The sequence below is a fragment of the Sphingobium sp. RC1 genome (genome assembly GCF_059738765.1).
The window spans coordinates 2,221,860-2,276,148 of sequence record NZ_AP027306.1; the positions used below are offsets into that span (position 1 = coordinate 2,221,860).

Here is a 54,289-nt window from a genome sequence, read left to right on the forward strand (position 1 = left end):
CGCTCTTTCGAGCGCCGCCTGTTCAACTCAGCGACCGTAAAGCCGCAAGGAGGATCAATCCTCGGTGCGGACGTCGCGGCGCTCGGCGATGCGAGCACGCTTGCCGGTACGGCCGCGCAGATAATAGAGCTTCGCACGACGCACGACGCCACGGCGGACGACGGTGATCGAATCGAGGTTCGGCGAGTAAAGAGGGAACACGCGCTCCACGCCTTCACCGAACGAAATCTTGCGCACGGTGAAGTTGCTGCCCATGCCCTTGTTCGAGCGGGCGATGCACACGCCTTCATAATTCTGGACGCGGCTACGTTCGCCTTCGATCACCTTCACGCCGACGCGCAGCGTGTCGCCGGGGCGGAAATCCGGAATATCCTTGGCGAGAGCCGCAATGTTTTCGGCCTCGATCTGCTGGATCAAGTTCATAACTCAAGTCCTACTTTTCGCGTTGCGCACCAGAGGGCGGCTGGTCCCGAACGCCGATATGACGTTCCCAAAGGTCCGGCCGCCTTAGCCGTGTATCATCTTCCGCCCTTTGTTTCCGCCAGGCGGCGATTTTCGCATGATCCCCCGATCGCAACACTTCAGGGATCGTGCGCCCTTCCCACAAAGCGGGCCGGGTATAGTGCGGATATTCGAGAAGGCCGCTTTCGAAGCTCTCTTCATCCCCACTGGAAGCCGCGCCCATTACTCCGGGAAGCAGCCGAATGCAAGCATCGAGCAGCATCAGCGCGCCCATCTCGCCGCCGGACAAGATGATGTCGCCCATGCTGATCTGCTCGACTGGCCGAGCTTCGAAAATCCGCTCGTCAAAGCCCTCGAACCGCCCGCACAATATCGTCGCGCCCGGACCCACCGCCAGTTCGCGCACGCGGGTCTGGGTGATCGGCTTGCCACGCGGCGTCATGGCGATCACCGGCAGGTCCGGCCCCTGCTTCAGCGCATGATCGACAGCCAGCCCCAATATGTCGGCGCGCAGCACCATCCCTGCGCCACCGCCCGCAGGCGTGTCGTCAACGGTGCGGTGCTTGTCGGTCGCAAAATCCCGGATATGGATCGGATCGCACGACCATTTTCCTTCCGCCAGAGCGCGCCCGGCCAGCGACACACCCAACGGTCCCGGAAACATCTCCGGATAAAGCGTCAATATTTGCGTCCGAAAACTCACGCCTTCCGCTTGCGCAGCCACGCCGCGGACATGCCCCCCAGCAACGACACCGCGCCGCCTGCCATCAGGGCGATACCGATCGCACGCAACAGATCGGCAAAGGGCCGCTCCGGGTTCATCAAAGCAGGCAAAAGAAACAGCAAGGGAATAGGGATGACCAGCGCCACCGCCGCGCCAATCTTCAACGCGCGCTTCCATGGCATGGTGAACAGGCGCCACCCTGCTGCGATCATCATCAGCAGATAGAGGGCGGTAAGGATTTGGGGCATCAGCGACCGCCGATCAAACCGCAAAGGCCGCTTCGATCACGGCCCGTCCGTCCGAGATCGTGACCGCATGCATCGGCGCCATGAAGCGTTTACCATTGGGCCGTTCGACCTCGATGATATCGCCAGCGCCGAAATTCTCGATCGCGACGATATTGCCCAGCCCCTCACTCTCGCTAGAGAAACAGGGCAGGCCGAAGAGGTCGGCATGATAATATTCGCCCTCCTCCAGCGGAGGCAGGGCAGATCGGGGAACGGTGAGTTCCGTCCCGCGCAGGGCTTCGGCCGCACTTCGGTCATTGACCTCGGCGAAACGCGCAACCGCGCCATTGGAACCGGCGCGCACCGACTTCAACGTCAGCTTGGCACCCGCAGCGTCGAAGCTCTTGTAGGATTTGAGCGTTTCCACTCCCTCCCCAAAGAGCTTCAGACGAACCTCGCCCGCCACCCCATGCGCGCCGATGATGACGGCGAGAGTGACGGGTTTGTCGCCGCTCATGCCTCCCCTCCCTTCCAGGGAGGGGATTGAGGGGTGGGTGCGAGCGAAGCGAGCCTGAGGCCCGCTCTACCCACCCCAACCCCTCCCTTGAAAGGGAGGGGCTTCATCATGTCAGCCTTCAGCCTGTTCTTCAGAAGCGGCTTCGGGAGCAGCTTCTTCAGCGGCAGGCGCTTCTTCGACAGCCGGAGCTTCTTCAACCGCAGGAGCGGCGGCGGCCTCAGCGGCAGCAGCCTTGGCGGCTTCGGCAGCTTCAGCGGCTTCCGCAGCCTTCGTGGCGCGATCTTCGGCGCGATCCTTGGCCTTCTGGCCCGGCTCAGCCTTCTTCGGGTTGCTGCGAGCAGCGCGTTCCTTCACGCCAGCGGCGTCCAGGAAGCGGGCAACGCGGTCGGTCGGCTGCGCGCCAGCGGCAACCCAGTGCTTCGCACGCTCAACGTCGATCACGACGCGCTTCTCGTCGCCCTTGGGCAGGACGGGGTTGTAGCTGCCGATGCGCTCGATGAACTTGCCGTCACGCGGGGCGCGGCTGTCAGCCACGACGATGCGGTAATAAGGACGCTTCTTGGAACCACCGCGCGAAAGACGAATGGACGTTGCCATGCTGTTTTTGACCTTTCCGTACTAAACTACTTGTTTCTCAATTCGTCATCCCAGCGGAAGCTGGGATCTCTCTGCCCTTGGAGAGAAGTGAGATCCCAGCTTGCGCTGGGATGACGCACACCTTCACTTCTTCATGAAATTCTGAAAACCCGGCGGCAGGTTGGGCATATTGCCTCCGCCCCCAAGGCCGCCCAATCCACCAAGACCGCCAAGGTCCGGCGCGCCACCCGCGCCGCCCATCAGCTTGTCCATGCCACCGCCGGTGAACATCTTGGCAAGGCCCTTCAATCCGCCCATCTTGCGGATCTTCTTCATCGCCGTTTCCATCTCCTGATGCATTTTCAGGAGCTTGTTGACTTCCTGCACGGTGCGGCCGGAACCCTTGGCGATGCGAATCTTGCGCTTGGCGTTGATCAGGGCGGGCTTTTCCCGCTCCTTGAGCGTCATGGACCCGATCATCGCATCCAGATGGATCAGCGTCTTATCATTCGCGCCGCTTGCCGCCATCGCCGCCTGCGCCTTCTTGAGGCCCGGCAGCATGCCCGCGAGCGCGCCAAGGCCGCCCATGCGCCGCATCTGATTAAGCTGGCTGCGCAGGTCGTTCATGTCGAACTGACCCTTCGCCATCTTCTTGGCGAGCTTATCCGCTTCCTCGGCATCGATGCTCTCAGCCGCGCGCTCGACCAGCGACACGACATCGCCCATGCCAAGGATGCGCTGCGCCACACGCGCGGGATGGAAAGGCTCGATCGCGTCGAGCTTTTCGCCCGTGCCCGCAAATTTGATCGGACGGCCCGTCACTGCGCGCATCGACAGCGCCGCACCGCCGCGCGCATCGCCGTCCATACGGGTCAGCACCACGCCGGTCAGCGGCACCTGTTGGGTAAAGCTCGTCGCGACATTCACCGCGTCCTGCCCGGTCAGCGAATCGACAACGAGCAGGATTTCCGCCGGGTTCGAGACGTCGGCCACCGCCTTCATCTCGTCCATCAGCGCCTGATCGACGTGCAGACGGCCCGCCGTGTCGAGCATTACCACGTCGAAGCCTTGAAGCTTCGCCGCCTGCAACGCGCGCTTCGCGATATCGACCGGCTGCTGGCCCGCCACGATCGGCAGCGTGGCGACATCGGTCTGCGTGCCCAGCACCGCCAGCTGCTCCTGCGCCGCCGGACGCTGGACGTCGAGCGACGCCATCAGCACCTTCTTGCGCTCTTTTTCCTTCAGGCGCTTGGCGATCTTGGCGGTGGAGGTCGTCTTGCCCGACCCCTGCAGGCCGACCATCATGATGACGGCGGGCGGGCTGACGTCGATCAGCAGGTCGGACGTTTCAGAACCGAGCGTCTCGGTCAGCGTATCGGAGACGATCTTGACGACCATCTGCCCCGGCGTGACCGACCGCAGCACATCGCTGCCCACGGCCCGCTCGGTCGCCTGATCGACGAACTGGCGCACCACCGGCAGCGCGACGTCGGCCTCCAGCAGCGCGATTCGCACCTCGCGCATCGCGGCGCGGACATCGTCCTCCGTCAGCGCACCGCGCCCACGCAGCTTGTCGAATACCCCGCTCAGACGATCGCTTAGCGAATCGAACATCATCACCTCATTTGGGCCGAAAAGCCCGGAAAACTGCGCCACCCCGCCAAACGACAAAATCGCCGGCGGGCGAAACCTCGCCGGCCAGCGTCCATCCGGTGCTCCCTTGTGAGCGCCATGGATCTGTCAGGGTATCGAACGGCGAACCGCCCAATTGCGATGTGCCCCTTAGCGGAACGGAGGGAGGGATGCAACCGCCCCCCCCCCTCCGTCATGCCAGCGAAGGCTGGCATCTCAGGACAAGTCGCGCGCGCTCGCCCGAGATCCCAGCTTCCGCTGGGATGACGAGGATCTGGGATGTCGGGATGCAGACTCGCCTTTTCCGCCCACACCCCCTACATGCGCGACCATTATGGGCCGATTTTCCAAAATGCACGGGCTGGGCAATGACTTCGTCGTGATCGACGCGCGCGAGAATCCCGTCGAAATGACGGCCACACGCGCCCAAGCCATAGCCGACCGCCACGCAGGCATAGGCTGCGACCAGCTGATCCTCATCGGCCAATCCGATCGCGCCGACGTGTCCATGCGCATCTTCAACAGCGACGGCGGCGAAGTCGAAGCCTGCGGCAACGCCACCCGCTGCGTCCCCCTGTTCGTCGGCCGCGACGTGCTGATCGAAACCAGGGCGGGCCTGCTGGAAGCCAAGGCGATCGATGGCGGCGCTACCGTCGATATGGGCGCGCCCCGGCTGGACTGGGACGCCATCCCACTCGCCTACGCCATGGACACGCTGACCATGCCGGTCAGCTGGGAAGACCTTCCCGCCCCCGCCGCCGTCAATGTCGGCAACCCCCATGTCGTCTTCTTCTTGGATGATATGAACGGTGTGAACTTCGACCGTTTAGGCCCGCTGATCGAGACCGATCCGCTCTTTCCCGCCCGCGTCAATGTGAACTTCGCGCAGGTCATCGGCGACAATCATATCCGCCTGGTCGTGTGGGAACGTGGCGCTGGCCTCACCCGCGCCTGCGGCACCGGCGCCTGCGCAACAGCCGTCGCAGCCGTGCGGCGCAAGCTCGTCAGCGGCCCCACACGCGTGACCCTGCCCGGAGGCGACCTCGTCATCGATTGGCAGCCCGGCGGTCCCATCATGATGACTGGTCCAGCCACTCACGTCTTCGATGGCGAGGCCGACTGGAACCACTTTTAGAGCATGAGCGGCCCGCAGATCATCACCCTCGGCTGCCGCCTGAACATCGCGGAGAGCGAAGCTATCCGCGAGATGGCGGGTGGGCAGGATGACCTGATCGTCGTCAACAGCTGCGCGGTAACCGCAGAAGCGGTACGTCAGACACGCCAAGCCATCCGCCGCGCCCGCCGCGAACGGCCAGAGGCGAGGATCATGGTCACGGGCTGCGCCGCACAGACCGAGCCGGAAACCTTCGCCCAAATGACGGAGGTGGACGCGGTAATAGGCAATCGAGAAAAACTCGACCCGTCCCACTACCCATTATCCCAGCAAAAGCTGGGATCTCAGGCCCAACACCGTTCCCTGCCGCCCGAGACCCCAGCCTCCGCTGGGGTGACGGATGTGCTGGAGGCAGCAGAGAAAGTCCGGGTCTCCGACATCATGGCCGTCCGCGACACAGCGCCGCACATGGCCAGCGCCTTTGCCGAACATGCTCGCGCCTTCCTCGAAGTGCAAAATGGCTGCGACCATCGCTGCACCTTCTGCATCATCCCCTATGGCCGGGGTAACAGCCGCTCCGTCCCCGCAGGCGCCGTCATCGACAAGGCACGCGAGCTTGTCGATGAAGGCTATCAGGAAATCGTGCTGACCGGGGTCGATGTCACCAGCTACGGCCCCGACCTCCCCGGATCGCCCTCGCTCGGCCTGCTGGTCGAACGCATATTGAAAGCCGTGCCCGCCCTGCCCCGCCTGCGCCTCTCCTCCATCGATAGCGTGGAGATTGACGACCGGCTCTTCGACCTGATCGCCCATGAGCCGCGCATGATGCCGCACCTCCATCTCTCGCTCCAGGCAGGCGACGACATGATCCTCAAGCGCATGAAGCGCCGCCACAGTCGCGCCGACGCTGTCCGCATCGTGGAACGCCTCAAGGCGGCCCGCCCGGATATCAGCATCGGCGCGGACATCATCGCCGGTTTCCCGACGGAGGATGAGGCGATGTTCGAAAACAGCCTGAAGCTGGTCGAGAAATGCGCCATCGTCCACGGCCATATCTTCCCTTACTCACCGCGCGCAGGCACACCCGCCGCCCGCATGCCGCAAGTCGATCGTGCTACGATAAAGGCCCGCGCCGCCCGCCTCCGCTCCGCCTGCGAAACCCAGCGCCAGCAATGGCTGCAAAGCCTCATCGGCAGTACCCAATCCGTGCTGATCGAGCGCAACGGCCTCTCGGGCCACGCCGAAAATTTCGCCCCGGTTCGCTTCGAAGCGCTTCAAGCCCCCTCCTCCATCACGTCCGCAACGATCACGACCCTTGAGAATGGCGTGCTGATCGCGCAAGAGGCTCGGCGATGACTGAACCCGGCACCAGCTGGCGCGACCGCCTATTCGGCGGCTTGAAGCGCACCTCCGACAAGCTCGGCGAGAACCTCACCGGCATCTTCACCAAGGCCGCTCTGGACGACCAGACGCTCGACGAGATCGAGGAAGCGCTGATCGTCAGCGACCTTGGTCCCGCCATGGCCGCCCGCGTGCGTGATCGCCTGTCCGAAGGCCGCTACAACCGCGAACTGACGGAAGACTATCTGCGGGAGATCATCGCGGAGGAGATCGAGAAGGTTCTCGCCCCGGTCGCGCGTCCGCTGGAGATCGAAGCCTTCCCCCGCCCGCAGGTCATCCTCGTCATCGGCGTCAATGGCTCCGGCAAGACCACCACCATCGCCAAGCTCGCCAATAATTTCCTGGAGCAGGATTATGGCGTGATGCTGGCGGCGGGCGACACGTTCCGCGCTGCCGCGATCGGGCAGTTGAAGGTGTGGGCGGATCGCCTCGGCATCCCCATCGTCGCGGGCAAGGAAGGCGGCGACGCGGCGGGCATTGTATTCGACGCGGTCAAACAGGCAACCGCGACCGGCATCGACGTACTGATCGTCGACACGGCGGGCCGCCTTCAGAACAAGACCGAGCTCATGGACGAACTGGCCAAGATTCGCCGCGTCCTTGGCCGGTTGAACCCGGCGGCGCCGCATGACGTTGTGCTGGTGCTGGATGCCACCACGGGACAGAATGCGTTGAACCAGATCGAGGTTTTCAAGGAGGTCGCGCAAGTCACCGGCCTCGTCATGACGAAGCTGGACGGCACCGCGCGCGGCGGCGTGCTGGTCGCGGCGGCGGAGAAATATCGCCTGCCCATCCATGCGATCGGCGTGGGCGAAAAGATAGAGGATCTGCGCCCCTTCGATGCCGGGGACATGGCGCGGGCGATCGCGGGAACCGCCTATGCGCGGTAAATTCCCCGCCCCCGTCATCCCAGCGGAAGCTGGGATCCCATGCCTGCACGGCATAACCCAGCTTCATAAGATCCCGGTTGAAATGAGTCACGCGCCTCATTTCAACGCCGGGATGACGGAAATGCACAATGACTGACACCAAACCCACCCACGGCGGCAACCTGAGCCTAGCGCTCGACTTCGGCCCGCTGCTCGTCTTCTTCCTGAGCTACAAGGGCGCGGGCTGGATTTGGGGTCCCGGCAATCCGATTACCGCGATGACCCTCAGCACGGCAGCCTTTATGGCAGCGATCGTCATCGCCGTGATCATTTCAAAGATAAAGCTTGGCCGCGTATCGCCGATGCTGTGGTTGTCAGCGATGCTCGTCCTCTTTTTCGGCGGCCTCACCATCTATTTCCAGGATCAGAGCTTCATTCAGGTAAAGCCGACGATCATTTACAGCTTCTTCGCCCTGATGCTGTTCGGCGGGCTGCTGCGCGGCAAGGCGCTGCTCAAATATCTTCTGCAAGCCGCCTATGACGGCCTCACCGACGAAGGCTGGCGCAAGCTTTCGCGCAACTGGGGCTTCTTCTTTGTCGCCATGGCGGTCGCCAATGAAGTGATGCGCCACTCGATGAGCTTCGACGCCTGGCTAGCGGTGAAGGTCTGGGGCGTCACCGTCGTCTCGCTGCTCTTCGCCCTCGCCAATATCCCGATGCTTACGCGCCACGGACTGACGCTGGGCAACAACATCGATAGCGAGGAAATCGGCGAAACGACCCCGCCGCAGGGGTGATGTAGAACGCACTCCTTCGCAGGAGCACATCATATAAAGCGCAGAGCGGAGCCAGCCTCAACCAGCCCCGCCCGCATCATAAAATCAACCGCCGTTGAAGTTCACCATGCAGTAAAGCATCGGCAACGACAGCAAGGTGTTGATGCGCGAAAACATCATCGCCGTGGTCGCCGCCTTGGCCTTCACCGCATCTTCGGCAGGCACGATACCCAGCGCCTTTTTCTGGTTCGGCCAGATGATGAACCACACATTGAACGCCATCACCAGCGCCAGCCACATGCCCACGCCGATCAGCACGAAACCCTGCTGAAGTGTCAGCGCTTCCACCAGATAGGCACTGCGCCAGGCGATGGTTGCCCCGGTCAGCACGGTCAGCGCCGCGCCCCAGCGGAAGAAGAACAGGGCCGAAGGCGCGATGAACTTCGACACGCCCGGCTTCAGTTCGGCCGGAACCTTGGGCATTGTCGGGATCTGGACGAAGTTGAAATAATAAAGAAGGCCGATCCACACGATACCGAAGAACAGGTGGAGCCAGCGGAGGATCGCCTGCTCGGGAATCGTGTTTGCCGGAACCGAGAAAATCACCACGAGCGCAAACACCAGCCCCACGGCGAGCACCAGATGCAAATTACCGAAGAATTTTGCCATTGATCCGTCCCCTATTATCCAGCCGCAATTTGTGAACGGCCTGACCCGTGATTCTATGTCATCGTTACGCTGCTGTCACATGGATATTTCCATGCAGCTAAACGAAAATATCCTGTTTTCCGCAGTGCAATAAGGCTGCTACGGGGCCGGGACCCTTTCGGTGGCATGCCCGTTATGCCGCCATCCATCCCAAGAACCCGAGGAGTTCCAACATGGCCTTTGTGCTGCCCAACCTACCTTATCCCAAGGATGCCTTTGGCGACATTCTTTCGGTTGAAACCTTCGAATATCACCATGGCAAGCATCACAATGCCTATGTCGTGAAGGCGAATGAACTGGTCGCAGCCGATCCCACCCTGCAGGGCAAGTCGCTCGTTGAACTGATCAAGAGCAGCAAGGGGGCGCTGTTCAATCAGGTCGGACAAATCTGGAACCACACATTCTATTGGCTGTCGCTGTCGCCGGAAAAGAAGCAGCCGACCGGCACGCTGCTCGCCCTCATCAACGAAGGCTTCGGCTCGGTTGATGCCCTGCTCGAAAAGCTGAAAGCGGAAGCCGTCGGCCATTTCGCCAGCGGTTGGGCCGCGCTGATCCTGAAGGACGGGAAGCTGGAAGTCACCAGCTACCATGACGCCGACACGCCGGTGGCGCATGGTCACACGCCGCTGCTGATCCTAGATGTGTGGGAACATGCCTATTATATCGACTATCGCAACCTGCGCCCGAACTATGCCGAGCGCCTGTTGAAGGACGCGATCGATTGGGATTTCGTGGCGCTGAATCTGGACGGTGAAGGCGCGAGCCGCGCTGACCAGCCGGGCTGATGCTTGTAACGCCGTCCGCCGCCTGGAAGGCGCGGCGGACGGCGCCTCCCTCGGTCAATATCCCCCGGAAAAAACGGATTATTAACGGCGCCGTGCGAAAAGCATCTTATCCTATGTTTGGAAACGGCCGATGGACCTGCAGCAATTACAAAGCCAACATGACGCGCTTGACGTAGCCGCCGATGGATTTTTGCAGCTGATTTCCGATGATGCCACGCCTCGCCAGCTTGGCACCTTCCGCTGGCAGTTTGCCCGGCAATTAATGTCGCATCTCGCCCTGGAAGACCATATCTTCTATCCCGCGATGCAGCGGCAGGCGCATGCCCCCCTGCGGGAAACGGCAGCGCGGCTGCAAGCGGAAATGGCGCCGCTGGCGCTGGACTTCACCCACTATATGTCCCGATGGAGCGATGATCGCATTGCGCGAGAATGGCCCGAATTTTGCCGCGAAAGCCGCCAGATCATCGATGCCTTGCTCAACCGGATGCGCAAGGAAGAGAAGCTGCTGATGCCCCTGCTCGCCCAAGCGGGGCTGGAGCCACCGCTCAAACAGGCTAGCTGACCCTGCCAACGGCCGGGGCTAGACCCAAGCTTCGCGCGACTTCATCCAGATCAACGCCCGGCCGGACCAGCAGCCAGTCCCGCGCCTGCGCGCCATTGACCACGGTCACCGCCCCCTTGGGACAAACACCGAGGCAATTCACCTCGATAATCCCCGCCGCCGCTTTACGCCCTTTCTTCAGCGACAACCGCTTCCGTAGCGCCTTGGCGAGCCGCTCGTCCCCATCGGGACCAAATCCCCCATCCAGCTTCTTCGAACATTTGCGGCAGACCAGCACCGCATTCTGCCAGTTGGACCGGACATGATCCTTCAATCCACCGTCTCCCGCGGCTTCCACGTTCGCCGTTCCTCCGCCGACCGCAGCACTTCATAGGCGGCCTGGATCGTCTGGAAACGGACGGCGGCGTCCGCGTCGCCCGGCTTCACGTCGGGGTGATATTCCTTGGCCAGACGCCGCCAGCTCTTCTTCACCGCCTCGAAATCGGCATCGTCCTCCAGCTCCAGCGCTTTCAGGGCGTGCAACTCATCCCGCGAACGGCTGCCGTCACCCGGCCCGCCCCAACCATGATAGGCACTGCCCTGATAGCCGCCAGCGTCGCGACGCTCGGCGCGCTCGCGCTGCTCCCGCTCTTCCTTGTCCAGCCCCTGAAAATAGTCCCAGTTGCGGTTATATTCACCCGCATGGTCAGAACAGAAATACCAGCGTTCCGGGCTGTTGGGCGACTTGGGCGCGGGGCAGTTGCCCGGCTGGTCACAGCCATATCGATCGCACATGCGCACCTGTTGCGCCTCACGCGATGCGCCATAGCTGCGCCAGCGGGGAAAGCCCCAGTCATTTGATCGGCTGCTTCGTGCCATCGGTCCCAATTAGGTAAGCCGCAGGCAGAACGCCACCCCGGCGGTTCATGAAATTACTGCTATCTCCATCCTCCTCGCGCGAAGCGGGGGGAGGATTCTAATGCCAGAGGGCCTGTAAGCCGGGTCCTGTCCACCATGTCACCATGGATGGGCGGCCATTCCTCTAGGAGACGGATTGCTCCGTCCCTCAAGCAACCAACCCGGGCGGTCTCAGCCGAAACTGGCCTAGCGGTTCATCCTTGCAGACTGGCCGCGCGCCGCCCCTATTCGGTCTTGCTCCCGGTGGGGTTTACCGTGCCGCCTTCCGTTGCCGGAGACGCGGTGCGCTCTTACCGCACCCTTTCAATTTCGCGGGGCCGAAACCTTCGCGACCTGCTTTCTGTTGCACTGTCCCTTGGATCACTCCAGCCGGCCGTTAGCCGGCACCGTCATTTCGTGGAGCCCGGACTTTCCTCGCCGTGGAAGTTACCCGCCACGCCGCGGCCGCCCGGCCCTCTGGCAGAGCGCGCTATACACGCACTCCGCGCTCCCGTCATCCCTGCTTATTCATCGCCCCTCGGCTTTGGCAGTAACAAGGCGAGCAGGATCGCGCGGCATTCGCCATCGATCACCCCGTCGATCAGTTCAGGCCGGAAGCGCCGCTGGAAAGCGACAATCGCCGCATCGGGCTCGGCAATGTCATAACCAAAGCGCTCCAGCGCCAGCAGGAAAGCGCTGTCCGACCAAAGCGGGTCCATCAGGTTGCGGGTGGGACGCGGCAACGCCAGACGCAACCGGGCCAGTCGCCACCAGGGGAAAAGCTCGCCCGGGTCCTGCTTGCGCGCCGGGGCGACGTCGCTATGCCCGACGATATTGCCGCGCGTGATGCCGTGACGTTGCACGATGTCATGCATCAGCGGGACGAGTGCCTCAATCTGCGCGTCGGGAAAGGGGCGATAACCCCATTCATGCCCAGGATTGACGATTTCGATCCCGATACTCGCCGAATTGACGTCATCCGTGCCGCGCCAGTGGGACCGGCCCGCATGCCAGGCCCGTCTGGCTTCATCGACCATGCGGACGATCTTACCCTCTTCGGTGACGACATAATGCGCGGAAACCTTGGATTCCGGACTGGCCATCCAGTTGATCGCGCTCTGGGCGTCCGGCATGCCGGTATAATGCAGCACCAGCATGGATATGGGCAGCTTGCGGTCGTCGAAATTGGGCGACGGCGTTTCGATCATTGGAATGTCGCTCATCGGAAACCCGTAACCATCATCTGTCCTCGCCGCGTCGCATCAGGACGGGCAACTGCCGCAGACAATGGCCGAGAGCGAATGGCCGATCAAGCGCAAGCACTTCCCTGATCCAGTATCGGGGACGGGATATGCGCGAAATCCTGGTCAGATGGCGCGACGAAGCACCTCGTCGCTCTTCCGCGCCGTTTCCAGCCGCCGCGCATATCCGCCGCGAAATTCGGGATGGGGAATGAAATCTTCGCTATGGCCGATCACTGTCTCGCCCGCCCCCAGCAACAACACCGACTTTTCCTGGCTATGCCGCGTCAGAAGGCGGAATACCTCCTGCCGTCGTTCCGCTGTGAAATAAAGCAGCACATTGCGGCAAAGAAGCAGATCATATTCACCCGATGGGGCCTTCGCATCGAACAGATTGTCCGTCCGGAAATCGATCATCCGGCGCAGTTCCGGGCTGGCGCGCCAGTTGTCCCCAACGGGTTCGAACCATTTGATCAGGTCCCCGACGGCAAGACCGCGCTGAACGTCCATCTGCGAAAAGACGCCGCTGCGCGCCTGTTCAATAGCGGCGGTCGAAATGTCCGTCGCCAATATTTCGATGCGCCAGCCACGCCAGCGGGCGATGTCGTTGCGCAATTGAATCGCGAGAGAATAGACTTCCTGACCCGTGGAACAACCCGCGCTCCATATCCGCAGCACCCGGTCCCGCCGATCCGCATAAAAGGAGGGCAGGATATGCCGGTGGATCATGTCGAAGATCTGGAGATCACGGAAAAAGCTGCTTTCGTTGTTGAGCAGCGCGTTGATCACCTCATCTTCCAGACGCGGATCACGATTGCCCAGCAGACGGGCGGCCAGTTCGTCCATGTCGGCAAGACCATGGGTGCGCATGACCGGCTTCAGCGCCGTTTCCATCCGCCATGCGCGGCTTTCCGACAATATCTGCCCGGTGCGCGCCTCCAGCAGAGCCGAAAAGATGCGGGCGGCGCCGCTCGAGGATGAATCGGTCGAAAGGGTCAATGTGTCAAACCTCTGCTCTTTCCGCGCCTCGCGACGAAATCCATGATGGCATAGGGGTCCAGCAACGCACAGCTGAGCCCAGCCGCTGTCACCGATCCCGGCATGCCCCAAACGACGCTGCTCGTTTCATTCTGCGCTACGATCCAACCGCCTGCAGCAACGATGTCATGTCCGCCGACCGTGCCGTCACGGCCCATCCCGGTCAGGACGACGCCTGCCGCGCCCGCCCCATAGGCCTCGGCCATGGTTGTGAACATCGGATCGACGCCGGGCAGATTTCCCGCAGGCGTGCGCTGGGGATTCAACGTGACCATCACCCGCCCATACAGCCCCCGGCGGACCTGCAAATTGGCGTCGCCGGGCGCGACATAGATGGTGTCAGGCACCAGCATTTCGCCCTGTTCGCCAACCTTCACGCGCAGGCTGGTCATCCGGGCGAGTTGCTGAACGAAATAGGATGTGAAGCTGACCGGCAGATGCTGGGTCAGCAGGATCGGCACGCCCAGCGGCTCGGTCATACCGGCGAACAACTGGCCCAGCGCGTGGATACCGCCTGTCGAAGCGCCGATGCCCAGGCAGGCGAGCGGAGCGGTGGGCTTGCTCGCCGCCATGACGACCTGCTGCGCCTCTGCCGCCTGTGCCAGATTGGAGCCAAACAGGCGCGAGAGCCGATCGATCAGCGCCTGGGGAAACTGTTCGCCAAAGCAACCGCTGCCGGGCTTTGCGAAAATGTCGCTCGCTCCCAGCGCCAGTGCCTCGATCGCGGCTCCGCTGCCTTCCTGGCAATTTCCGGAAAGGATGACCACCTTGCCGCCGGGATTGGCGCGGAGAAGGGCGGGAAGCGCCGACAATCCGCTCTGCCCCGGCAACTCGATGTCCAACAAGACCAGGTCGATCTCATGCGCGGCCAGATAACCCAACGCATGTTCGGCGCTATTGGTCTTGTGAACCACCGAAAATGCCGGATCGCTATCCAGGATACGCGCGATCATTGTCCGCACGACGACTGAATCGTCGACAACCATCGTGCGGACCTGCGGTCTGCTCTGGCTGGCCAGGATAGGCGTGACGGCGGACATTGATGGGCTTTCTGGCGACAGGAAGGGACTGGGGCGAATTAGCGAATCAACGGTTCAGATGACGCCCACGATCGACAACTTGCTTTCCAGCGTCTCGCGATCGAACGGCTTCATCACATATTCGTCGGCGCCCGCCTCCACGGCTGCCTTGATATGACTGATGCCGTTTTCAGTGGTGCAGAAGATGATCTTCGGCCGAGCGGTTACCTTCGCGGTGGAAAGCGCCTGAAGAAATTCCATTCCGCTCATGACCGGCATGTTCCAGTCTAGCAGGACCACGTCCGGCGCTGCGGCTTCGCATTGGGTCAGCGCATCCTGCCCATCCACCGCTTCACTTACCGACAGATCAAGTGATTCCAGGATATGCCGTGCAACTTTGCGGATGACTTTCGAATCATCGACTACCAGACAGTTTTTCATGAAGCGTCCCTTGGATTTTTCCCCGTGCAGGAAAGATTAGCCACCAAAGCCGAGTAATTCGTAAACGAGCCGGGAATTTATGCGGCCTGTGCCAGCAGGCCGGTTTCGATGAAACTTGCCAGCGAAACCAGCAGGTACGGATGCCCATCCTGTTCGACGATCGCCCGCGCATAAGGTGCCCAGGCCTTGTCCAACTGCCCACGCAGCGGCAGGTCGCCTTCGGGCACCTGGCAAATATCATGCACCGCATCCACCATCAGGCCATAGCTGTGCCCGCTGATGTCGGCGATGATTGCCAGGCCCCGCCGGTCCGGCGGCGTTGGCGCGCCATGGATCAGGGCGGGCACGTCGATGATCGTAAGCACGCGGCTGCGCAGGGCGGACAATCCCGCAACATGCCCCAGCATGCCGGGCACCGGCGAAATGTCGGCGAGTTTCACGACCGCCTCGACCTCATTCGCCTCCACGGCGACGCGGGTGTCGGCCAATGTCGCCAGAAGGTAAAGCTGCTCCATAAAAACCTCCTTAGCGCCGGGTGCCAGTGATGGCCGCCATCAGGGCGTCCTGATCATAGCGATAAATGCTGCCATCTTCTGGCCCTGCCGGTTTTGGTGACGCGCGCAATTGAACGATGCGGCATCCCAATATCTCGGCCGCCTGCGTCAGGTCACGGTCAGAACAGAGGACCACGTCCGCCGGATCGACGGCCTCTTCATGGGGGAGGCCCAAAAGGACTTCATGGCCCGCCTGACGCAGCAAGGGCGCCAATATCTCGCGCGTCCAGCCATCCTCACTGTCAGCAAGGACGCACCGTCCCCGAACCCGTCTTGCGAAGCTACTATCCGGCAGGGCGGCAAAAAGCGCGAAGGGATTAAGGACCTCAAGATGTTCGCCATCGACCATGGCGACGCCGCTCAGCACGCCTTGAAGGGCGACCATGTCGGGCACGGCAGGCATTTCCACGATATCGAGAACAGCGGCGACCGGATAGCAGGCTTCCTGATTGCCATCGCGTAGCCGCAGCGCCGAAACATGATCGGCAGTAAATTTATGCGCACCGTTGGCCACCGGCACCAGCCGTCCATCCAGCCGCACAAAGGCATGGGCGCCCGAACGGCCGAAGAGCGATGCATCGACGTCTTCCACCCGCTCAACCAGCGACAGCTTGATCAGCCGCCGTTCGCCCGACAGCTCCTCAAAGCGCAGGGCCGACACCATCTCGACCCGGACAGCGCCATCGTCATTGTCATCGGCCTGATCATTTGCCCGTTCATCCGCGACATTCGGCAGGCGCGCGGCATTGGCGAGGCCCGCCGCGTCGAGCAGCAGCATCGGCTTGCCATTGTCGGGCAGCGTCATGCCCGCATAGACGCCGGTCGCCATGACCAGCGGAGACGCGGGACGAATAACCAGTTCCTCATGATTATCGACAGCGGCGACACCCAAGGCGAAGGGAACGCCTGTCGCGGATCGCACCACCATAATTGCACGGGGTCCCGGCTGGACGGACTTTTCCATCCCCAGCACATCTTCCAGATCGATCATCGAATGACGCACCGACCGGATCGTGGCGATCTTCGCGCCACCGACTTCGGCGACGTGCAGCGTCTCGTTATTATCGTGCAGTATCTCGACCACCGCCGCGCGCGGAATGGCGAAGTGCAGCCCGCCAGACCGGATGATGAGGCCCGGAATGATCGTCAGCGTCAACGGAACGCGCAACGCGATCCGCAATCCCCGCCCCAGCTCATTGTGGAGCGCGATGACGCCGCCGATCCGCTCGACATTGGCGCGAACCACGTCCATCCCGACCCCCCGGCCCGATATCGCGGTTACGTGGCTGGCGGTCGACAGCCCGGCATGGAAGATCAGCTCCAGCTTTTCCGCCTCGCTCATCCTGGCGGCGGCATCGCGGGTCAGCTTGCCTGCTGAGACTGCCTTTTCCACCAGGCGCCCGGTATCGATACCCTGCCCATCGTCGCTGACTTCGATCACGATCTGGTTGCCCGACTGGCGCGCCTGCAACTTCAGCGTCCCGGCTTCCGGCTTGCCCAGCGCCTTGCGCCGCTCGGGCGTTTCGATGCCATGATCGATGCTGTTCCGAACGATGTGGGTCAGTGGATCGACCACCATCTCCACCATCTCGCGATCCATTTCGACATCACCGCCCTCAAGGACCAGGTCGATCCTCTTGCCCAGTTCGCGGCCCAGGTCACGCACCATGCGCGGAATGGCGGTGAACAGCCGTTCCACGCGTTGCATCCGCGTCTTGGAAATGGCGTCCCGCATGTCGGCAACGCATGTGGAAAGCCGTTCGAAGCTGCTTTCCAGTTCGGGATCGCTGGACCGTTCGCGCAGCTTGCGGGACAGTTCATTGCGCGCCAGCACCATGTCCGACACGCCGTTCATCAACTGATCGATCAGCGACAGCGGCAATCGGATGGTCCGGGGCACCGCCTGCGCGCCACTCTGGCGCACGGCTTCAATCGCAGGAGCAACGTCCGTCGCCGCCGCCGTTACTTCCTCGCGTGCGGCGAGGGCGCCAATCAGATAGTCGTCATTTTCATCCGGCAGCGCAGCGCCAATCGCCACCGCCTCTGCAAGTTCGGCAATCCGGTCCATAATGCCCAGCACAGCGCTGACCGTCGCTGGATCAGCGGTACGGTTTCCAGCGCGGATTTCCGACAGCACATCCTCTGCCGCATGGCTCAGCCGTTCAAAACGCGGCAGGTTCAGAAAGCCGCAGCTGCCCTTCACCGTATGAAAGAATCGGAAAATGGCGTCCAGCCGGTCGCGGTCGCTGGGGTCCGCCTCCCAGGCGACGACCTCGCCCGCCAGGGCTTCCAGCGTTTCCTGTGTCTCGGCTATGAATTCCTGAAGTAACTCGTCCATTCCCTTGGCCTTCACGGATGCGCGCGACGGCACCATGGGGAAGGCGTGGTTAAAGGCTCGTTAAAGACGTTGAATAGCCAGCAAAAAGGGCGCCGCGATCATCATCGCGACGCCCTTTCCGGTTTGGAAAAGCGAAAGCTTAGTGGTCAGCCTTCTTTTCGGCAGCATCTGCAGCCTTCTCGCCAGCTTCACGGGTCGCTTCAGCCTTGTTCTCCAAAGCGTCGGCGGCATTCTCGGCAGCGTTTTCGGCATTGCCGGACAGGTTATCGGCCATCGCTTCCATATTGTCGGCCTGGTTGTCGATGGCGTCCGCCTGATTCTCGTATGCGTTCTCGACCTTGTTTTCCTGCTTGGAATCGCACGCAGCAAGCGCGATCAAGCTGGCAAGGCCGAGGACTGAGACGATGGTTTTCACGGCGTGTTCTCCTGTTGCGCCCCCTGGGGCTGACGTCATTCGGCAAGAATTCCGGCTGCGCAAAGCACCCAGAACTCTGACCGCGATCAACTGGTCGCACGGCAGATGGTTCCCGCCGCAGGCTCCTTTCGTCGCAGAAACGAATTATTTTTTGAGGTTGTCGCGGATTTCACGGAGCAGCAGAACTTCCTCCGGGGTTGCAGCAGGCGCCTCATCGGGCTTGGGCATCAGCCTGTTCACTGCCCTCACCAGCAGGAAGATGATGAAGGCGAGGATGAGGAAATTGACCAGCACGGTCAGGAATTCGCCCCACCCCAGCATGGCGACGCCTGCGCCCTTAAGGTCGGCATAGCTTTCCGGATTGCCCTTGAACCCGGCAGGTATGTCGCCAAGCCGGATGAAATAGCGGGAAAAGTCCGCCCCGCCGAACAGGTAGCCCACGACCGGCATGATCAGGTCATCGGTCAACGACTTGGTGATGGTAGCGAAAGCGCCGCCAATGATGACGCCAACCGCCAGGTCAATCACGCTGCCCCGGCCGATGAATGTCTTGAATTCAGAAATCAGTCCCATGTGAGAACCCCTTGCACTGATTGCGTGTTTAGCAGGATGAGCCGTTGCACCTGCTTCCACAACCACCTATTTCCGACATCGTAACAATGCCGAGGATGTTCCATGACGATCCTGCGCCGATTTTCCCCTGCTTTCCTCCTGCCTTTGCTGACGGCCTTTGCGCTGTCCGCCTGCGGAATCAACAGCGTCCCCACTGCCGAGGAAGCGGCCAAAGCCAAATGGGCCGATGTCCAAGCGCAATATCAGCGCCGCTCCAATCTGATCGGCAATCTGGTCGCCACCGTAAAAGCGGCCGGCAAGCAGGAACAAGACACTCTGGTCAAGGTGACCGAAGCCCGTGCGAAGGCAACTTCGGTGCAGGTCAATGCCGAAGACCTCTCCGACCCCGCCAAGGTTCAGCAGTTCCAGCAGGCACAGGCGCAACTGAGCCAGGGCCTCGGGCGGCTGCTTGCTTCGGTGGAGGCCTATCCCGACCTCAAGACCAACCAGAATTTCCTCGACCTCCAGTCGCAGCTGGAAGGCACCGAGAACCGCATCGCGGTCGCCATTCGGGACTATAATGAGGCAGTGCGCGCCTATAACACCCGCATCCGCACCTTCCCCGACGCGATCGGTGCCAAGATCATCCATGGCGCCAAGCCGATGACCCCATTCCAGGCAACCACGCCGGGAGCCGAAGAAGCGCCCAAGGTCGACTTCGGCAAGTAAGCGCCAGCCATGCTCCGCCGCCTGCTACTGATCTTCGCCCTGATGGCCGGAATGCTTGGACTGGCTCCGTCCGCCGGAGCCCAGAGCTTTCCGAAGTTCGACGACAAGGGCGTGGTGGATGCCGCCAACATCCTCGACCCCGCGCAGGAACAGGCGCTGAGCCAGAAGCTGATCGCGCAGAAGCAGGCGAGTGGACGGTCACTGGTCGTGGCGACCATCCCAGACCTTCAGGGCTATGATATATCGGACTATGGCTACCGCCTCGGCCGCGCCTGGGGGATCGGGGACAAGAACAACCAGGGCGTCCTGCTGATCATCGCACCCAATGAACGCAAGGTGCGGATCGAGGTAGGATATGGCGTCGAAGGCATACTGACGGACGCGCTGTCTTCGCAGATCATCCGCAACGCCATCACCCCCCGCTTCAAGGCTGGCGACATGGCGGGCGGGATCGATGCGGGCGTCGACCAGATCACGTCGCTGCTCGCCCTGCCCCCCGATCAGGCGAGAGCGCGGGCCGCGCAGGCGGAGGCCGAAGCCCGCCAGCAGGATAGCGGAGGCGGCGGCATCCTCGGCTTCTGGATCATGATGTTCTTTATCTTCTTCGTCCTGCTGCCGCTGCTGTCGCGAGCGCGCGGCGGCAAGCGCTATCGCCGCGGCGGCGGCGCGCCTGTCATCCTCTGGGGGCCGGGCATGGGCTCTGGATGGGGCTCTGGCGGTGGGGGCGGATCAAGCTGGGGTGGCGGCGGAGGCGGCGGTTTTTCCGGCGGCGGCAGCTTCGGGGGCGGTGGCGCCTCGGGGGGCTGGTGATGCAATTGCTGTTAAGCGAAGCCGACCACGACCTTGTTACCGCCGCCGTCAAGGAAGCGGAGACACACACTTCCGGCGAAATCGTGACGATCGTCGCCCGCCGGTCGGACAGCTATCATGATGTCGGCCTCAGTTGGGCGGTCGCGGCCATATTCCTCGCTTTGTCTTTCATGGCCGCATTCCCCGCGCAGCTGCGCGCCTTCCTGTCCACTCTGTTGCTGGATTGGGAACATGAGCTTGCCGACTGGAAGCTCATCCTGGGCCTGACCGGCCTCCTCATCCTCAAATTTCTCGTGGTGCGCTATCTGCTCGCCATCATGCCACTACGCATGCTGATGACGCCGCGCGCTACCAAGGCCCGGCGGGTGCGCCGCCGCGCGATCCTGCTTTTCCGCACCGCCGCCGAAGCCCGCACGCGCGGGCGCACGGGCGTTCTCATCTATCTGTCGCTTGACGAGCATCGAGCCGAGATCGTCGCCGACCGCGCCATCAACGAAAAAGTCGCGCCAGAGGCATGGGGCGACGCCATGGCGGCGCTGATCGATGCGATCCGGGCGGGCCAGCCCGGACAGGGCTTGGCACAGGCCGTGCGTCAGGTCGGCGCTGTCCTCGCGGCGCATTTCCCGCGCGAGCATGATGACATCAACGAATTGCCCGACAGGCTGATCGAATTATGAGCGAACAGGATATGGCCGCCCCGGAAGAAATCATGTGGGCTGGCCGCTTCATCACCGCCAAGCGTCGCGGCAGATGGGAATATGTCGGCCGGGCGCGCGGCATCCATGCCGCCGTCATCCTCGCCATCGACGACGACGCGGAAGGGCGGCGGCATGTGCTGCTGGTCGATCAATTCCGGGTTCCGCTCGGCCGCCGCTGCATCGAACTGCCAGCGGGCCTCGTCGGCGATGATGACGAAGGCGAGGCATCCGAACGCGCGGCCGCCCGCGAACTGGAAGAGGAAACCGGATACCGCGCCGGACGCATGGAGGCAGCTGGCGACTTCTACAGCTCGCCCGGCATGGTATCCGAAAGCTTCTGCCTTTTCCGCGCCTATGACCTGCAAAAGACGGGCGATGGCGGAGGCGTGGACGGGGAAGATATCCGCGTCCACCGCGTTCCGCTGGATCAGTTGGCAGCGCAGATAGCCGTCTGGCGTACCGAGGGCTTTGCCATCGACGTCAAACTGCTGCTGCTCCTCGGTGCCGAGCTGAGCCGCTAAACGTCACGGCACCCGATACCAAGCGGCCACCCTCTCCAGCGCCAGCGTCAGGACCAACTTGCCCGCCCTGCTCGGCCATCCGAGTGCCCGCTCCGCCGCGACCAGCCCCTCGCCAGCGCAGGCGACCCGCCATAATATGTCGCCAAGCCCCGGCCCGGCGGCGGCGATGGCGGCATGGAAACGCTCCCGCGCCGATAGCTGAGCCATGCTGGGATCGGGCGCTCCTGAGCCACCCCTGGGGCCACCGATCGAAGGCGCCGCGTCCCATCGCATGGTAACGCGCGGCCCGAGCCCCGCCTTCTCCCAGTCAGCGCGCAACAATTCCCCCGCCCTGAAATATCGCTCACTCAGGTGACCGCGCGCATGCAGCCATGCCAGCGGCGATTCGCCCATATTCACCGCCACTGTCTGGACATGTCCTGCGGGGTCCTCGATCTTCTGCTCCACATATTGGCTTCGCATCGGCTTCCTCCCTATGCATGAATGATGCGAAGGGGCTTGCCACGACGAACCATTTGTAGGAAAGAATAAAAACCAAATAGGTGAAAAATCGGGAATAGGTATGATCACCCGGATTAGAGAAGTTCGAAAAGCCAAGGGCTTGACGCTGGAACAAGTCGCGGCGCTCTGCCGCCCTGCAACCACGGCGCAGACGATCGGCAGGCTGGAAACCGGCACGCGAACCGTATCGGTCAACTGGTTGAACCGCATCGCCGACGCTCTGGGCGTTGGCTCGTCCGAGCTGGTCGCGCTGCCGGGTCAAAGCGTGGTGCCGGTCGCGGCACTGCTCGGCCCGGAAGGCGCGCGCGCGCCTACGCGGAGCCTGTCCTTCCCCCCACCCGTTCCTGCCGACGCGATGATCGGCGTCCAGGTATCCGCCAGCATCGGCGATTATCGCAGCGGCGACGAAATTTGGTGCCGCCGCATCGGCCCGGACGAATTCGCAAGCGCGCTCAATCGCGACATATTGCTACCACGCCATGCCGGACGCTTCGTCTTTGGCAGACTGATCGGGCGAGAGGGTGACAAATTGCACATCCTGCCTCTGGGTAGCGGCAGCCGCCAACAGATCATCAGCGACCCACCCTGGGGCGCCGTGGCCGTTCAGTTGGTAAGACAATTGTAGCCAAAGCCGCGCTTCAGCCCTAACTCTCGATTAACCGCGATGCTTTAAGGGGAACAGCATGACGCTGAATGTCCTTACGCTCTCGACCCTGTTCCCGGACATGAGCCGTCCGAATTTCGGGGTGTTCGTCGAACGGCAGGCGCGGGAACTCGCCAGCCGCCCCGACGTCAATGTCACGGTGATCGCGCCGCTCGGGGTTCCCATCTGGCCGATCGGCCTTGGCAATCAATATGCGCCGCTCCGCGCCCTGCCGCGCAAGGAAAGGTGGCAGAACCTCACCGTCTACCGCCCAATTTTTTCGACGATTCCGAAGATCGGCGCGCGCTATAATGTCGGCAGCATGACGCGCGCGATCCTGCCGCTGGTACGCCATCTGCATGAACAGCAGCCGTTCGACGTGATCGACGCCAGCTTCTTCTTCCCCGACGGCCCAGTGGCGCAGCGCCTGTCACGCGCCCTCGGCATCCCCTATTCCGTCAAGGCGCGCGGCGCCGACATCCATTATTGGGGCAAACGGCGCGACACGCGCGGCATGGTGAAACGCGCCGGGGCGGAAGCAGCGGGTCTGCTCGCCGTGTCCAGCGCAATGCGCCGGTCGATGGTCAAGCTGGGCATGGACGCGGAAAAGATCCGCGTTCATTATACCGGCGTCGATCTTGATCGATTTGAACTGGCCGACCGCGCCGCCGCCAAGGAAGCATTGGGCTTTGAAGGCCCCGTGGCCCTGTGCGTCGGCGCGCTCATTCCGCGCAAGGGACAGGAATTGCTGGTGCAGGCGCTTCCGCGCCTGCCCGGCATCACTTTGCTGTTCGCTGGCCAGGGTCAATATCGCCGAGCGCTGGAAAAGCAGGCGGAGGAACTGGCTGTTGACCGCCGCATCGGTTTCCTCGGCTCTGTCCCGCATGACCGGCTGCCCCGCATCTATGCCGCCGCTGATGTGATGGCGCTGCCCTCCTCATCCGAAGGGCTCGCCAACGCCTGGGTCGAATCGCTCGCCTGCGGCACGCCGATCGTCATCACCGATGTTGGTGGGGCGCGCGAGCTGCTCGACCGGCCGGAGGCAGGCCAGATCGTTGACCGCGACCCTGAAGCGATCGCGGCGGCCATCGGAGAGATTCTCTACAACCCGCCCGAGCGCGAAGCGGTGCGCGATGCGGCACTGCGCTTCACCTGGGAAGCCAATGCCGACCTTCTACTCCATCATCTAAAAGGCATCGCTCGCAACGGCTAGGTCGGGTTCGCCTGTGAGGCACACCCTCGCCCGTCTCAGATCATGGGCCGCACGCCGCAACCGTCATCGCACGGTATCAGTGCAAATCGGTCATTTCTGGCAGGAAACGATCGCCGCGATCACGGACAGCGTTTCCTCCGGATCCCGGACGCGCACCGTGTCCAGCCCCAATTCCTTGGCAGGATAGTCATTGCCGCCCGGGAAGATCGCGTCGCCGATGAACATCATCGCGTCCAGCGCGATGCCGCTCGCGTCTCGCAACTTTTTGAGGCCATAGGCCTTGTCCACGCCCTCACGCGTGATGTCGATCGATGTCGCGCCGCCCATGTTGATCGACAGGCCAGGCAACCGCTCCCGCAGGTCGGCCTGGATGATGCGGCGCTTGGCAAAGTCGGGGTCCCATCCCTCCTTCGCGTGGATAGGAGCCTGCTGCCCCAGCGCGGAAAAGGTGATCTGGCTGCCCCGATCCTCGATCCGTTCGCCCCATGTTTCTTCGGGCACGAAGCCGGTCGCTTCCAGCGCCTGATCGAAGGCGGCGAAGATGTTCTGCTTCTGCGCCTCATCAAATAGCTCGGCATAGACTGGCGTCCATGCGCCTGCCTGATGCGTGAAAAGCTTGGTGCCGGTTGTCGGCATCAGCCACAGGCGCGACAGGTCCGCGCGGCCGGGCAGGCGGCTTGCCACCTGCTTGTCGAACTGCGGCCAGTCACCCCCGGAAATCACGGCAACATGCGCGACCGTCATCAGATCAGCCAGCGCTTCCCCCATCTCTTCGCCCAAAGGCTGCTTGCTTTCCGCCAGCGTTCCGTCGAGATCAAAGGCGATCAACTCTTTCATTTGGGCAAGCTCCTGGAATCCTGTCGGCGCAGCTACCATCAATTGAGCGATCGGCAAATGCACGGAAATGAGGAAATGATGCAGCACATGTCGTTGAAAATGGGAAGCGATTGGCTGCTGCTCGACCGGGGCCAGAGCTCGGAGGTTTTCCATATTGGCGACGGAAAGGTCATCAAGATCTTCCATCCCGCTGTGTCCGATGAAATGATCGAGCGCGAAAGGGCGGCTGCCACGCTGGCCCATTCCCTGGGCCTCCCCACCGCCGCACCCCGCGCGCACGTCGAGGTGGATGACAAACGCGCCCTTATCTATCCAGAGATAGACGGCCCATCCGTCGCCAGAGCAATTCGCCAGAAACCCTTCTCGGCGGCCTCCCTCCTCCGGGACATGGCTCGCCTCTTCCATAAGATGCACGGTCGCTCGGCATCCGGACTGCGCACCGTGAAGTCCGTGCTTCAAACCGATATCGAATATGGCCCCGCGCCGGATCGGCTCAAGCGCGCTGCCACCGATTATCTCGCTCGCCTCCCGGATGGCAATCAGCTCCTCCACGGCGACTTCCACATCGACAATATTCTGGTCAATGATAAGGGGCTGGTCGTCCTCGACTGGGCGAAGGCCGCGATCGGCGCGCCCGCCGCCGATGCCGTCAGGAGCGAGATGCTGATGCGGTTCGGCGAAGGCCCTGCCGACCCCATCACCAACATCTGGCGCGACTGGGCCGCCCATCAGCTTGGCCGCGCCTATCAAAGGCAAAGCGGTGTCACGCCCGATCAGCTTTCCCGGTGGCGTCCCATCGTCGCGCTAGCATGGCTCCGCGCGCGCCCTCCCGTCCGCAATGCAGCTTTCACCCGCTATCTCAACAACGCCCTACGTGGCGCCGGACTTCCTGTCCTCAACTCACCCGCGCAAGATTGATGTGCCGCACTGGTCCATCCGAACTGCGCTCCCCCTGCTGCCTTTCGTCGCAAAGCCGCTCCACGGCATTGTTCACCAGCATATCGAGGCCCTGATCGCTTAGCAGGCCGCCCCGGATCAGGCATCGGTCGATCAGCACCCGGCGAAATGCCGCATAGAGAGTCTGGTCCGGCGCTCCCGGATCGAGCCAGAACTCGTCCAGCGTTCCCCTATAAACGACGCCGGGCACCTTGTAGACAGCATGTCCCAGCACCAGCACTGGCTTACCCTTGTTCAGCGCCAACGTACCCACCGTGCTGTTGACCGTCACCACGCCAAGCGACCGGCCCACCACCTGCGCGATGTCGAGGTCCGCCAGATAATAGACGCGAGCCGCCACCCCATATCGGGCCGCGAGCCGCCGCGTCAGCCGCTCCCAGGCGACCAATCCCGAATCCAGCGGATGCCGCTTCACCAACAGGTTAGTGCCCTCGGGTGCATATCGCGCAAAGCTCTTGATCACGAACCGCAAGGCCGCGCGCATATTGCCAAACGGCGAATGGACGCGAATTTGATAGTCCGAATCCAGCTGCAACGGCAGGGCGAAATAGGGCTTTTCCTTAATCTCGTCCCACTGGGTACGCGACAAACGCACATCCCGCTTTCGCAGCATCAGCTTCTTGAACCAGCCCGCCGCCTCCAGCAGGAAGCTTTGCGGCCGGTGCGTCCGGTAAAAGGGAAAGATCGGCCACATCATCGCCGACGCCAACCCATTACGCGTCGTGTTGACCGCGCGCCTGCGGAAGGTCGAAGGAATTTGAGGCTCCCGCCCGCCCTCGGGCGGCAAGCCGAGCGCCTGATCCAGATACCATTGCGGGTCGAGCGGCAGGGTCGAATTGCCGTTCACCCCGTCCTCTTGCAACGTCATGAAATCCGGCCGGATATAACCTTCCTCCAGTACATGGACGCGCAAGCCGCGCAGCCGCGCCATCTTGTGCGCCGACGCATGATAGGGGCGGCAATCGCCATAGAGGATCAGATCGGTTATGCCATGCTGGACGATGAAATCGTCGAAGAAGAGCGGCCAGTTGCGGAAGGACCCGCGATAATCGGTCGCCTCCCCCGGCCAATCGACCTTATCCCCGCCATTGATGTTGATCCGCAGCGCGCCATACCCCCGCGCCCGCAGCGCGTCCGCCAGCATCGCGAAAAAGGGGCCATGCGGTCCCTGAAGAAAAAGGAAGGTCTTGGCGTGGCCGTCAGCCATATAGATGCTCGGCAGACAAAGTCATAAATCTTCTAATTTTCCCCTGTAGCGTCCGCATTCGGATCAGCCATGAAGTTGATGACGTCGATCCACTACTCAAACGCTCTACCATGATTTCGGGGCCGCAAGGCAGACATGTTACCGGGTCCAGGTAACGTGGATAGAGAATGAGGGCGGCTGCCACAAGCTGGTCGATCGTCAGCTTGCGCCCCCGCCGCACATTGGGCTCGGCAAGGTCGCGGGTCAGCCCCCATCCCGCATAAAATGGCATGCCATGCACCGTGACGGGCCGGTCGCGCAGCAGCGCCTCGAACCCGGTGAGCGACGACAGCACATGCACGTCATCCACCGCCTGCACCAGCGCCATTAGCGGCGCGCCGCTATCGAGCGCATCGGCATGCTCATGCACCACGGCATCGCTCAAATGCCCGCGCCGCAGCCCGGCCTGCACATCGGGATGGGGCCGGTAGATGATATAGGCATCCGGCTCGGCCCGCCGCGCTCGCTTCAGCAGACCCAGATTGCCCTCGACCCCAGCGCCGCCGAGCTGCACCGACAGGTCATCCTCCACCTGCCCGACGACCAATACCGTGCGCTTGGCGCTGGGGAGGCTCGGCATCTGCCCCCCATCCTGTCCATATTTGGTGACGCCAGACGCCCGGATCATCGCACGGAGCCGACCGGCGCGCTCCACTAGCGCCGGTGAAAAAGCATGTGTTGCAAGCAACGTCTCAAGATCGCTCGGCCCGCCCGCATCATAATAGATGCCCGACCGGTCGATGACGACCGACCCGGGCGGCGTCAGCGCGGCCCCCAGCCCCTTCGACCGCAAGAAGCCATCCTCCACCCGCGCAACCGCAATGTCCGGCGCATCCGCCTGCAAGGACGATGGCACCCGCGATGGCCACACCGCCAACGCCCCACCCTCGCGCCTTACCCGCCGCATCCCGGCGCGCGGGGAAAGGAAGGGCGGCGAACGCACCCCATCCCATAGGAACCGCCGCATCGCTTCGCGCTTCCAAAAGGCCATGCCGCTAGCTGCGGCGATATGCCGGTTGCCTTGCAGATGGCGGCCCCACTCCGCCAGTTGCGCGACGGCTTGCTCGACACCCACCGTCTCGCCGCTGAAACAATCCCGGTAAGTGGCCGCCGCGACCGCGCGCTTTGCCGCCATCCGAAGCCGCTCCGGCGCGATCACTTCCCCATCAGGGCCACGCACAGCAACGCCCAGCATCCCCGCAATGATCGCCAGCTCATCGTCGGCCGCCGCGTGGACGGAGCGCGCCTGCGCCACCAGTACCCAAGGATCATATTGTTTGCCGGAAGGCCGCGCAGGCAGAATGACGATCTCATCGCGCTGCAAGCCCTCGCGTGGGAAACGGCACCCTGCTCGCGCCACCAGCTTCACGTCCTCGCGCTGGCGACCCCAAAAGGCCCCTCCAACCCGCGCCGCCGTGATCTGGTCGATAAAGCTGTCTGGAACCTCGTCCGGTTCACCGCCCCGACCATGCAGAACACTCACCGCCGCCACGCGCGGAGCAATTCCGGGAAAGGGCGGCGATCGCAGGAAGGGCAGCGGCGTCACTTCGTCAAATCCCGTCCGCACCCGGCAGAAAAGCAATTGTCCACAAAACTTTCATGCGCACCCCCGGCAGGGACGTCAAGCGGGCGTGGAAGCCGTCACATCGTCCAGCAATTGCATGATGATGTCGAAATAGTCTCGCCACTGCGGCGCGCGCCACGCCTTGATACGCGCCATCTGCGCCTCGCGCTCGGGCGCATCCGGCAGCGCATAGGCCTCGATCAACCGCATCCAGCCTAGCCCGTCCAGCGGGTCGAGATAATCCGGCGCCTCTCCCCCGACCTCCCGATGTGCGACGATGTCGCTGCATATCACCGGCACACCCACCGAAAGCGCCTCGATCACCGGAATGCCGAACCCTTCCTCGAACGAAGGCATCAGCATCGCCCGCGCGCCCGCTACCAGCGCATGCATTTCCGTGTCCGGCACGCTGCCCGCTTCGATGACATGGCCGCGCAGGATTGCCGCCCGCTCCAGCATGTCGATGACATTCTCATTTTCCCAGCCACGGCGGCCGATCAGCACCAGCACCGGAGCCCGATCACCCAACCGCTCCACCAGACGCCGCCACAAATTGAGCAGCAACAGGTGGTTCTTTCGTGGCTCGATGGTCGAGATGTAAACGAAATAGGGCCGCGACGGCACCTTATGGCTGTCGCCCCCAAAAATATCGGGCGGGTCAGAGCCGAAATGGGCGACGCACAGGCTGCGTCCTTCCAGGCTCCGCGTCATGAAGGGGCCAAGCGCATCGATCGTCGCCTGGCTGTTGCCGATGATGCCATCGGCATAGCGATCGATCGTGCGAATCCGCCGCCGATGTTCCTCCGCCCCCTGCGGCCGTGCGAACTCCGGATGAGTGAGCGGGATCACATCATGCACCAACGTCACGAAACGCGCGCCTTCCGCCCGCAGGATCGCGCCAACCTGATCCGGGTCGTCCAGATGGTGGGGCGATACTTGCAGATAGACGCGCGGGCTGCGGGCGCGGGGCACAGGACGCGGACGCAGCGCGATCAGGTGCCGGATCACCGCCGCCCGGCTCGCCGCCTCATCCTTGGCGCTGCTATTGCGCCAGCGCGCCGCCGTGAACGCCAGAAACTGCCGCACCGCCGCACTGTTCAGCCGACCATAATAGCCGCCCGCCGGATGCACGGCGGCAAAGGCCAGCCGATCCGGAATTCGCTCCAGCAATTCACGCGCATAGACATATTCGACCCGGTCGATGCCCGTCGGCGCTGCATGGAAGCTGCGCGACAATAGCCGCGAAATGTCGAGGATGATCTCCGCCTTGCCATCAGCCGCCGCGACATAGCTTCTTGCTGGTTTCGATCGCAGCGCCAGCCGGGCGCCGGGCGCCTTGAACGGTTTCAGCGCCATGTCAGCGCGTCTCCACAGGCTTGGTCATGAAATTGGCGCGCGGCTCAGAATGCGCCACGTATCTCTTCCGCCAGCGCTTCAAGGGCAGCGGGATCAGCGAAATTGCCTTGGGCATGGGCGGAAAAGCCCATCGGCCCGCCCTGCCAGCGCGGCACGATATGGAAATGCAGGTGAAACACGGTCTGCCCGGCAGGCGCGCCGTTGAACTGGGCGACATGGATGCCGTCGGGATCGAGCGCCCTGGCCGTCGCCTTGGCAACTTTCCTCACCGTCGCCATCACCTGCGCCAGTGCATCCTCCTCGATCTCAAGGATGTTGCGCGCCTTCGACCATTTGGAAATGACCAGGCTGTGCCCCTTCGACTGCGGCTGGATGTCCAGGAAGGCATAAGTATGCGCATCCTCATACAGCTTGGTCGAAGGGATCTTGCCCTGAAGGATCAGTGCAAAGACATTGCCTTCGTCATAGGTGCCCTCAAGGCTCATGCCACCAATCCTCAGCTCAGATAATGAGCCGTGGTCTTAGCGGCGACTTCCTCCGCCGTCACGCCCGGCGCGAGTTCGACGAGCTTGAACGGGCTGTCATGGTCGGGCCGCTGGAATACGCACAGGTCCGTCACGATCATATCGACCACATTCTTGCCGGTCAGCGGCAGAGTGCAGGCCGGAATGAATTTGGGGCTGCCGTCCTTGGACGTATGTTCCATGACGACGATGATCTTCTTGACGCCCGCGACCAAATCCATCGCGCCGCCCATGCCCTTGATCATCTTGCCGGGGATCATCCAGTTGGCAATGTCGCCATTTTCCGCGACCTCCATGGCGCCCAGCACGGTAAGGTCGATATGCCCGCCCCGGATCATCGCAAAGCTGTCGGCGCTGGAGAAATAGACCGTATTCGGCAGTTCGCTGATCGTCTGCTTGCCTGCGTTGATCAGGTCCGCATCCTCTTCGCCCTCATAGGGAAAGGGGCCGATGCCCAACATGCCGTTTTCCGATTGGAGTGTCACTTCCACGCCCGGCGGAATATGATTCGCCACCAGCGTCGGAATGCCGATGCCAAGATTGACGTAGAAACCGTCCTTGAGCTCCTTCGCCGCCCGCGCGGCCATCTCGTCACGAGTCCAAGGCATCAGGCGGTCTCCCTCTGGCGAACGGTGCGGAATTCGATCTTCTTGTCGTAGGGCGCGCCGACGATCATGCGCTTCACATAAATGCCGGGCAGATGGATGCTGTCGGGGTCGAGGCTGCCAACCGGCACCACTTCCTCCACTTCGGCGACGCAAATCCTGGCGGCGGTCGCCATCGGCGCATTGAAGTTGCGCGATGTCTTGCGGAAAATCAGGTTGCCGCTCTCGTCCGCCTTCCAGCCCTTGATGATGGCGACATCGGCAAAGATCCCGCGTTCCAGGATATAATCCTGCCCGTCGAAATTCTTCACTTCCTTGCCCTCGGCAACCGCCGTGCCGACGCCCGTCTTGGTGTAGAAGCCCGGAATGCCAGCGCCGCCAGCGCGGCAGCGCTCCGCCAGCGTGCCCTGGGGGCAGAACTCCACCTCCAGTTCCCCTGCCAGATATTGCCGCTCGAACTCCTTGTTCTCGCCGACATAGGAGGAAATCATCTTCTTGACCTGCCGGGTGCGCAGCAGCTTGCCGAGCCCCTCACCGTCGATCCCGGCGTTGTTGGAGGCGATGGTGAGGTCCTTGACCTCCGAATCACGGATCGCGTCGATCAGACGCTCGGGAATTCCGCAAAGTCCAAAGCCGCCTGCACAAAGATGCATGCCATCGAAGAGAAGGCCCTCCAACGCAGACGCAGCATCGGGGTATAGCTTCTTGACCATCGCTTTTCCTCCTCCTGAATGCGTTTGGCCCATAGGAGGAAGCGGGCAGCCGGTCAATTTGCTGCAATGGCGAAAGTAGCGATCCAGTGTTCCTGCGAAGAGTGTTCCTGCGAAGGCAGGAACCCAGTCCTGCCCTTCGCCTCATCATCGCGACGCCTAAACTGGGCTCCTGCCTGCGCAGGAGCAGGTTGCCCGTTAAATCAACCCAGCCAACGGACTCGAAGGATCGGCATACATCCGCTTCCCCATCCGCCCAGCGCGATAAGCCATGCGCCCGGCATCAACCCCCGCCTTCATCGCCGCCGCCATCAGCACCGGGTCCTTCGCTTCGGCAATAGCGGTGTTCATCAGCACGCCGGTACAGCCAAGCTCCATCGCCTCTGCCGCTTCCGACGCCGTGCCGACACCCGCATCGACCAGCACCGGCAGCTTCGTGCCCTCCACGATCAGGCGGATCGTCACCCGGTTCTGGATGCCCAGCCCCGACCCGATCGGCGCGCCCAGCGGCATGATCGCCACCGCGCCCGCATCCTCCAGCCGCTTGGCCGCGATCGGATCATCCACGCAATAGACCATCGGCTTGAAGCCTTCCTTGGCCAGCACCTCGGTCGCGCGCAGCGTCTCCACCATATCGGGATAGAGCGTCCGCGCCTCGCCTAGCACCTCCAGCTTTACGAGGTCCCATCCGCCCGCCTCGCGCGCCAGCCGCAGCGTGCGGATCGCCTCCTCGCCCGTATAGCAACCCGCCGTATTGGGCAGATAGGTGATCTTCTTCGGGTCGATGAAGTCGGTCAGCATCGGCGCATGGGGGTCCGACACATTGACGCGCCGCACCGCCACCGTGACGATCTCCGCCCCGGAAGCCACGACTGCCGCCGCATTCTGCTCGAAATTCTTGTATTTGCCGGTGCCCACGATCAGCCGCGAGCGGAAAGTCTTGCCCGCCACAGTCCAGCTGTCGTCATCGACAGCGGACACATCACCACCGCCGACAAAGTGCACGATCTCCAGCTCATCGCCATCCTCGACGCACACCTGCGCCAGCGTGGAACGTGGCACAACCTCCAGATTACGCTCGACCGCGACCTTCTCCGGCACGAAGCCCAGCTCGCTCGCCAGCTCCGCCAGCGTCATGCCCGCACGGATGCGGCGATGCTCTCCATTGATGTTGACCGATACGGTTCCGTCGACGTGCAATGCTCTATCCTGTCTTCAATCGAAAGAACGTGTCTCGACTTGGCGCGACACGAAAGGCTAAGGATCTTGGGCAGCATATAGGGGCCGCGACGCCCCTGCCGCAACATGCTAAGGGGGATTGCCATGGCCGATGCGCGGAAAATCTACGTCTTGAACGGCCCCAACCTCAACATGCTGGGCACGCGGGAGCCGGAAATCTACGGTTTCGACACGCTCGACGACATTGCCGAGAGGATGGAGGATGCGGCCACCCGCGCCCATGTCGAAATCGACTTCCGCCAGTCCAATCATGAAGGACACCTGATCGACTGGCTTCAGGAAGCGCATGAGGAAGGCGCACATGCCGTGATCCTCAATCCCGCTGGCCTCACCCACACGTCCGTCGCCTTGCACGACGCGATAAAGGGCATCAACGTGCCGGTCATAGAGGTGCACCTGTCCAACCCGCACAAACGCGAACCCTTCCGCCACAAAAGCTATGTCGGCATGGCGGCCAAGGGAACGATCGCGGGTTTCGGCGCTATGTCCTACATGCTGGCGCTGGAAGCCGCGCTCGAACTGTAACACGTCGCTCAAAAGTTGCGCTTCAGCCCAAATGCGCATAGGCGCGGGCATCGCATAAGACATTTTACCGTCCAGGGACTTCAAATGAACGACAAGGCTGAAAAGGGCGCAATGCAGGTCGATGTACAGCTGGTGCGGGATCTCGCCGCGCTGCTCGACGACACCAACCTGACGGAAATCGAGGTGGAAGACGGCGATCGCAAGATCCGCGTCGCGCGCAAGGCGGCCAACGCTGCCGTCGCCTATGCGCCCGCTCCTATGGCAGCCCCGGCGGCTGCCGCGCCGGTGGCCGCGCCCGCAGCGGCCCCTGCCGAAGCTGCAACTGCCGTTGCCGCCAACGCCGTCCGCTCGCCCATCGTGGGCACCGCCTATCTTTCGGCAGAGCCCGGCGCGGCACCCTTCGCCGCGGTCGGATCGAGCGTGAAGGCAGGCGACACCGTGCTGATCGTCGAAGCGATGAAGGTCATGAACGCCATCACCGCGCCCAACGCGGGCACGGTCAAGGCCGTGCTGGTCGATAACGGCCAGCCGGTCGAATATGACCAGCCGCTGATCGTCATCGAATAAGGCCGCGCGACACATGGCCATCGAAAAGCTGCTGATCGCGAACCGGGGCGAAATCGCGCTCCGCATCCACCGCGCCTGTCATGAAATGGGTATCAAGACGGTGGCGGTCCACTCCACCGCCGACGCCGATGCCATGCATGTGCGCCTCGCCGACGAAGCGATCTGCATCGGCCCGCCTGCGGCAAAGGACAGCTATCTGAACGTCGCCGCGATCATCTCCGCTGCTGAAATCTCCGGTGCGGATGCTATCCATCCGGGCTATGGCTTCCTATCGGAAAACGCCCAGTTCGCGGAAATCGTGGAAGCGCATGGCTTGGCCTTCGTCGGCCCCAAGCCTGAACATATCCGCATCATGGGCGACAAGGTCGAGGCGAAACGCACGGCAGGCGCGCTCGGCCTGCCACTGGTCCCCGGCTCCGACGGCGCACTGTCCAGCGTCGAGGAAGCGAAGGAAGTGGCCGCAAAGATCGGCTACCCCGTCCTCATCAAGGCGGCATCGGGCGGGGGCGGACGCGGCATGAAGGTCGTGCCGAGCGAAGACCTGCTCGAAACCTCGATGAAGCAGGCGGGCAGCGAAGCCAAGGCCGCCTTCGGCGACGACACCGTCTACATGGAAAAATATCTGGGCAACCCCCGGCATATCGAATTCCAGGTTTTCGGCGACGGCAACGGCAACGCGATCCATCTGGGCGAACGCGACTGCTCGCTCCAGCGCCGCCACCAGAAGGTGCTGGAGGAAGCCCCCTCCCCCGTCCTCTCCGCCGCCGAGCGCGACCGGATGGGCGAAGTCGTGCGCAAGGCAATGGCCGACATGGGCTATCGCGGCGCGGGCACGATCGAGTTCCTGTGGGAAGATGGCGAATTCTACTTCATCGAGATGAACACCCGCCTCCAGGTGGAACATCCGGTGACGGAGATGATCACCGGCCTCGATCTCGTCCGCGAACAAATCCGCGTCGCAGAGGGCAAGCCGCTCTCCGTTGAGCAAGCGGACATCGAATTCCACGGCCACGCCATCGAATGCCGCATCAACGCCGAAGACCCACGCACCTTCGCGCCGTCACCCGGCACCGTCACCAGCTATCACGTCCCCGGCGGCATGCACGTCCGTGTCGATAGCGGCCTGTATCAGGGTTATCGGGTGCCGCCTTATTACGACAGCATGATCGGCAAGCTGATCGTCTACGGCCGCACCCGCGAAGGCTGCATCATGCGCCTGAAGCGCGCGCTGGAGGAATATGTGATCGAGGGCATGAATACCACGATCCCGCTCCACCAGAAGCTGCTGAAGGACCCGGAATTCCTGAACGGCGACTACACGATCAAGTGGCTGGAAGAGTGGTTGGCGAAGGACGAGCAAGCGTGACGAAGGCCACCATCTGGCACAACCCCCGCTGCTCGAAATCGCGCGCCGCGCTCGCGATACTCGAGGGCGCGCCGGGGGTTGAGGTCGAGGTCGTCGAATATCTGAAAACCCCACCCAGCCGCGCTGAGATCGAAACGGTGCTGACCAAGGCGGGCGTCCGTCCTTCCGAAGCGGTTCGCAAGGGTGAGGCGATAGTCAAGGAACTCGGCCTCGACGTGACGGACGAAAGGGCGGTCCTCGACGCGATGGCCGCGCACCCGATCCTGATCGAACGCGCCATCGTGATCACGACCAAGGGCGCAGTAATCGCCCGACCACCCGAACGGGCGAGCGAAGTCCTTTAATCAGCCTCCATGCACTTCGTCACCCCGGGCTTGACCCGGGGTCCCGCTTCTTCCACTTCCAAATGATGGAACGCGAACGAAAAGGCGGCTGGGTCTGTATCATGTCCGACCGCTATCGCGGCACGATCTATGTCGGCGTCACCTCGGACCTTGCCTCACGCATCCACCAGCACCGAACCGGCACCGGCTCCGACTTCTGCGCGCGCTACGGCCTGAACCGCTTGGTCTGGGCCGAATCCGGCGACGACATCATAAGCTGCATCGAGCAGGAAAAGCGCCTCAAACGCTGGCACCGCGAGTGGAAGTTCGAACTGATCGAACGCGCCAATCCCGATTGGCAGGATATGTTCGACTTGCTGGTGTGAAGGGCTGCGTGGGGTGGATAGCGGACTTCCAATGGGGCACCGTATAGCAGTGAGAAAAGTTACCCTTTTTGCCGCTGTGATCCTTCTAGGTTCAACACCAAGCATTGCTGTCGATGCTACCCCTCGCACCGTGTTGGACTATGGCTGTAGCGATCTTGTGGTTCTTGGGCGCGTCAAATCGCTTGATGAACAAACGCTGTCCATCGAAAGCGACATGCTTGGCCGGAGCCGCTTTTTCTCCAGTGTTATTATCAAGCGTGTTCTCTACGGACGCGAGACTAGGCAAGAAGTGCTCGCCACCGGCATTTCCCATGGTCGAATGCGCGAAGACCGTGATTTCTTACTCGTACTTTCTCCACAATCGGAAGACGGCTACGTAATTCGTAGCGGGGCCATTTTGGACAGGCGTAATAGGCCAACGCCCGCCAAGCATTGTTTCTGAGCGACAACTATTGGTCGTTATCCACCCTCCCTTCGTCATGCCGGCCTTGAGTCGGCATCCCGCTTTCTTTTATCGAAAAGCTAAGCGGGACCCCGGATCAAGTCCGGGGTGACGAGATGGGGGATGCCTCAATAATCGCCAATAGTTATGCGTGACCCAACCGCCACAGCCCGTTCCCAAAAACATCCTATTTCTCCACCAGAGCCCGATTTTATCCTGTCCTATTCCGCACCAACGGGCCTATCCCGCCCCCCTCTTTGAAAAGTCCGACACAATCCGCCCTGCGCCTACGCGCGCTCAGGCACGCGCGCGCATACACTGTGAACTTCGGGCTAAAAATGGCCGATTTCTGCCCTTTCCACCGCCCCCTCCCCGCCTCGCCCCCAAAACCCGCTTCCAACACCGACAACCCCACTGGAGCCCCCCGCTCTAACCCGCTATCCCCTGCGCCCATGGCCCAGAATCATCTCTATCTCGTCGACGGCAGCGGCTACATCTTCCGCGCCTATCATCAGCTTCCGCCGCTCACGAACAAGCATGGCCAGCCCGTCGGCGCGGTCTATGGCTACACCACCATGCTCTGGAAACTGGCCGAGGAACTGGGCAAGGCAGAAGGCCCCACCCATCTCGCGGTGGTGCTGGACAAGGGCAGCCACACCTTCCGCAACGACATGTACGACCAGTATAAGGCGAACCGCCCGCCCGCGCCGGAGGATCTGGTCCCGCAATTCCCGATGATCCGCGACGCGACCCGCGCCTTCTCCCTCCCTTGCATCGAGGAAGCGGGTTTCGAGGCCGACGACATCATCGCCAGCTATACGAAAGCCGCCGTCGCGCAAGGGTGGCACGTCACCATCGTCAGCTCCGACAAGGACCTGATGCAGCTCATCCAGCCCGGCGTCGACATGTACGACACGATGAAGAATGAGCGGCGCGGCGCCGACTATGTCATGACCAAGTTCGGCGTCCAGCCCGAACAACTGGGCGACGTCCTGGCGCTGATGGGCGACAGCGTCGATAATGTCCCCGGCATCCCCGGCATCGGCCCAAAGACCGCAGCGAAACTCATCAGCGAATATGGCAGCCTGGAAGCGGCACTGGACGCCGCGCCTTCGATGAAGAAGTCGAAGATGCAGGAAAACCTCATCGCCCACGCCGACATGGCGCGGCTGTCGCGCCGCCTCGTCGCGCTGCACGATGCGATGGACCTGCCCGAACCGCTGGACGAGCTGACGCTCAAGGGCATCCCGCCCGAGCCGCTTCAGAATTTCCTGGAGCATCACGGCTTCAAGTCGCTCCTGACCCGCCTGGGCGCGCCCGCCGCTGCCGTTGCGGTTGCGACCGCCGCGCTCGCCGTCACGGAAAGCACGCCCCCGTCCGCTCCACTCCTCGAAGAAGAGCCGCCGATCGACCGCAGCCTCTATGAAACAGTGGTGACGGAAGATGCGCTCGATCGCTGGATCGCCGCCGCCCATGCCGAAGGTTTCGTCGCCGTCGATACCGAAACGGACATGCTCGACTGCGTATCCTGCGCGCTCGTCGGGGTGAGCCTGGCCGTAGGACCGAACGCGGCCTGCTACATTCCGGTCGGTCATGGCGGGAAGGACATGTTCGCGGAGAAACCCGAACAGCTTGCCAAGGACCTCGTCCTTGCGAAGCTCAAGCCGCTGCTGGAGGACGACAGCGTCCTCAAGATCGGTCAGAACCTCAAATATGACCTGACTGTCATGCGCCGCCACGGCATCGAAATCGCGCCCTATGACGACACCATCGTCATGAGCTTCGACCTCGACGCCGGGCAAAGCCTCGCAGGTCACGGCATGGACGAAGCGGCCAAGGTCCACCTCAATCACATCTGCATCAGCTTCAAGGACGTGTGCGGCACCGGCAAGAGCCAGATCAGCTTCGCCGAAGTCCCGCTCGACAAGGCAACCGAATATGCCGCCGAGGATGCCGACGTCACGCTGCGCCTGTGGAAAATCTATAAAAACCGCATAGCCAATGAAGGCGCGACCCGCGTCTATGAACTGGTCGACCGCCCGCTCGTCTCCGTCATCGCTAAGATGGAGCATGAAGGCATCAAGGTCGATCGCGAAGCCCTCTCCCGGCTATCCGCGGAATTTACGGCAGGCATCGCCGCGCTGGAAACGGAAATCCATGGTTTGGCAGGCCAGCCCTTCGCCATCGGCTCGACCCAGCAACTGGGCGCGATCCTGTTCGACAAAATGGGCTACAAAGGGGGCAAGAAAGGCAAGTCGGGCGCCTATTCCACCGACGTCACCATCCTCGAACAGCTCAAAGTCCAAGGCGCCGAGATCGCTGGAAAAATCCTCGACTGGCGCCAGCTTTCGAAGCTCAAATCCACCTATACCGACGCGCTACAGGCCCAAATCAACCGGGACAGCAGCCGGGTCCACACCAGCTATTCTCTGTCGGGCGCACAGACCGGCCGCCTCTCCTCGACTGACCCCAATCTCCAGAACATCCCGATCCGCACCGAAGTAGGCCGCCAGATCCGCCACGCCTTCGTGGCCGAACCCGGCAATGTTATCCTCGCCGCCGACTATAGCCAGATCGAACTCCGCCTCGCCGCTCATATCGCGGACGTACCCGCCCTGCGCGAAGCCTTCCTGGCAGGCGAGGACATCCACGCCGCGACCGCCCAGCAGCTGTTCGGAGAGGTCAACCGCGACACTCGCGGCCGGGCCAAGACGATCAACTTTGCCATTCTCTACGGCATTTCCCGCTGGGGCCTCGCCGGTCGGCTGGAAATCACCGCCGACGAAGCGCAGGACATGATCAGCCGCTATTATGAGCGCTTCCCCGGCATCAGCCTCTACATCACCGAAACCCTCGAAAAGGCGCGCGCGCACGGCTATACCGAGACGCTCTTCGGCCGCAAAACCTGGTTCCCGCGCATCAAGGCACCGATTCAGCACGAACGCCAGGGCGCCGAACGCGCCGCCATCAACGCCCCCATCCAGGGCACCAGTGCCGACATCATCAAGCGCGCCATGGCCCGCATGGGACCTGCGCTGGCGGCGCAAGGGCTGCACAATGTGAAGATGCTGCTCCAGGTCCATGACGAACTGGTCTTCGAACTGCCGGAAGCGGACGTGGAACAGGCCAGCACCGTTATCCGCCACGTGATGGAGACTGCCGCCGAACCGATCGTGAAGCTCAGCGTACCGCTAGGCGTTGAAATCGGTCACGGCCCAAGCTGGGGAGCGGCACATTGAAGGTTTCAACTCAACCCAAAACCATCATCCCAGCGGAGGCCGGAATCTCAAGCGATGGGACACGGCATAGCCTCATGCGATCCCAGCTTCCGCTGGGATGACGGTCTGGGTCCGCATCAATTCCGTGCGTATCGGTCCTCATACCGCACGATGTCATCTTCACCCACATAGGACCCGGTCTGCACCTCGATAAACACCATCGGAATGCGGCCCGGATTTTCGATCCGGTGAACCGCGCCTACCGGCACATAGACGGACTGATTCTCCGACAACAGCTGGACATCCTCGCCCACCGTCACCTTGGCCGTGCCCTCGACGACGATCCAATGTTCCGACCGGTGAAAATGGCTCTGCAAGCTAAGCGATGCGCCGGGTAACACGGTGATGCGCTTAACCTGGAAGCGCGATCCCACGACCAGGCTCTCATACCAGCCCCAAGGCCGGTGATCTTTCGGGAAAGCCTCCGCCTGCGGCGCGCCCTTACGCTGCAACGCTTCGACGACCAGCTTCACATCCTGCGTGCGCGATTTGTCGGCGATCAGCACCGCATCATTCATCGCTACCGCAACGATATTGTCGAGACCGAGCCCGACCAACTCCAATCCCTCGCTCTCCGACCGCAGCAATGTGTCGCGGCAATCCAGCGCCGTCGCCGCGCCCGACAGAGCCACGCCATTTTCATCCGGCTGCGAATGGCTCCACACAGCATCCCAACCACCCAGATCAGACCATTCCGCGTCGAACGGCACCACGGACAGATTGTCCGCCCGCTCCATGATCGCATAGTCGATGGCGACGCTTTCCGCCTGCGCCCACGGCTCCGCCGCCAACCGCAGGAAGCCCAGATCGCTCTCCGCCTGCTCAACGGCTCCGCGCACGGCCGACAGGATTGCAGGCGCATGATGCTCGAAAGCGGTGATCAGGTCCTGTGCGGCAAAGAGGAAGATGCCCGCATTCCACAGATAATCGCCGGTCGCCAGCATCTCTTCCGCCCGCGCCGCATTGGGCTTTTCAACGAAGCTGGCGAGCTTGATCGGCGCACCCGAACCATCCGGCTTGTTCTGTGCCTGAAGATAGCCATAGCCTGTTTCTGGGCGCGTCGGCTTGATCCCGAACGTCACGAGGTCACCACCCTGCGCCGCCCCCAGCCCCTTGCCCACCGCTGCATGAAACGCCGTCACATCAGGCACGACATGGTCGGAAGGCGCGACAAGCATGATCGCGTCAGGCTTGCGCGCCACCAGATGCAGCGCAGCGGCCAATATGGCCGGGGCGGTATTGCGACCTTCCGGTTCGATCAGGATCGCCTGCGGGTCGATATTCTCCTTCGCCAACTGCTCGGCTATGATGAAGCGGAACAACGAATTGGTGAGGACCAGCGGCCGGTCAAAGGAAAATCGCTCGTTCTTGCCGGAAAGGCGCCGCGCGACCGACTGGAACAATGTCGTCTCGCCCAGAAGCGGCACGAACTGCTTGGGATAGGATTTGCGCGACAGCGGCCAGAGCCGAGTACCCGACCCTCCCGCAAGAATGACGGGCGTGACCTCGGCATGAGGTGCATTGCTTGTCGACATGAAATCCTGGCCGTTAAGGTGAAGTTGGCCAAGCTCTAATGGATCAGCCGCCAGAGGCAAGCGCTTCAAAAAGGGACGGCACGATGGCCGTCCTAATCGAACAGCTCTTCAAGGAAGCTCTTCTTGCGCTTCTTTTGATGATATCGGCCCTCGTCGCGATAATCGCGATCCGGCCGGTAATGGACCTGCTGAGGCGCCGGGGTTGCGGCAGAGCCTGACCGCTCGATGATCTTGTCGAGTTCGCCCCGGTCCAGCCAAACGCCCCGGCATTGCGGGCAATAATCAATCTCCACCCCCTGCCGGTCCGTCATCGAAAGTCCGACATGACAGACCGGGCAAAGCATGGCCGACACGGCTTCGGGAGTGCGCATCATTATTATTCCCGTTCGCCGGTCAGGCTGAGCAGCATCTGGAACAGGTTCACGAAGTTCAGGTACAGCGACAGCGCGCCCATCACCTGCATCTTCTGCGCCACTTCATGGCCGACATAGGCGAAATATTCCGACTTGATCCGCTGCACGTCCCAGGCGGTCAGGCCAGTGAAGACCACCACGCCGATGATCGAAATCACCATCTGCATGGCAGAGGAGCCGATGAAGATGTTGATGAGGCTCGCGACCAATATGCCGATCAGACCCATGATCAGGAAAGAGCCCAACTTCGACAGGTCACGGCCGGTGGTATAACCCCACAGCGCCATGGCAAGGAACATCACCGCCGCCGAGAAGAAGGCCTGCGCGATGCTCGCCCCGGTGAAGACCAGGAAGATGCTGGCCAGCGACACGCCCATAACGGCGGAAAAGGCCCAGAAAGCCAACCTCGCGCCAGCCGTCGTCATTTTCTCGATGCGGAAGCTGAAGAAGAACACGAACGCCAGCGGCGCGAAGATCGCGACCCATTTGAGCGGCGTGTTGAAGATCGCGGCGGCCAGCGCGGGCGTATTGCCGATGAAGGCAGCGACCAGGCCAGTGATGACCAGGCCGATCCCCATATTACGGAAGACACCCAGCATGTGACTGCGCAGCCCGGCGTCGTGTTGCGCCGCCTGTGTCGTCCCATAATTGGGTGTACGAACGGGATTGTTCACGGCGTTAAAACTCCATCCTTCAACAACAAACATCATGTGGATCGAGTGGCCCGGCGCGGTCTTCGCGAGGCTAGAGGGGGGACAGCCCCACGAACCTGCACCGAGCGCACTCGATGCGGTCCGACATCACAGCTGGATCACTCCAACCGCCAGAGGGGCCCGGCCCGCACAAGCAATATCGGAACTAGAACACAGGAACGCAACCCGTCGGCCCGCCAGCAACAATTTGTTACAAGTCGACGCGACAGTTGACGGGTCAGTTGAACCGCCGCATGGCTTCGCTCCATGAGCGACCAGTTCACCCCTGCCGAGCAGCATGCCGACGCGCCCTTGCGCCTCTTCAACAGCCTGACCCGTACGGTCGAACCTTTCGCTCCGATCGACGCGAACCACGCGCGCGTCTACAGCTGCGGCCCTACCGTCTATAATTATGCCCATCTCGGCAATCTTCGCGCCTATGTCTTCACCGACACGCTGCGCCGCACGCTGCTGTGGAAGGGTTTGGATGTCACCCACATTATCAACATCACCGATGTCGGCCACCTGACCAGTGACGCCGACGCGGGCGACGACAAGATGGAGGCCGCCGCCCGCGCCCAGGCGAAAAGCATCTGGGACATAGCGGCCCACTATACGGATGCCTTCAAGCGGAACATCGCCGACCTCAACATCATGGCCCCCAGCGAATGGACCGTCGCGACCGACTATGTCCCGCAGATGATCGAGTTTGCTAAGAAGATCGCGCCAGCGCACTGCTACGAACTGGAAAGCGGCCTTTATTTCGATAGCAGCACCGTGCCCGACTATGGCGCGCTGGCCGGTGGCCGCGATGATGCCGCCCACGCCCGCATCGATCCGGTAGCGGGGAAGCGCAACCCGTCGGACTTCGCCATCTGGCGCAAGTCACCGCCGGGCGAACAGCGCCAGATGGAATGGGACAGCCCGTGGGGGAAGGGCGCCCCGGGATGGCACCTTGAATGTTCGGTGATGAGCGAAGCGCGCCTTGGTCATCCGTTCGACATTCACACCGGCGGCATCGACCATCGGGAAATCCACCATCCCAACGAGATCGCGCAGAATCAGGCTTATTGCGGCTGCACCGATGCGCAGCCCGGCTTCACCGGCGCGCGCTGGTGGATGCACAATAATTTCCTCGTTGATCGCCAGGGCAAGATGAGCAAGTCGAAAGGCGGCTTTACGACGCTTTTCTCGCTGATCGATGCGGGCGTGCATCCGCTCGCCTACCGATTGCTGTGTCTGGGCGCCCATTATCGCAGCGAATTGGAGTTCAGCGCGGAGAGCGTCGGCGCGGCCCTCACTCGCCTCAAGCGCCTGATCATGGCCGTGGAGGGGCTGAAAAGCCGCGCCGAAGGCGTAACCTGGCAGTCGCCCCGCCTCGATTACCTTCGCGCCAACCTTCACCCCAAGCTCGCGCCGCTGCTGGAGCAATTCGACGCCGCGATCAGCGACGACCTGATGACGCCGCGCGCGTTGCCGCTGCTCGAAGAGGCGATTGCCATCAAAAAGGTGCCGGTCGATGAGAAGCTGTGCCTGATCGCAGCGTTCGATCAGGCGTTGGGGCTCAACCTTCTTCAGCTGAGCCGCGCCGACCTTCGCATCATGCCCAAGGACGCGCAGATCACGTCCGAGGAGGTAGAGGCGGAACTCGACCGCCGCCAGAATGCCCGTGCGGAGAAGGATTTCGCCCTCTCCGACCAGATCAGGGATGCGCTCATCGAACGGGGCGTCGATGTCATGGACGGTGACCCGCTGCGCTGGGAATGGCGGCCAAGGCTAGGGTAAACCAGTTATTTATCATAATGTTACGCATTCGCAACAATGCGCCAGTCCGTGCTACGCCCGCGCCTGCCCGGCTGGACAGGCCAATGCAGGAAGCGCACCATCCGCTCATGAAATGGCAAATTCTGACGGCTCTGCTCCTGTCGGGGAGCCCGGTGGCCACTCCGCCTGCCGCCGCCCAACATTTCATGTTCGAAACCGGCACCACGCTGCGCGCAAAGTGCCGCAACAAGGCGCCGGAATATGCGCTGGCCTGCACCGCGTACATCGTCGGCGCGGTGGACGGCATCAAGAAGGATGTGTTCATTGGTCGCGCCCAGCCAAATTGCTGGCCTGACCGGATGCAGGCGGAAGAAGTGCGGCGCATCGTCATCGCCTATCTTGAACGCTATCCCGACCAGCGCAACGCCCCTGCCTCTGTCATCGTCAGTATCGCGCTGAACGAGCATTATCCTTGCAAGAAGTGAAACGGCGGAAGTTGGTTCGCGCAGCACGTGGCCAATCCGCTGCACCTGAAACCCGCCTTCTCCGCGCCGCATCCCGGATGGGGATGGTATAAACTTGCTTTGATTCCTACATGGGCGTAGGGGCGGCCACTATTTTTAGCATTGGGAGACATGACGTGACGGCGAAGTGGACGCCGGAAAGCTGGCGGGAGCATAAGGGCATTCAGATGCCCTTCTATCGTGACGCACAGGCGTTGGCCGCGGTAGAGGGTCAGCTCAGCCAGTTTCCCCCGCTCGTCTTTGCCGGCGAAGCGCGCAACCTGAAGGCCGAACTCGCCAAGGTCACGACCGGCGAAGCGTTCCTGCTGCAAGGCGGCGATTGCGCCGAAAGCTTCGCGGAGTTCCACCCGAACAACATCCGCGACACGTTCCGCGTGCTGTTGCAGATGGCGGTGGTGCTGACCTTCGCGTCCAAGCTGCCGATCGTGAAAGTCGGCCGCATGGCAGGCCAGTTCGCCAAGCCGCGTTCGGCCGATACCGAGACGATCGGTGGTGTGGAACTGCCCAGCTATCGCGGCGACAATGTCAACGACATCGCCTTCACGCCTGAATCGCGTGAGCCCGATGCCCAGCGCATGATCCGCGCCTACAACCAGTCGGCGGCGACGCTGAACCTGCTGCGCGCCTTCTCGACCGGCGGCTATGCCAGCCTGGATCGTGTTCATGGCTGGATGCTGGATTTCATGGGCCGCAGCCCGCTCGCGGCGAAGTTCGACGCTGTCGCCGACCAGATCGGCGCGGCGCTCGACTTCATGCGCGCCTGCGGCCTGTCGCCGGAGACTGTGCCGCAGCTGGGTGGAACCAGCTTCTACACCAGCCATGAAGCGCTGCTCCTTCCCTATGAAGAGGCGCTGACCCGTCAGGATTCGCTGACCGGCGACTGGTATGACACGTCCGCGCACATGCTCTGGATCGGCGACCGCACGCGGTTCGAAGGGTCGGCGCATGTCGAATATCTCCGCGGCATCGGCAATCCGATCGGCATGAAGTGCGGCCCGAGCCTGGAGCCCGACGCGCTGATCCGCCTGCTCGATATCCTCAATCCCTCGCGCGAGGCGGGCCGGATCACGCTGATCACCCGCTACGGTCACGACAAGATCGAAGCGGGCCTGCCCAAGCTGGTCCGCGCGGTAATGCGCGAAGGCCATCCGGTTGTGTGGTCCTGCGACCCGATGCACGGCAACGTGATCAAGGCGGCCAATGGTTACAAGACGCGGCCGTTCGACCGCATCCTTGCCGAAGTGCGTGGCTTCTTCGCCGTGCACCGCGCCGAGGGCAGCTTTGGCGGCGGCATCCATGCCGAAATGACCGGGCAGAATGTGACGGAATGCACCGGCGGCGCCATCGCCATCACGGACGAGGGCCTTGCTGATCGCTACCATACCCATTGCGACCCGCGCCTCAACGCAGCACAGAGCCTGGAACTGGCATTCCTGCTCGCGGAGATGCTGAACGAGGAACTGAAGGAACGCCGCGCGGCGGCTTGATCCCTCGGAACGATCGAAGAGAATCCCGCCGGATATTCCGGCGGGATTTTTCATGGGCCTGCCGCGCTGGCAGAGCGAGAAAGCCACGCCTGTCACGACAGCGTCATTAACTTATGATTGTCCGCTTGCTTTGGCGGGTCAAAGCCGTAGCTTTCACCCCATGGCAAAGGAACCGGCATTGGCGACCATCGCCGTTTACAGCCTTAAAGGTGGCGTTGGCAAAACCACCTTCGCGATCAATCTGGCTTGGGCATCTGCATCCATCTCGCGGCGACGGACTTTGCTGTGGGATCTTGATCCGCAGGCTGCGGCCAGCTGGCTTATCTCCACTGACAAGCAGAGCCGCGACGCTGCGCAAGCGATCTTCAGCAAGGATGTGGAGGTTCGCAAGCTCATCCAGCCTTCGACCGTACCCGGCCTCGACCTGATCGCCGCCGACACCTCTCTGCGCAGCCTCGACCACCTCTTTCGCGAGATGGACAAGAAGAAGCGGCTCGCCAAGCTGATTGAAAATCTGGGCAAGGATTATGACCGCATCATCCTGGATTGCCCGCCTGGCCTCACTGAAACCAGCGAGCAAGTGCTCCGCGCCGCTGACATGATCGTGATTCCGGTCATCCCCTCGCCCCTGTCGCAACGCGCAATGGGTGAAGTAGCACGCTACCTCGTCCAGCGCGGCGGATCGCATCCACCGATCCTGCCCGTCTATTCCATGGTGGATCGGCGCCGCGCCCTGCACCGCAAGGCGTTGGAGGAGCAGCCCGGCTGGCCCGCTGTCCCGATGGCCAGCATGGTCGAGCAGATGACGGTGAAGAGGAAGCCCCTCGGTGCCTTCGCGGCGTCTTCACCCCCGGCGCAGGCTTTCGCGAGCCTGTGGACCACGATCGAACGGCAGGTGCTGAAAGATCAAAAGAGCGGGTAAGACCACCCCCAACCCGTTCGGGCTGAGCTTGTCGAAGCCACTACTTCTCTTCATTAAAGGAGAACCCTTCGACAGGCTCAGGGCGAACGGAATAAAACTATTCCAATAGCACCCATCAAGCCGCGATATCGTAGGGCCTGATCTCACCCGTCAGATACAGGTTCCGCGCCTTCGACCGGCTCAATTTACCCGAACTCGTGCGCGGCAAGGTGCGCGGCGGCACCAGCTCCACGACGCAGTTCATGCCGGTGATCGCCCGCACCCGCTCGCGGATCTGGTCACGCAGGCGCGTGCGTTCGTCATTGTCGGACGTGCGGCAATGCACCAGCACCGCAGGCGCTTCCTCGCCACCCGGCGTGGTGATCGCGAAAGCCGCGATGTCGCCCTGCTTAAAGCCCGGCAGTTGCTCAACGGCCCACTCAATATCCTGCGGCCAGTGATTCTTGCCGTTGATAATGATCATGTCCTTGGCGCGACCGACAATGTAGAGATAGCCGTCGCTCAGATAACCCATGTCGCCGGTGTCCAGCCAACCATCCGCCATGCAGGCGTCGGTAGCTTCCTGATCGCGAAAATAGCCGACCATCAGTGACGGGCCGGTCGTCCAGACCTTGCCGATCTGCCGCTCATTCAGCAGCCCGCCGTCCTCGTCACGGATTTCCACGATCATGTCGCGCGCGGGCCTGCCGCAGTTGACGATCGAGCGAAAGCGCTGCGGACGCCCCTCGGTTGCATCGCCGCCAGACAGGTCAGTTTCCTCGACCAGCTCGACAATGATACCCTCACCTGGCGGCATGATGGTGACCGCCAACGTAGCTTCGGCCAGGCCATAGCTCGGCAGGAAAGCCTTGGGGCTGAACCCCGCATCAGCGAACGCGTCGACGAAGCTCTGCATCACGTCGGGCCGGATCATGTCCGCCCCATTGCCTGCAAGCCGCCAGCGCGACAGGTCGAACCGGTCCTGCGCTTTGGTCTGGCTCGACATGCGTCGCGCGCAAATGTCGTAGCCGAAGGTCGGCGAATAGCTGATCGAGGTGCCCTCGTTCCGGCTGATGAGATCCAGCCACGCCAGCGGACGGCGGGCAAAATCCTCGGTCTTCATATAGTCCGTCGACACCTGGTTAGCGACAACCGACAGGAAGCAGCCGACCAGCCCCATGTCATGATACCATGGCAGCCAGCTGATGCAGCGATCGCTATCCTGCACCTGCATGCCATGGCTGTGCGCGGCGAGGTTGCTCAGCAACGCATGGTGCGTCACCGCGACGCCATGAGGGAAGCGGGTCGAACCGCTCGAATATTGCAGATAGGCGATTTCCTCGCCCTTCGCCTGCGGCAGATCGCAAGCCACGGCCTCCCGCGCGATGAAGTCCTCGAACGCAATGCTCTCGACATTTTTCTGGCGGCCAGACTCTCCCGCCATCTCTTCCAGTTCCTTGGGGAAGAGGAACAGCATCGGATCGCAGCTGTCCAACTGGACATTCAGCTGGTCGATATAGCTTTCCTTGCCGCCAAAGCTAGTGGGCAGCGGCAGCGGCACCGGCCAGGCACCCGCATAGATGATGCCGAAGAACAGTTGCGCGAAGTCCGTACCCGTTTCGGCCACCAGAGCCACGCGATGCTCCGGCTTCACACCATGGGCGATCAGGCGGTGGGCGCATGCGATGGCATCGGCCCGCAGTTCGGCAAAGGGATAGGGTCGCGCCAGATTGCCACGCGCATCATGGAAATTCAGCCCCCGCTGCCCCTGCGCCGCATAGTGGAGCGCCTCGCCCAGCGTCTCGAAATCCGAGAAGCGCCGGGGAAGGGCGTCATTGGTCGGCGTCGGTGCCATCATGCTTTGCGAACCCGTCATATTGGTTTCACCCAATTTCAATCTTGTCATCCGGGCGCGCCGCTATCATCTTTGAAGCAGCAATGCACCGGATAGTTGCATTCCAGCTTGGCCTTCTACAGCATGAGGCGCGGTAAAATTCCGGCCCCACTGTGGCATAATCAAGGCGCCCGTCGCATAAACCATTGCCATGAAGGCGCTCATATGACCGGCAAACGCCCCCGACCGCCGCTGGATGGCGACAGCCTGCGCGATCTGGCCCTGCGTTACGTCGGCCGTTTCGCGACAAGCCGGGCGAAGCTGCTCGCTTATCTCAACCGCAAATTGCAGGAACGCGGATGGGCCGACGAAGGTCCGCCCGCGCCGGAACGGCTCGTCGAGCGATTGGCCGAGCTGCGCTATGTCGATGATCGCAGCTTTGCCGTCATGAAAAGCGCGGCGCTTACCCGTCGCGGCTATGGGGCACGCCGCGTTGCGCAGACCCTCCGCGCCGATGGCATAGCGGAAACTGATCGGGAAGAAGCGGACGCTCAAGTCGATAACGATAGCTGGGCCGCTGCCGATCGTTTCGCCCGCCGCAAACGCCTCGGCCCCTATGCCACGGCGGCGGCAGATCCAAAGCAGCGTGAAAAGGCCATCGCCGCTTTCCTGCGCGCGGGCCACAGTTTCGACACCGCCCGCCGCTGGACGGACGCTGCCCCCGGTGAGCCGCCAGAACCCGACCAGTGACAGGCGCGCCATGGGACCTCGCAAAATCTGTGGCGCCACCACTCCCGGATAGGCTAGCACAACAGGATGCGGATCGCCTTTCCCTTCCTGGTCGCGGTTTTAGCCGCCTGTTCTCCCACCCAGCCCAAGGCGGAAAAGACCGCCAGCCCTACAAACCAGCAGACCAATCTGCTCCCTCTTGAAATCCGTACGGACTCGGGCAAGCACCGTTTTGCGGTGGAAACCGCCATCACCGAAAAGGAGCAGGAAAAGGGCCTGATGTTCCGCAAGTCCTTGGACGCGGACAGCGGCATGCTCTTTCCCATGTCGCCGCCCCGCACCGCCAGCTTCTGGATGAAGGACACCCTGATCCCGCTCGACATGATCTTCATACGCACCGACGGCGCGATCGCCTTCATCGCCGCCAATGCCGCACCCTATTCACGCGTGCCGGTTTCTGCTGGCGTTCCCGTGGCGGCCGTCCTTGAGCTGCGCGGCGGGCGGGCGGCTGAACTCGGCATCGCCCAGGGCGACAGTGTATCTTGGGGCAGCTGCGTCGATCCTGCGGTCAAAAGCCCCGCCAACCTCGATTTCTGCCCACCGCGGACCCGCTGACGCCATATCCGCCTTGCCAATCCCCCACGGCAGGCGCTAAGCGCTTGCCCCATGGGAATCCTGGCCAAGATCTTCACCTGGTGGAATGGCGCGACCATCGGCACCGCACTTTATACCTCCCGCAAGGGCAAGAAAGTGGGCGAGGACCATCAGGGCAATATCTATTATGAAGGCGGCACGGACGTACATGGCCGCACCCGCCGCTGGGTAATTTACAACGGTAATAATGACGCTAGCCGCGTACCCGCCGAATGGCACGGGTGGCTGCATCACACGATCGAAGGAACGCCGGAAAGCTTCCTCCCCCCGCCCCGTATCTGGGAACGGGATTTCACGCCCAACGCGACTGGCACTCCCAATGCCTACCGGCCCACGGGTGCGCTGGAAAAGGGTGCGCAGCGCCAGCGCGCGACCGGCGATTATGAAGCGTGGAGCCCCGACGCATCATGACCCTGCGCCCGGCGGGGACGGTCCTGCCGATCCTGCCCCTCGCCCTGCTGCTGTCGCTTGCGGCCTGCGGCGGCGATGAACTTCCCACTGCGAACCAGACCGGCCCCGTGAAGATCGAGGGGCAAAAGATTCGCAATGGCGATTCTTCGGCCTTGCCCGGCACGCCCATGGCGGATCGCGTCGCGGTGATCGGCCTGCTCAACAAGCGCAACGGGATCACCACTGACCTCACGATGAAGCCCGGCGACGCCTTACGCGTAGGCGATGCGATCGTCCGCCTGCAAGCGTGTGAGACGACTGCTCCTTGGGAAAATGTGAAGGAAACCGGAGCCTTCATTCAACTCGACGTGCGCAGCACCGCCGACAATAAGTGGCGCCGCAACTTTTCGGGCTGGCTGTTCAAGGAACGGCCCGACCGCAACGTGGTGCAGCATCCGATCTACGATGTATGGGTAAGAAGCTGCACGATGTCCTGGCCAGAAAGCGGCCCCGACACGGTCAAGCTTGGCGGCAAAGGCGAACCCCCAGCGGACGCCTCTCCGCCGAGCGGCGCAAATGCCAGCTCGGCCCAGCCCCCCGAACCCCCGGCCAATGCCGAGGAACGGCCCGCACCTAGTGGGACGTCCCCTAGCGCGCCCGCGAGCAATCCCAGATAATCCTTCTGGCTGATTTCTATCGCTCCCAATGACCGAAGATGGTCGGTCATGAATTGACAGTCGAGCAAGGTGAAGCCTGCAAAAAGCATGCGGGCGGTGAGCCAGGCCAGAGCGACCTTAGAAGCATCGGTTTTTCGAGACACCATGCTTTCGCCGAAAAAGGCTTGGCCCAAAGCAACGCCATAGAGGCCGCCCGCCAGCTCATCGCCATCCCAAACCTCAATCGAATGCGCAAAGCCGATTTCGTGCAGATGCCGGTATGTCTGCTCGATCTCCTTGTTGATCCAGGTCGATGGCCGATCTTCCGCCGCCTGCGCGCATAGCGAAACAATGCCGCCAAAATCGTGGTTGGCAGTCACACGGAAACGCTCCTGCCGGATCGTCTTGGCCAGCGAATGGGACATGCGAAAGCCATGGAGCGGCATGATCGCTCGCCGCTTGGGCTCAATCCAATAAACCTCCTCCGCATCCCGGTCATCGGACATGGGAAACACGCCGATGGAATAGGCCTGCAAAAGGACCAGGGGATCGATCGTCATTGCAGAAAGACTTAGCGACAGCCGCGACGCTGCGCCAGAGGGGCTGTGCAGGCCATTCCGCCTATCGTCCCTATATCCTCCGTCATCCCGGCCTTGAGCCGCGATCCCGCTTTATCTGCGTCGGAATGCTGGACCAGCCGCAATCCGCGATGCATCCTCATGGAAGCGGCAAAAGCATTTCAGGAGCGACCATGTACAGGCCACCAGTGTTTCGGGAAGATCGTTTGGAGCAATTGCACGCCACGATCCGTTGTTACCCGCTGGCCACTCGTGACCCATGGGGCTAATGGTCTTACCGCCAATTTCATCCCGTTCACGCTGACCAATGAAGATGGTCGCGATAACTTGCGCGCACATATGGCACGGGCGAATGGTCAGATAGAAGACCTTCTGACCGGCGCCGAAGCTTTGGTCATTTTCCAGGGTCCGCAAGCCTACATCACCCCATCCTGGTACGCGACGAAGATGGAGCATGAAAAGGTAGTTCCAACCTGGAACTATATTGTCGTTCAGGTTCGGGGAAATCCTCGCATAATCGAAGATGCCAATTGGCTGCGAGCGCAGATCGATACTCTGACCACGCTGCAGGAGGCGGATCGTTCAGCACCATGGTCTGTCAACGACGCCCCGGAAGACTACATCGATGCGCTGTTGAAAAACATAATCGGCTTTGAAATACCGATCGAGCGGATCGAAGGAAAATGGAAAGTCAGTCAGAATCAGCCTACCATCAACAGGGCGAGCGTTGTCGCCGGATTGAGAGAAATCGATCCGACTTCGTCCATGGCCGCTATAATCGATCAGCAGAAATAAAGCGCAACATCCCCGTGCGCCGTGCCATCAATAATCGAAAACCGTCACCCCTTTGACCGCCTCCAGTCGGTAATGTGACAGCCTCGTTTCAAGGGAGCCCACATGTATTTCCAATTTATGCCCGTCGGGATCGAGGAAGTAAGTGGACGCACCTTCGCTACTATCGCTTTTCCAAATGATGCACTCGGCGGCTAAGCGTTCGCTCAAGCTGTGATAGTCCGCCTCCAGAACATTGAACGCCAGATGCGTGTAGTCTGAATGCGGCGACGTTCTCACCTTGTCGTCGCGGGATAGGCACAGCCAAAGCGTCCCCGCTTCAAGATAAGCGCCATCGCTCCACACCGCCCGGACGCTACAGCCAAGGACATCGCGATAAAAGGCCAGTGACCGTTCAACGTCTGCAACCGCCACTGTCACATGGTTTAATCCGGTTATGCCCTTTCCCAACTTCGTGCTCCTTCGACGACGGACCCGTGCCTCAATCCCCACGAATAAACCGCAATACCCCCGCCATCCGCGCCCGGCCCTCATTGTCGCTGGGATGATTTTCCCCGTCCAACACCGGCACCTCAGCGAAATCGAAGGGGCTCAGCCCGTCCAAACAGGCTGCATTCACCCCATATTCGTGCGGGTTCGAGCGGCGTTGGTGGTGCGTGTAGATTCCACATTGCGAACAGAAGAAGTGCTGCGCCGTCCCGGTGTTGAACCGATAGCTGGTCAGCAGATTCTCGCCGCGCACGAAGTTGATGCTTCCCACTGCGGCCGACACGGCGACCGCCCCGCGCATCCGGCAAAAGCTGCACGTGCACCGGCGCGCGCTGTTGAGGCCATTACTCAGTTCGACCTCGAAACGGACAGCGCCGCAATGGCACTGAGCCCCATATTTGTTCGCATCCGCCAACGACTGCCTCCTTCTCCGGGCCGCCCCTGTTCGATCTGACATAACGAAAAAGGGCGAGCCTTGCGACCCGCCCTTTCCCGTTCAATAGCCGACGCAGCGTCTTAGTAAACGCGCGCCTTGGGCTTGATATATTCCGCCTCGTCGGTGAGCGTGTAGTCGTGCACCGGACGGTAATCGAGCGAGACATTGCCGCCCTTTCCGCCCCAGCCGTCGAACCAACTGATGGTGTGCTTCATCCAGGCTTCATCGTCGCGGTTCGGGAAATCTTCGTGCGCATGGGCGCCACGGCTTTCCTTGCGGTTTTCCGCGCTGACCATGGTGCAGACCGCCTGAGACATCAGGTTGTCCAGCTCTAGCGTCTCGATGAGGTCGGTGTTCCAGATCAGCGAGCGGTCGGACACGCCCACATCCTGCATGCTAGCATTGACCTGCGCCATCTTGGTGACGCCTTCGGATAGCAGCGCACTGTCGCGGAATACGGCGGCGTGCTTCTGCATGGTGTGCTGCATTTCGAGGCGGATCTTCGCCGTCGGCGAGCCGCCTTTGGCGTTGCGATAATGGTCGAGGCG

At 62.2% G+C, this 54,289-nt stretch carries 62 protein-coding genes, 1 other RNA gene and 1 pseudogene (1 of these 64 running past the window's edge); 29 read left to right on the plus strand and 35 right to left on the minus strand.

The genetic code is table 11. From position 1 onward, the window contains the following. Positions 1 to 54: 54 nt before the first annotated feature. The 6 genes from rplS to ffh all read right to left on the minus strand — a co-directional run bounded on the left by rplS (position 55) and on the right by ffh (position 4,123). Positions 55 to 423: a 50S ribosomal protein L19 gene (gene rplS / locus AC6JBC_RS10980; RefSeq protein ID WP_167303805.1), complete on the minus strand. Its 369-nt coding sequence runs from the start codon at positions 421 to 423 to the stop codon at positions 55 to 57. A gap of 10 nt (positions 424 to 433) precedes the next feature. Beyond that, positions 434 to 1,165 carry a tRNA (guanosine(37)-N1)-methyltransferase TrmD gene (gene trmD, locus AC6JBC_RS10985; protein ID WP_498024259.1) on the minus strand — a complete coding sequence of 244 codons (732 nt, stop codon included), beginning with the start codon at positions 1,163 to 1,165 and terminating at the stop codon, positions 434 to 436. Further along, complete coding sequence (locus AC6JBC_RS10990; RefSeq protein ID WP_464771896.1) at positions 1,162 to 1,434, minus strand: hypothetical protein; 273 nt, start codon at positions 1,432 to 1,434, stop codon at positions 1,162 to 1,164. Before AC6JBC_RS10990 ends, trmD begins: the two co-directional genes overlap by 4 nt. 13 nt (positions 1,435 to 1,447) lie before the next feature. Further along, positions 1,448 to 1,930: a ribosome maturation factor RimM gene (rimM, locus tag AC6JBC_RS10995; protein ID WP_498024260.1), complete on the minus strand. Its 483-nt coding sequence runs from the start codon at positions 1,928 to 1,930 to the stop codon at positions 1,448 to 1,450. A gap of 111 nt (positions 1,931 to 2,041) precedes the next feature. Continuing rightward, positions 2,042 to 2,527, minus strand: a complete 486-nt coding sequence (rpsP, locus tag AC6JBC_RS11000) for a 30S ribosomal protein S16 (RefSeq protein ID WP_449471253.1) — start codon at positions 2,525 to 2,527, stop codon at positions 2,042 to 2,044. Between the two features lie 123 nt (positions 2,528 to 2,650). Beyond that, positions 2,651 to 4,123: a signal recognition particle protein gene (gene ffh / locus AC6JBC_RS11005; protein ID WP_464788197.1), complete on the minus strand. Its 1,473-nt coding sequence runs from the start codon at positions 4,121 to 4,123 to the stop codon at positions 2,651 to 2,653. 346 nt (positions 4,124 to 4,469) lie between these two features. Between ffh and dapF the strand changes: the two genes are divergently transcribed. The 4 genes from dapF (at position 4,470) to ispZ (ending at position 8,319) form a co-directional block, all read left to right on the plus strand. Beyond that, a complete protein-coding gene (dapF, locus tag AC6JBC_RS11010; protein WP_498026055.1) occupies positions 4,470 to 5,273 on the plus strand; it encodes a diaminopimelate epimerase in 804 nt (267 codons plus the stop codon). Positions 5,274 to 5,276: 3 nt separating this feature from the next. Continuing rightward, entirely contained in the window at positions 5,277 to 6,608 is a 1,332-nt protein-coding gene (gene mtaB, locus AC6JBC_RS11015; RefSeq protein ID WP_498024263.1) for a tRNA (N(6)-L-threonylcarbamoyladenosine(37)-C(2))-methylthiotransferase MtaB, read from the plus strand. Then, positions 6,605 to 7,543: a signal recognition particle-docking protein FtsY gene (gene ftsY, locus AC6JBC_RS11020; RefSeq protein ID WP_498024264.1), complete on the plus strand. Its 939-nt coding sequence runs from the start codon at positions 6,605 to 6,607 to the stop codon at positions 7,541 to 7,543. The genes mtaB and ftsY overlap by 4 nt, the downstream gene beginning before the upstream one ends. A gap of 128 nt (positions 7,544 to 7,671) precedes the next feature. Further along, positions 7,672 to 8,319 (plus strand): septation protein IspZ, encoded by a 648-nt coding sequence (ispZ, locus tag AC6JBC_RS11025; RefSeq protein WP_498024266.1) that lies wholly within the window; start codon positions 7,672 to 7,674, stop codon positions 8,317 to 8,319. A gap of 84 nt (positions 8,320 to 8,403) precedes the next feature. On the opposite strand, the gene AC6JBC_RS11030 is transcribed toward ispZ, so the two are convergent. Then, on the minus strand, positions 8,404 to 8,967 hold the full coding sequence (locus tag AC6JBC_RS11030) for a urate hydroxylase PuuD (RefSeq protein ID WP_464788193.1): 564 nt from the start codon (positions 8,965 to 8,967) through the stop codon (positions 8,404 to 8,406). A 212-nt stretch (positions 8,968 to 9,179) separates the two neighbouring features. Between AC6JBC_RS11030 and AC6JBC_RS11035 the strand changes: the two genes are divergently transcribed. Together AC6JBC_RS11035 and AC6JBC_RS11040 are read left to right on the plus strand one after the other, a co-directional pair. Next, a complete protein-coding gene (locus tag AC6JBC_RS11035) occupies positions 9,180 to 9,791 on the plus strand; it encodes a superoxide dismutase (protein ID WP_498024267.1) in 612 nt (203 codons plus the stop codon). A 130-nt stretch (positions 9,792 to 9,921) separates the two neighbouring features. Continuing rightward, the gene (locus tag AC6JBC_RS11040; RefSeq protein WP_498024268.1) at positions 9,922 to 10,353 is read left to right on the plus strand and encodes a hemerythrin domain-containing protein; all 432 of its coding nucleotides are present in this window, start codon (positions 9,922 to 9,924) and stop codon (positions 10,351 to 10,353) included. On the opposite strand, the gene AC6JBC_RS11045 is transcribed toward AC6JBC_RS11040, so the two are convergent. The 11 genes from AC6JBC_RS11045 to mscL form a co-directional block, all read right to left on the minus strand. Continuing rightward, on the minus strand, positions 10,346 to 10,690 hold the full coding sequence (locus tag AC6JBC_RS11045) for a (2Fe-2S) ferredoxin domain-containing protein (protein ID WP_498024270.1): 345 nt from the start codon (positions 10,688 to 10,690) through the stop codon (positions 10,346 to 10,348). The genes AC6JBC_RS11040 and AC6JBC_RS11045 overlap by 8 nt on opposite strands. Beyond that, positions 10,663 to 11,211: a J domain-containing protein gene (locus AC6JBC_RS11050; RefSeq protein ID WP_460987511.1), complete on the minus strand. Its 549-nt coding sequence runs from the start codon at positions 11,209 to 11,211 to the stop codon at positions 10,663 to 10,665. Before AC6JBC_RS11050 ends, AC6JBC_RS11045 begins: the two co-directional genes overlap by 28 nt. Positions 11,212 to 11,310: 99 nt before the next feature. Next, positions 11,311 to 11,710, minus strand: an RNA gene (rnpB, locus tag AC6JBC_RS11055) — RNase P RNA component class A. A gap of 43 nt (positions 11,711 to 11,753) precedes the next feature. Beyond that, positions 11,754 to 12,452: an N-acetylmuramoyl-L-alanine amidase gene (locus AC6JBC_RS11060; RefSeq protein WP_498024271.1), complete on the minus strand. Its 699-nt coding sequence runs from the start codon at positions 12,450 to 12,452 to the stop codon at positions 11,754 to 11,756. Positions 12,453 to 12,596: 144 nt separating this feature from the next. Beyond that, positions 12,597 to 13,469, minus strand: a complete 873-nt coding sequence (locus AC6JBC_RS11065) for a CheR family methyltransferase (protein ID WP_498024272.1) — start codon at positions 13,467 to 13,469, stop codon at positions 12,597 to 12,599. After that, positions 13,466 to 14,548, minus strand: a complete 1,083-nt coding sequence (locus AC6JBC_RS11070; RefSeq protein ID WP_498024273.1) for a chemotaxis protein CheB — start codon at positions 14,546 to 14,548, stop codon at positions 13,466 to 13,468. Before AC6JBC_RS11070 ends, AC6JBC_RS11065 begins: the two co-directional genes overlap by 4 nt. A 54-nt stretch (positions 14,549 to 14,602) precedes the next feature. Further along, positions 14,603 to 14,968: a response regulator gene (locus tag AC6JBC_RS11075; RefSeq protein WP_196225378.1), complete on the minus strand. Its 366-nt coding sequence runs from the start codon at positions 14,966 to 14,968 to the stop codon at positions 14,603 to 14,605. 77 nt (positions 14,969 to 15,045) lie between these two features. Beyond that, on the minus strand, positions 15,046 to 15,483 hold the full coding sequence (locus AC6JBC_RS11080) for a chemotaxis protein CheW (RefSeq protein ID WP_498024275.1): 438 nt from the start codon (positions 15,481 to 15,483) through the stop codon (positions 15,046 to 15,048). Positions 15,484 to 15,493: 10 nt separating this feature from the next. Next, positions 15,494 to 17,860, minus strand: coding sequence for a chemotaxis protein CheA (locus tag AC6JBC_RS11085; RefSeq protein ID WP_498024277.1), 2,367 nt, complete (start codon positions 17,858 to 17,860; stop codon positions 15,494 to 15,496). A gap of 139 nt (positions 17,861 to 17,999) precedes the next feature. Then, positions 18,000 to 18,275, minus strand: coding sequence for a hypothetical protein (locus AC6JBC_RS11090; protein WP_464788183.1), 276 nt, complete (start codon positions 18,273 to 18,275; stop codon positions 18,000 to 18,002). Positions 18,276 to 18,419: 144 nt separating this feature from the next. Then, positions 18,420 to 18,848 (minus strand): large conductance mechanosensitive channel protein MscL, encoded by a 429-nt coding sequence (gene mscL / locus AC6JBC_RS11095; RefSeq protein ID WP_498024278.1) that lies wholly within the window; start codon positions 18,846 to 18,848, stop codon positions 18,420 to 18,422. Between the two features lie 102 nt (positions 18,849 to 18,950). Between mscL and AC6JBC_RS11100 the strand changes: the two genes are divergently transcribed. Genes AC6JBC_RS11100 through AC6JBC_RS11115 form a run of 4 tightly spaced genes read left to right on the plus strand, consistent with a single transcriptional unit; the run spans position 18,951 to position 21,585 of the window. Continuing rightward, a complete protein-coding gene (locus AC6JBC_RS11100) occupies positions 18,951 to 19,556 on the plus strand; it encodes a LemA family protein (protein WP_464788181.1) in 606 nt (201 codons plus the stop codon). A gap of 9 nt (positions 19,557 to 19,565) precedes the next feature. Then, positions 19,566 to 20,366, plus strand: a complete 801-nt coding sequence (locus tag AC6JBC_RS11105; protein WP_498024279.1) for a TPM domain-containing protein — start codon at positions 19,566 to 19,568, stop codon at positions 20,364 to 20,366. Next, positions 20,366 to 21,043: a TPM domain-containing protein gene (locus AC6JBC_RS11110; protein ID WP_498024281.1), complete on the plus strand. Its 678-nt coding sequence runs from the start codon at positions 20,366 to 20,368 to the stop codon at positions 21,041 to 21,043. The genes AC6JBC_RS11105 and AC6JBC_RS11110 overlap by 1 nt, the downstream gene beginning before the upstream one ends. After that, complete coding sequence (locus AC6JBC_RS11115) at positions 21,040 to 21,585, plus strand: NUDIX hydrolase (RefSeq protein WP_498024282.1); 546 nt, start codon at positions 21,040 to 21,042, stop codon at positions 21,583 to 21,585. Before AC6JBC_RS11110 ends, AC6JBC_RS11115 begins: the two co-directional genes overlap by 4 nt. 3 nt (positions 21,586 to 21,588) lie before the next feature. Here AC6JBC_RS11115 and AC6JBC_RS11120 read toward each other — a convergent pair whose 3' ends face one another. Continuing rightward, positions 21,589 to 22,047, minus strand: coding sequence for a DUF6456 domain-containing protein (locus tag AC6JBC_RS11120; RefSeq protein ID WP_498024283.1), 459 nt, complete (start codon positions 22,045 to 22,047; stop codon positions 21,589 to 21,591). Positions 22,048 to 22,147: 100 nt separating this feature from the next. Between AC6JBC_RS11120 and AC6JBC_RS11125 the strand changes: the two genes are divergently transcribed. Continuing rightward, the gene (locus AC6JBC_RS11125; RefSeq protein WP_464788176.1) at positions 22,148 to 22,711 is read left to right on the plus strand and encodes a helix-turn-helix domain-containing protein; all 564 of its coding nucleotides are present in this window, start codon (positions 22,148 to 22,150) and stop codon (positions 22,709 to 22,711) included. A gap of 58 nt (positions 22,712 to 22,769) precedes the next feature. Next, positions 22,770 to 23,942: a glycosyltransferase gene (locus AC6JBC_RS11130; RefSeq protein WP_498024284.1), complete on the plus strand. Its 1,173-nt coding sequence runs from the start codon at positions 22,770 to 22,772 to the stop codon at positions 23,940 to 23,942. 90 nt (positions 23,943 to 24,032) lie between these two features. Here the strand turns inward: AC6JBC_RS11130 and AC6JBC_RS11135 are convergent, their stop codons facing one another. Next, a complete protein-coding gene (locus AC6JBC_RS11135; RefSeq protein WP_449471214.1) occupies positions 24,033 to 24,779 on the minus strand; it encodes an HAD-IIB family hydrolase in 747 nt (248 codons plus the stop codon). A 57-nt stretch (positions 24,780 to 24,836) separates the two neighbouring features. On the opposite strand from AC6JBC_RS11135, the gene AC6JBC_RS11140 reads away from it, so the two are divergent. Further along, positions 24,837 to 25,697, plus strand: a complete 861-nt coding sequence (locus tag AC6JBC_RS11140; protein WP_498024285.1) for a phosphotransferase family protein — start codon at positions 24,837 to 24,839, stop codon at positions 25,695 to 25,697. Here the strand turns inward: AC6JBC_RS11140 and AC6JBC_RS11145 are convergent. From AC6JBC_RS11145 to thiS, 7 genes are all read right to left on the minus strand, one after another. Continuing rightward, complete coding sequence (locus tag AC6JBC_RS11145; RefSeq protein WP_498024287.1) at positions 25,675 to 26,943, minus strand: capsule polysaccharide biogenesis protein; 1,269 nt, start codon at positions 26,941 to 26,943, stop codon at positions 25,675 to 25,677. The two genes, AC6JBC_RS11140 and AC6JBC_RS11145, sit on opposite strands and share 23 nt — an antisense overlap. Then, the gene (locus AC6JBC_RS11150; protein WP_498024288.1) at positions 26,936 to 28,528 is read right to left on the minus strand and encodes a capsular polysaccharide export protein, LipB/KpsS family; all 1,593 of its coding nucleotides are present in this window, start codon (positions 28,526 to 28,528) and stop codon (positions 26,936 to 26,938) included. Before AC6JBC_RS11150 ends, AC6JBC_RS11145 begins: the two co-directional genes overlap by 8 nt. Before the next feature lie 75 nt (positions 28,529 to 28,603). Then, positions 28,604 to 29,902: a glycosyltransferase family 4 protein gene (locus AC6JBC_RS11155; protein WP_498024289.1), complete on the minus strand. Its 1,299-nt coding sequence runs from the start codon at positions 29,900 to 29,902 to the stop codon at positions 28,604 to 28,606. Positions 29,903 to 29,946: 44 nt separating this feature from the next. Then, positions 29,947 to 30,387 carry an HIT family protein gene (locus tag AC6JBC_RS11160; protein ID WP_498024291.1) on the minus strand — a complete coding sequence of 147 codons (441 nt, stop codon included), beginning with the start codon at positions 30,385 to 30,387 and terminating at the stop codon, positions 29,947 to 29,949. A gap of 11 nt (positions 30,388 to 30,398) precedes the next feature. After that, positions 30,399 to 31,034, minus strand: coding sequence for a CoA transferase subunit B (locus tag AC6JBC_RS11165; protein WP_498024292.1), 636 nt, complete (start codon positions 31,032 to 31,034; stop codon positions 30,399 to 30,401). Then, positions 31,034 to 31,744, minus strand: coding sequence for a CoA transferase subunit A (locus tag AC6JBC_RS11170; RefSeq protein ID WP_498024293.1), 711 nt, complete (start codon positions 31,742 to 31,744; stop codon positions 31,034 to 31,036). The genes AC6JBC_RS11165 and AC6JBC_RS11170 overlap by 1 nt, the downstream gene beginning before the upstream one ends. A 195-nt stretch (positions 31,745 to 31,939) precedes the next feature. Continuing rightward, positions 31,940 to 32,941, minus strand: coding sequence for a sulfur carrier protein ThiS (gene thiS / locus AC6JBC_RS11175; RefSeq protein ID WP_498024294.1), 1,002 nt, complete (start codon positions 32,939 to 32,941; stop codon positions 31,940 to 31,942). Between the two features lie 123 nt (positions 32,942 to 33,064). On the opposite strand from thiS, the gene aroQ reads away from it, so the two are divergent. From aroQ to polA, 7 genes are all read left to right on the plus strand, one after another. After that, positions 33,065 to 33,505: a type II 3-dehydroquinate dehydratase gene (gene aroQ, locus AC6JBC_RS11180; protein ID WP_498024296.1), complete on the plus strand. Its 441-nt coding sequence runs from the start codon at positions 33,065 to 33,067 to the stop codon at positions 33,503 to 33,505. 84 nt (positions 33,506 to 33,589) lie between these two features. Further along, complete coding sequence (accB, locus tag AC6JBC_RS11185; RefSeq protein WP_498024297.1) at positions 33,590 to 34,072, plus strand: acetyl-CoA carboxylase biotin carboxyl carrier protein; 483 nt, start codon at positions 33,590 to 33,592, stop codon at positions 34,070 to 34,072. 13 nt (positions 34,073 to 34,085) lie between these two features. Further along, on the plus strand, positions 34,086 to 35,438 hold the full coding sequence (accC, locus tag AC6JBC_RS11190) for an acetyl-CoA carboxylase biotin carboxylase subunit (protein WP_498024298.1): 1,353 nt from the start codon (positions 34,086 to 34,088) through the stop codon (positions 35,436 to 35,438). Continuing rightward, positions 35,435 to 35,782 (plus strand): arsenate reductase (glutaredoxin), encoded by a 348-nt coding sequence (arsC, locus tag AC6JBC_RS11195; RefSeq protein ID WP_498024299.1) that lies wholly within the window; start codon positions 35,435 to 35,437, stop codon positions 35,780 to 35,782. Before accC ends, arsC begins: the two co-directional genes overlap by 4 nt. Before the next feature lie 65 nt (positions 35,783 to 35,847). Further along, a complete protein-coding gene (locus AC6JBC_RS11200; RefSeq protein WP_498026056.1) occupies positions 35,848 to 36,147 on the plus strand; it encodes a GIY-YIG nuclease family protein in 300 nt (99 codons plus the stop codon). A 49-nt stretch (positions 36,148 to 36,196) separates the two neighbouring features. Next, on the plus strand, positions 36,197 to 36,589 hold the full coding sequence (locus tag AC6JBC_RS11205) for a hypothetical protein (RefSeq protein WP_498024301.1): 393 nt from the start codon (positions 36,197 to 36,199) through the stop codon (positions 36,587 to 36,589). Between the two features lie 452 nt (positions 36,590 to 37,041). Next, a complete protein-coding gene (gene polA / locus AC6JBC_RS11210; RefSeq protein WP_498024302.1) occupies positions 37,042 to 39,828 on the plus strand; it encodes a DNA polymerase I in 2,787 nt (928 codons plus the stop codon). 116 nt (positions 39,829 to 39,944) lie between these two features. On the opposite strand, the gene AC6JBC_RS11215 is transcribed toward polA, so the two are convergent. From AC6JBC_RS11215 to AC6JBC_RS11225, 3 genes are all read right to left on the minus strand, one after another. Continuing rightward, complete coding sequence (locus tag AC6JBC_RS11215) at positions 39,945 to 41,402, minus strand: mannose-1-phosphate guanylyltransferase/mannose-6-phosphate isomerase (RefSeq protein WP_498024304.1); 1,458 nt, start codon at positions 41,400 to 41,402, stop codon at positions 39,945 to 39,947. Between the two features lie 92 nt (positions 41,403 to 41,494). Continuing rightward, positions 41,495 to 41,773 carry a TFIIB-type zinc ribbon-containing protein gene (locus tag AC6JBC_RS11220; RefSeq protein WP_498026057.1) on the minus strand — a complete coding sequence of 93 codons (279 nt, stop codon included), beginning with the start codon at positions 41,771 to 41,773 and terminating at the stop codon, positions 41,495 to 41,497. Positions 41,774 to 41,778: 5 nt separating this feature from the next. Further along, positions 41,779 to 42,489, minus strand: a complete 711-nt coding sequence (locus AC6JBC_RS11225) for a Bax inhibitor-1/YccA family protein (protein ID WP_498024305.1) — start codon at positions 42,487 to 42,489, stop codon at positions 41,779 to 41,781. 285 nt (positions 42,490 to 42,774) lie between these two features. Here AC6JBC_RS11225 and cysS point away from each other — a divergent pair, with 285 nt between their 5' ends. From cysS to AC6JBC_RS11245, 4 genes are all read left to right on the plus strand, one after another. Continuing rightward, positions 42,775 to 44,292: a cysteine--tRNA ligase gene (cysS, locus tag AC6JBC_RS11230; protein ID WP_498024307.1), complete on the plus strand. Its 1,518-nt coding sequence runs from the start codon at positions 42,775 to 42,777 to the stop codon at positions 44,290 to 44,292. A 17-nt stretch (positions 44,293 to 44,309) separates the two neighbouring features. Beyond that, positions 44,310 to 44,756, plus strand: coding sequence for a Rap1a/Tai family immunity protein (locus AC6JBC_RS11235; RefSeq protein WP_498024308.1), 447 nt, complete (start codon positions 44,310 to 44,312; stop codon positions 44,754 to 44,756). Between the two features lie 155 nt (positions 44,757 to 44,911). After that, positions 44,912 to 46,282: a class II 3-deoxy-7-phosphoheptulonate synthase gene (locus tag AC6JBC_RS11240; RefSeq protein ID WP_460987484.1), complete on the plus strand. Its 1,371-nt coding sequence runs from the start codon at positions 44,912 to 44,914 to the stop codon at positions 46,280 to 46,282. Between the two features lie 160 nt (positions 46,283 to 46,442). Continuing rightward, positions 46,443 to 47,204 (plus strand): ParA family protein, encoded by a 762-nt coding sequence (locus tag AC6JBC_RS11245; RefSeq protein WP_498024311.1) that lies wholly within the window; start codon positions 46,443 to 46,445, stop codon positions 47,202 to 47,204. A gap of 115 nt (positions 47,205 to 47,319) precedes the next feature. Here the strand turns inward: AC6JBC_RS11245 and AC6JBC_RS11250 are convergent, their stop codons facing one another. Beyond that, entirely contained in the window at positions 47,320 to 49,041 is a 1,722-nt protein-coding gene (locus AC6JBC_RS11250; RefSeq protein ID WP_498026058.1) for a fatty acyl-AMP ligase, read from the minus strand. A gap of 201 nt (positions 49,042 to 49,242) precedes the next feature. Between AC6JBC_RS11250 and AC6JBC_RS11255 the strand changes: the two genes are divergently transcribed. From AC6JBC_RS11255 to AC6JBC_RS11270, 4 genes and pseudogenes are all read left to right on the plus strand, one after another. Then, positions 49,243 to 49,767, plus strand: coding sequence for a regulatory protein RecX (locus AC6JBC_RS11255; RefSeq protein ID WP_498024312.1), 525 nt, complete (start codon positions 49,243 to 49,245; stop codon positions 49,765 to 49,767). A gap of 66 nt (positions 49,768 to 49,833) precedes the next feature. Further along, on the plus strand, positions 49,834 to 50,361 hold the full coding sequence (locus AC6JBC_RS11260; protein ID WP_498024314.1) for a DUF192 domain-containing protein: 528 nt from the start codon (positions 49,834 to 49,836) through the stop codon (positions 50,359 to 50,361). Between the two features lie 51 nt (positions 50,362 to 50,412). Then, the gene (locus AC6JBC_RS11265) at positions 50,413 to 50,811 is read left to right on the plus strand and encodes an NADH:ubiquinone oxidoreductase subunit NDUFA12 (protein WP_464788154.1); all 399 of its coding nucleotides are present in this window, start codon (positions 50,413 to 50,415) and stop codon (positions 50,809 to 50,811) included. Between the two features lie 233 nt (positions 50,812 to 51,044). Next, positions 51,045 to 51,215, plus strand: a pseudogene (locus AC6JBC_RS11270) (DUF2155 domain-containing protein); the annotation flags it as partial. Between the two features lie 35 nt (positions 51,216 to 51,250). On the opposite strand, the gene aat reads toward AC6JBC_RS11270, so the two are convergent. Then, positions 51,251 to 52,006 (minus strand): leucyl/phenylalanyl-tRNA--protein transferase, encoded by a 756-nt coding sequence (gene aat, locus AC6JBC_RS11275; RefSeq protein WP_464788153.1) that lies wholly within the window; start codon positions 52,004 to 52,006, stop codon positions 51,251 to 51,253. Positions 52,007 to 52,276: 270 nt separating this feature from the next. On the opposite strand from aat, the gene AC6JBC_RS11280 reads away from it, so the two are divergent. Then, on the plus strand, positions 52,277 to 52,819 hold the full coding sequence (locus AC6JBC_RS11280; RefSeq protein WP_498024316.1) for an FMN-binding negative transcriptional regulator: 543 nt from the start codon (positions 52,277 to 52,279) through the stop codon (positions 52,817 to 52,819). Positions 52,820 to 52,846: 27 nt separating this feature from the next. Here the strand turns inward: AC6JBC_RS11280 and AC6JBC_RS11285 are convergent, their stop codons facing one another. From AC6JBC_RS11285 to sdhA, 3 genes are all read right to left on the minus strand, one after another. Further along, positions 52,847 to 53,254: a VOC family protein gene (locus tag AC6JBC_RS11285; RefSeq protein ID WP_498026059.1), complete on the minus strand. Its 408-nt coding sequence runs from the start codon at positions 53,252 to 53,254 to the stop codon at positions 52,847 to 52,849. Positions 53,255 to 53,297: 43 nt separating this feature from the next. Then, positions 53,298 to 53,720 (minus strand): GFA family protein, encoded by a 423-nt coding sequence (locus AC6JBC_RS11290; protein WP_498024318.1) that lies wholly within the window; start codon positions 53,718 to 53,720, stop codon positions 53,298 to 53,300. A gap of 101 nt (positions 53,721 to 53,821) precedes the next feature. After that, positions 53,822 to 54,289: the end of a succinate dehydrogenase flavoprotein subunit gene (sdhA, locus tag AC6JBC_RS11295; protein WP_498024319.1), read on the minus strand. It continues 1,335 nt past the right edge of the window; the window shows 468 of its 1,803 coding nt (coding positions 1,336-1,803); its start codon lies off the right edge, out of view — the gene reads right to left on this strand; it ends in the stop codon at positions 53,822 to 53,824.

Excerpts from the sequence above, each read along its gene's own strand:
- rplS (WP_167303805.1), bottom strand. The coding sequence starts at position 423 with ATGAACTTGATCCAGCAGATCGAGGCCGAAAACATTGCGGCTCTCGCC.
- AC6JBC_RS10990 (WP_464771896.1), bottom strand. The coding sequence starts at position 1,434 with ATGCCCCAAATCCTTACCGCCCTCTATCTGCTGATGATGATCGCAGCA.
- rimM (WP_498024260.1), bottom strand. The coding sequence starts at position 1,930 with ATGAGCGGCGACAAACCCGTCACTCTCGCCGTCATCATCGGCGCGCAT.
- rpsP (WP_449471253.1), bottom strand. The coding sequence starts at position 2,527 with ATGGCAACGTCCATTCGTCTTTCGCGCGGTGGTTCCAAGAAGCGTCCT.
- ffh (WP_464788197.1), bottom strand. The coding sequence starts at position 4,123 with ATGATGTTCGATTCGCTAAGCGATCGTCTGAGCGGGGTATTCGACAAG.
- mtaB (WP_498024263.1), top strand. The coding sequence starts at position 5,277 with ATGAGCGGCCCGCAGATCATCACCCTCGGCTGCCGCCTGAACATCGCG.
- ftsY (WP_498024264.1), top strand. The coding sequence starts at position 6,605 with ATGACTGAACCCGGCACCAGCTGGCGCGACCGCCTATTCGGCGGCTTG.
- ispZ (WP_498024266.1), top strand. The coding sequence starts at position 7,672 with ATGACTGACACCAAACCCACCCACGGCGGCAACCTGAGCCTAGCGCTC.
- AC6JBC_RS11030 (WP_464788193.1), bottom strand. The coding sequence starts at position 8,967 with ATGGCAAAATTCTTCGGTAATTTGCATCTGGTGCTCGCCGTGGGGCTG.
- AC6JBC_RS11035 (WP_498024267.1), top strand. The coding sequence starts at position 9,180 with ATGGCCTTTGTGCTGCCCAACCTACCTTATCCCAAGGATGCCTTTGGC.
- AC6JBC_RS11040 (WP_498024268.1), top strand. The coding sequence starts at position 9,922 with ATGGACCTGCAGCAATTACAAAGCCAACATGACGCGCTTGACGTAGCC.
- AC6JBC_RS11050 (WP_460987511.1), bottom strand. The coding sequence starts at position 11,211 with ATGGCACGAAGCAGCCGATCAAATGACTGGGGCTTTCCCCGCTGGCGC.
- AC6JBC_RS11060 (WP_498024271.1), bottom strand. The coding sequence starts at position 12,452 with ATGAGCGACATTCCAATGATCGAAACGCCGTCGCCCAATTTCGACGAC.
- AC6JBC_RS11070 (WP_498024273.1), bottom strand. The coding sequence starts at position 14,548 with ATGTCCGCCGTCACGCCTATCCTGGCCAGCCAGAGCAGACCGCAGGTC.
- AC6JBC_RS11075 (WP_196225378.1), bottom strand. The coding sequence starts at position 14,968 with ATGAAAAACTGTCTGGTAGTCGATGATTCGAAAGTCATCCGCAAAGTT.
- AC6JBC_RS11080 (WP_498024275.1), bottom strand. The coding sequence starts at position 15,483 with ATGGAGCAGCTTTACCTTCTGGCGACATTGGCCGACACCCGCGTCGCC.
- AC6JBC_RS11085 (WP_498024277.1), bottom strand. The coding sequence starts at position 17,860 with ATGGACGAGTTACTTCAGGAATTCATAGCCGAGACACAGGAAACGCTG.
- mscL (WP_498024278.1), bottom strand. The coding sequence starts at position 18,848 with ATGGGACTGATTTCTGAATTCAAGACATTCATCGGCCGGGGCAGCGTG.
- AC6JBC_RS11100 (WP_464788181.1), top strand. The coding sequence starts at position 18,951 with ATGACGATCCTGCGCCGATTTTCCCCTGCTTTCCTCCTGCCTTTGCTG.
- AC6JBC_RS11105 (WP_498024279.1), top strand. The coding sequence starts at position 19,566 with ATGCTCCGCCGCCTGCTACTGATCTTCGCCCTGATGGCCGGAATGCTT.
- AC6JBC_RS11110 (WP_498024281.1), top strand. The coding sequence starts at position 20,366 with ATGCAATTGCTGTTAAGCGAAGCCGACCACGACCTTGTTACCGCCGCC.
- AC6JBC_RS11115 (WP_498024282.1), top strand. The coding sequence starts at position 21,040 with ATGAGCGAACAGGATATGGCCGCCCCGGAAGAAATCATGTGGGCTGGC.
- AC6JBC_RS11120 (WP_498024283.1), bottom strand. The coding sequence starts at position 22,047 with ATGCGAAGCCAATATGTGGAGCAGAAGATCGAGGACCCCGCAGGACAT.
- AC6JBC_RS11125 (WP_464788176.1), top strand. The coding sequence starts at position 22,148 with ATGATCACCCGGATTAGAGAAGTTCGAAAAGCCAAGGGCTTGACGCTG.
- AC6JBC_RS11130 (WP_498024284.1), top strand. The coding sequence starts at position 22,770 with ATGACGCTGAATGTCCTTACGCTCTCGACCCTGTTCCCGGACATGAGC.
- AC6JBC_RS11135 (WP_449471214.1), bottom strand. The coding sequence starts at position 24,779 with ATGAAAGAGTTGATCGCCTTTGATCTCGACGGAACGCTGGCGGAAAGC.
- AC6JBC_RS11140 (WP_498024285.1), top strand. The coding sequence starts at position 24,837 with ATGCACGGAAATGAGGAAATGATGCAGCACATGTCGTTGAAAATGGGA.
- AC6JBC_RS11145 (WP_498024287.1), bottom strand. The coding sequence starts at position 26,943 with ATGGCTGACGGCCACGCCAAGACCTTCCTTTTTCTTCAGGGACCGCAT.
- AC6JBC_RS11155 (WP_498024289.1), bottom strand. The coding sequence starts at position 29,902 with ATGGCGCTGAAACCGTTCAAGGCGCCCGGCGCCCGGCTGGCGCTGCGA.
- AC6JBC_RS11160 (WP_498024291.1), bottom strand. The coding sequence starts at position 30,387 with ATGAGCCTTGAGGGCACCTATGACGAAGGCAATGTCTTTGCACTGATC.
- AC6JBC_RS11165 (WP_498024292.1), bottom strand. The coding sequence starts at position 31,034 with ATGCCTTGGACTCGTGACGAGATGGCCGCGCGGGCGGCGAAGGAGCTC.
- AC6JBC_RS11170 (WP_498024293.1), bottom strand. The coding sequence starts at position 31,744 with ATGGTCAAGAAGCTATACCCCGATGCTGCGTCTGCGTTGGAGGGCCTT.
- aroQ (WP_498024296.1), top strand. The coding sequence starts at position 33,065 with ATGGCCGATGCGCGGAAAATCTACGTCTTGAACGGCCCCAACCTCAAC.
- accB (WP_498024297.1), top strand. The coding sequence starts at position 33,590 with ATGAACGACAAGGCTGAAAAGGGCGCAATGCAGGTCGATGTACAGCTG.
- accC (WP_498024298.1), top strand. The coding sequence starts at position 34,086 with ATGGCCATCGAAAAGCTGCTGATCGCGAACCGGGGCGAAATCGCGCTC.
- AC6JBC_RS11200 (WP_498026056.1), top strand. The coding sequence starts at position 35,848 with ATGGAACGCGAACGAAAAGGCGGCTGGGTCTGTATCATGTCCGACCGC.
- polA (WP_498024302.1), top strand. The coding sequence starts at position 37,042 with ATGGCCCAGAATCATCTCTATCTCGTCGACGGCAGCGGCTACATCTTC.
- AC6JBC_RS11215 (WP_498024304.1), bottom strand. The coding sequence starts at position 41,402 with ATGTCGACAAGCAATGCACCTCATGCCGAGGTCACGCCCGTCATTCTT.
- AC6JBC_RS11220 (WP_498026057.1), bottom strand. The coding sequence starts at position 41,773 with ATGCGCACTCCCGAAGCCGTGTCGGCCATGCTTTGCCCGGTCTGTCAT.
- cysS (WP_498024307.1), top strand. The coding sequence starts at position 42,775 with ATGAGCGACCAGTTCACCCCTGCCGAGCAGCATGCCGACGCGCCCTTG.
- AC6JBC_RS11235 (WP_498024308.1), top strand. The coding sequence starts at position 44,310 with ATGTTACGCATTCGCAACAATGCGCCAGTCCGTGCTACGCCCGCGCCT.
- AC6JBC_RS11245 (WP_498024311.1), top strand. The coding sequence starts at position 46,443 with ATGGCAAAGGAACCGGCATTGGCGACCATCGCCGTTTACAGCCTTAAA.
- AC6JBC_RS11250 (WP_498026058.1), bottom strand. The coding sequence starts at position 49,041 with ATGATGGCACCGACGCCGACCAATGACGCCCTTCCCCGGCGCTTCTCG.
- AC6JBC_RS11255 (WP_498024312.1), top strand. The coding sequence starts at position 49,243 with ATGACCGGCAAACGCCCCCGACCGCCGCTGGATGGCGACAGCCTGCGC.
- AC6JBC_RS11260 (WP_498024314.1), top strand. The coding sequence starts at position 49,834 with ATGCGGATCGCCTTTCCCTTCCTGGTCGCGGTTTTAGCCGCCTGTTCT.
- AC6JBC_RS11265 (WP_464788154.1), top strand. The coding sequence starts at position 50,413 with ATGGGAATCCTGGCCAAGATCTTCACCTGGTGGAATGGCGCGACCATC.
- aat (WP_464788153.1), bottom strand. The coding sequence starts at position 52,006 with ATGACGATCGATCCCCTGGTCCTTTTGCAGGCCTATTCCATCGGCGTG.